Origin of the sequence: Cronbergia sp. UHCC 0137 (assembly GCF_034932285.1) — a bacterium.
Classification (GTDB): domain Bacteria; phylum Cyanobacteriota; class Cyanobacteriia; order Cyanobacteriales; family Nostocaceae; genus Cronbergia.
In genome coordinates, this window is the sequence record NZ_JAYGHC010000024.1 from 1 (window position 1) to 57671 (window position 57671).

At 38.0% G+C, this 57671-nt stretch carries 62 protein-coding genes (1 of these 62 running past the window's edge); 24 read left to right on the forward strand and 38 right to left on the reverse strand.

Annotated elements, in window-relative coordinates; translation table 11 throughout:
• Nucleotides 1-334 precede the first annotated feature (334 nt).
• Entirely contained in the window at nucleotides 335-1096 is a 762-nt protein-coding gene (locus VB711_RS13975) for a YebC/PmpR family DNA-binding transcriptional regulator (RefSeq protein ID WP_323286698.1), read from the reverse strand.
• A gap of 26 nt (nucleotides 1097-1122) precedes the next feature.
• Here VB711_RS13975 and VB711_RS13980 point away from each other — a divergent pair, with 26 nt between their 5' ends.
• Together VB711_RS13980 and VB711_RS13985 are read left to right on the forward strand one after the other, a co-directional pair.
• The gene (locus VB711_RS13980; RefSeq protein WP_323286699.1) at nucleotides 1123-1416 is read left to right on the forward strand and encodes a glutaredoxin family protein; all 294 of its coding nucleotides are present in this window, start codon (nucleotides 1123-1125) and stop codon (nucleotides 1414-1416) included.
• A gap of 33 nt (nucleotides 1417-1449) precedes the next feature.
• Nucleotides 1450-2943, forward strand: coding sequence for a UDP-N-acetylmuramoyl-L-alanyl-D-glutamate--2,6-diaminopimelate ligase (locus VB711_RS13985; RefSeq protein WP_323286700.1), 1494 nt, complete (start codon nucleotides 1450-1452; stop codon nucleotides 2941-2943).
• 151 nt (nucleotides 2944-3094) lie between these two features.
• On the opposite strand, the gene aat is transcribed toward VB711_RS13985, so the two are convergent.
• Nucleotides 3095-3670: a leucyl/phenylalanyl-tRNA--protein transferase gene (aat, locus tag VB711_RS13990; protein ID WP_323286786.1), complete on the reverse strand. Its 576-nt coding sequence runs from the start codon at nucleotides 3668-3670 to the stop codon at nucleotides 3095-3097.
• Nucleotides 3671-3766: 96 nt separating this feature from the next.
• Between aat and VB711_RS13995 the strand changes: the two genes are divergently transcribed.
• Nucleotides 3767-4096 (forward strand): hypothetical protein, encoded by a 330-nt coding sequence (locus VB711_RS13995; RefSeq protein ID WP_323286701.1) that lies wholly within the window; start codon nucleotides 3767-3769, stop codon nucleotides 4094-4096.
• A gap of 57 nt (nucleotides 4097-4153) precedes the next feature.
• Here VB711_RS13995 and rpsN read toward each other — a convergent pair whose 3' ends face one another.
• The 4 genes from rpsN to VB711_RS14015 form a co-directional block, all read right to left on the reverse strand.
• Nucleotides 4154-4456: a 30S ribosomal protein S14 gene (gene rpsN / locus VB711_RS14000; protein WP_323286702.1), complete on the reverse strand. Its 303-nt coding sequence runs from the start codon at nucleotides 4454-4456 to the stop codon at nucleotides 4154-4156.
• 204 nt (nucleotides 4457-4660) lie between these two features.
• Nucleotides 4661-4927, reverse strand: a complete 267-nt coding sequence (locus VB711_RS14005; RefSeq protein WP_323286703.1) for a nucleotidyltransferase domain-containing protein — start codon at nucleotides 4925-4927, stop codon at nucleotides 4661-4663.
• 163 nt (nucleotides 4928-5090) lie between these two features.
• On the reverse strand, nucleotides 5091-5312 hold the full coding sequence (locus tag VB711_RS14010) for a PIN domain-containing protein (RefSeq protein ID WP_323286704.1): 222 nt from the start codon (nucleotides 5310-5312) through the stop codon (nucleotides 5091-5093).
• Nucleotides 5302-5517 (reverse strand): hypothetical protein, encoded by a 216-nt coding sequence (locus VB711_RS14015; RefSeq protein WP_323286705.1) that lies wholly within the window; start codon nucleotides 5515-5517, stop codon nucleotides 5302-5304. The genes VB711_RS14010 and VB711_RS14015 overlap by 11 nt, the downstream gene beginning before the upstream one ends.
• A gap of 518 nt (nucleotides 5518-6035) precedes the next feature.
• Here VB711_RS14015 and VB711_RS14020 point away from each other — a divergent pair.
• From VB711_RS14020 to VB711_RS14030, 3 genes are all read left to right on the forward strand, one after another.
• Nucleotides 6036-6542, forward strand: coding sequence for a DUF29 family protein (locus VB711_RS14020; RefSeq protein WP_323286706.1), 507 nt, complete (start codon nucleotides 6036-6038; stop codon nucleotides 6540-6542).
• Between the two features lie 400 nt (nucleotides 6543-6942).
• On the forward strand, nucleotides 6943-9111 hold the full coding sequence (gene topA, locus VB711_RS14025; protein ID WP_323286707.1) for a type I DNA topoisomerase: 2169 nt from the start codon (nucleotides 6943-6945) through the stop codon (nucleotides 9109-9111).
• A 247-nt stretch (nucleotides 9112-9358) separates the two neighbouring features.
• Nucleotides 9359-9994, forward strand: coding sequence for a hypothetical protein (locus VB711_RS14030; RefSeq protein WP_323286708.1), 636 nt, complete (start codon nucleotides 9359-9361; stop codon nucleotides 9992-9994).
• Nucleotides 9995-10288: 294 nt separating this feature from the next.
• Here VB711_RS14030 and VB711_RS14035 read toward each other — a convergent pair whose 3' ends face one another.
• Complete coding sequence (locus tag VB711_RS14035; RefSeq protein ID WP_323286709.1) at nucleotides 10289-11425, reverse strand: cob(I)yrinic acid a,c-diamide adenosyltransferase; 1137 nt, start codon at nucleotides 11423-11425, stop codon at nucleotides 10289-10291.
• Nucleotides 11426-11594: 169 nt separating this feature from the next.
• Between VB711_RS14035 and fraC the strand changes: the two genes are divergently transcribed.
• The 3 genes from fraC to VB711_RS14050 are packed head-to-tail and all read left to right on the forward strand — an operon-like array spanning nucleotide 11595 to nucleotide 13959.
• Nucleotides 11595-12128: a filament integrity protein FraC gene (gene fraC, locus VB711_RS14040; RefSeq protein ID WP_323286710.1), complete on the forward strand. Its 534-nt coding sequence runs from the start codon at nucleotides 11595-11597 to the stop codon at nucleotides 12126-12128.
• Between the two features lie 19 nt (nucleotides 12129-12147).
• The gene (fraD, locus tag VB711_RS14045) at nucleotides 12148-13149 is read left to right on the forward strand and encodes a septal junction protein FraD (protein ID WP_323286711.1); all 1002 of its coding nucleotides are present in this window, start codon (nucleotides 12148-12150) and stop codon (nucleotides 13147-13149) included.
• A gap of 30 nt (nucleotides 13150-13179) precedes the next feature.
• Nucleotides 13180-13959 carry an ABC transporter permease gene (locus VB711_RS14050; protein ID WP_323286712.1) on the forward strand — a complete coding sequence of 260 codons (780 nt, stop codon included), beginning with the start codon at nucleotides 13180-13182 and terminating at the stop codon, nucleotides 13957-13959.
• 184 nt (nucleotides 13960-14143) lie between these two features.
• Here VB711_RS14050 and VB711_RS14055 read toward each other — a convergent pair whose 3' ends face one another.
• Together VB711_RS14055 and VB711_RS14060 are read right to left on the reverse strand one after the other, a co-directional pair.
• Nucleotides 14144-15025, reverse strand: coding sequence for a sugar ABC transporter permease (locus VB711_RS14055; RefSeq protein ID WP_323286713.1), 882 nt, complete (start codon nucleotides 15023-15025; stop codon nucleotides 14144-14146).
• A 26-nt stretch (nucleotides 15026-15051) separates the two neighbouring features.
• The gene (locus VB711_RS14060; protein ID WP_323286714.1) at nucleotides 15052-16335 is read right to left on the reverse strand and encodes an ankyrin repeat domain-containing protein; all 1284 of its coding nucleotides are present in this window, start codon (nucleotides 16333-16335) and stop codon (nucleotides 15052-15054) included.
• 192 nt (nucleotides 16336-16527) lie between these two features.
• Here VB711_RS14060 and VB711_RS14065 point away from each other — a divergent pair, with 192 nt between their 5' ends.
• From VB711_RS14065 to VB711_RS14090, 6 genes are all read left to right on the forward strand, one after another.
• On the forward strand, nucleotides 16528-16998 hold the full coding sequence (locus tag VB711_RS14065) for a DUF4079 domain-containing protein (RefSeq protein ID WP_323286715.1): 471 nt from the start codon (nucleotides 16528-16530) through the stop codon (nucleotides 16996-16998).
• 281 nt (nucleotides 16999-17279) lie between these two features.
• Nucleotides 17280-18101: a signal peptide peptidase SppA gene (gene sppA / locus VB711_RS14070; protein WP_323286716.1), complete on the forward strand. Its 822-nt coding sequence runs from the start codon at nucleotides 17280-17282 to the stop codon at nucleotides 18099-18101.
• A 73-nt stretch (nucleotides 18102-18174) separates the two neighbouring features.
• Nucleotides 18175-18576 carry a chorismate mutase gene (aroH, locus tag VB711_RS14075; RefSeq protein ID WP_323286787.1) on the forward strand — a complete coding sequence of 134 codons (402 nt, stop codon included), beginning with the start codon at nucleotides 18175-18177 and terminating at the stop codon, nucleotides 18574-18576.
• Nucleotides 18577-18609: 33 nt separating this feature from the next.
• Nucleotides 18610-18897 (forward strand): hypothetical protein, encoded by a 288-nt coding sequence (locus VB711_RS14080; protein ID WP_323286717.1) that lies wholly within the window; start codon nucleotides 18610-18612, stop codon nucleotides 18895-18897.
• A gap of 113 nt (nucleotides 18898-19010) precedes the next feature.
• Nucleotides 19011-19460 carry a hypothetical protein gene (locus tag VB711_RS14085; protein ID WP_323286718.1) on the forward strand — a complete coding sequence of 150 codons (450 nt, stop codon included), beginning with the start codon at nucleotides 19011-19013 and terminating at the stop codon, nucleotides 19458-19460.
• A 2-nt stretch (nucleotides 19461-19462) separates the two neighbouring features.
• Nucleotides 19463-20119 (forward strand): hypothetical protein, encoded by a 657-nt coding sequence (locus VB711_RS14090; RefSeq protein ID WP_323286719.1) that lies wholly within the window; start codon nucleotides 19463-19465, stop codon nucleotides 20117-20119.
• Between the two features lie 14 nt (nucleotides 20120-20133).
• On the opposite strand, the gene VB711_RS14095 is transcribed toward VB711_RS14090, so the two are convergent.
• Nucleotides 20134-21096, reverse strand: a complete 963-nt coding sequence (locus VB711_RS14095; RefSeq protein ID WP_323286788.1) for a DUF1517 domain-containing protein — start codon at nucleotides 21094-21096, stop codon at nucleotides 20134-20136.
• Between the two features lie 1006 nt (nucleotides 21097-22102).
• On the opposite strand from VB711_RS14095, the gene VB711_RS14100 reads away from it, so the two are divergent.
• The gene (locus VB711_RS14100; protein WP_323286720.1) at nucleotides 22103-23338 is read left to right on the forward strand and encodes a glycosyltransferase family 4 protein; all 1236 of its coding nucleotides are present in this window, start codon (nucleotides 22103-22105) and stop codon (nucleotides 23336-23338) included.
• 110 nt (nucleotides 23339-23448) lie between these two features.
• Here the strand turns inward: VB711_RS14100 and thiS are convergent, their stop codons facing one another.
• The 7 genes from thiS to fni form a co-directional block, all read right to left on the reverse strand.
• Complete coding sequence (thiS, locus tag VB711_RS14105; RefSeq protein ID WP_323286789.1) at nucleotides 23449-23661, reverse strand: sulfur carrier protein ThiS; 213 nt, start codon at nucleotides 23659-23661, stop codon at nucleotides 23449-23451.
• Between the two features lie 19 nt (nucleotides 23662-23680).
• The gene (locus tag VB711_RS14110; RefSeq protein ID WP_323286721.1) at nucleotides 23681-24727 is read right to left on the reverse strand and encodes a thiamine phosphate synthase; all 1047 of its coding nucleotides are present in this window, start codon (nucleotides 24725-24727) and stop codon (nucleotides 23681-23683) included.
• A gap of 77 nt (nucleotides 24728-24804) precedes the next feature.
• Nucleotides 24805-25389 carry a Uma2 family endonuclease gene (locus VB711_RS14115; RefSeq protein WP_323286722.1) on the reverse strand — a complete coding sequence of 195 codons (585 nt, stop codon included), beginning with the start codon at nucleotides 25387-25389 and terminating at the stop codon, nucleotides 24805-24807.
• Between the two features lie 257 nt (nucleotides 25390-25646).
• Nucleotides 25647-26204, reverse strand: a complete 558-nt coding sequence (recR, locus tag VB711_RS14120) for a recombination mediator RecR (RefSeq protein WP_323286790.1) — start codon at nucleotides 26202-26204, stop codon at nucleotides 25647-25649.
• Between the two features lie 126 nt (nucleotides 26205-26330).
• A complete protein-coding gene (locus tag VB711_RS14125) occupies nucleotides 26331-28532 on the reverse strand; it encodes an HAD-IIB family hydrolase (protein WP_323286723.1) in 2202 nt (733 codons plus the stop codon).
• 525 nt (nucleotides 28533-29057) lie between these two features.
• Nucleotides 29058-30893 (reverse strand): signal peptide peptidase SppA, encoded by a 1836-nt coding sequence (gene sppA / locus VB711_RS14130; protein ID WP_323286724.1) that lies wholly within the window; start codon nucleotides 30891-30893, stop codon nucleotides 29058-29060.
• 49 nt (nucleotides 30894-30942) lie between these two features.
• Complete coding sequence (gene fni / locus VB711_RS14135) at nucleotides 30943-32001, reverse strand: type 2 isopentenyl-diphosphate Delta-isomerase (protein WP_323286725.1); 1059 nt, start codon at nucleotides 31999-32001, stop codon at nucleotides 30943-30945.
• A gap of 252 nt (nucleotides 32002-32253) precedes the next feature.
• On the opposite strand from fni, the gene VB711_RS14140 reads away from it, so the two are divergent.
• On the forward strand, nucleotides 32254-33366 hold the full coding sequence (locus tag VB711_RS14140) for a saccharopine dehydrogenase family protein (RefSeq protein ID WP_323286726.1): 1113 nt from the start codon (nucleotides 32254-32256) through the stop codon (nucleotides 33364-33366).
• 134 nt (nucleotides 33367-33500) lie between these two features.
• Here the strand turns inward: VB711_RS14140 and VB711_RS14145 are convergent, their stop codons facing one another.
• The 11 genes from VB711_RS14145 to VB711_RS14195 form a co-directional block, all read right to left on the reverse strand.
• Nucleotides 33501-34040, reverse strand: coding sequence for a PIN domain-containing protein (locus VB711_RS14145; RefSeq protein ID WP_323286727.1), 540 nt, complete (start codon nucleotides 34038-34040; stop codon nucleotides 33501-33503).
• Entirely contained in the window at nucleotides 34033-34380 is a 348-nt protein-coding gene (locus VB711_RS14150; RefSeq protein ID WP_323286728.1) for a hypothetical protein, read from the reverse strand. The genes VB711_RS14145 and VB711_RS14150 overlap by 8 nt, the downstream gene beginning before the upstream one ends.
• Nucleotides 34381-34554: 174 nt before the next feature.
• Complete coding sequence (locus tag VB711_RS14155; protein WP_323286729.1) at nucleotides 34555-35655, reverse strand: glycosyltransferase family 1 protein; 1101 nt, start codon at nucleotides 35653-35655, stop codon at nucleotides 34555-34557.
• An 81-nt stretch (nucleotides 35656-35736) separates the two neighbouring features.
• Complete coding sequence (locus VB711_RS14160; protein WP_323286730.1) at nucleotides 35737-36969, reverse strand: class I SAM-dependent methyltransferase; 1233 nt, start codon at nucleotides 36967-36969, stop codon at nucleotides 35737-35739.
• Nucleotides 36970-37009: 40 nt separating this feature from the next.
• Entirely contained in the window at nucleotides 37010-38296 is a 1287-nt protein-coding gene (locus VB711_RS14165) for a glycosyltransferase family 1 protein (RefSeq protein ID WP_323286731.1), read from the reverse strand.
• A gap of 33 nt (nucleotides 38297-38329) precedes the next feature.
• Nucleotides 38330-38797, reverse strand: coding sequence for a DUF29 domain-containing protein (locus tag VB711_RS14170; RefSeq protein WP_323286732.1), 468 nt, complete (start codon nucleotides 38795-38797; stop codon nucleotides 38330-38332).
• A 64-nt stretch (nucleotides 38798-38861) separates the two neighbouring features.
• A complete protein-coding gene (locus tag VB711_RS14175) occupies nucleotides 38862-39620 on the reverse strand; it encodes an ABC transporter ATP-binding protein (protein ID WP_323286733.1) in 759 nt (252 codons plus the stop codon).
• Between the two features lie 180 nt (nucleotides 39621-39800).
• Nucleotides 39801-40427 (reverse strand): hypothetical protein, encoded by a 627-nt coding sequence (locus VB711_RS14180; RefSeq protein WP_323286734.1) that lies wholly within the window; start codon nucleotides 40425-40427, stop codon nucleotides 39801-39803.
• A 208-nt stretch (nucleotides 40428-40635) separates the two neighbouring features.
• Nucleotides 40636-41238 (reverse strand): Uma2 family endonuclease, encoded by a 603-nt coding sequence (locus VB711_RS14185; protein ID WP_323286735.1) that lies wholly within the window; start codon nucleotides 41236-41238, stop codon nucleotides 40636-40638.
• Between the two features lie 5 nt (nucleotides 41239-41243).
• On the reverse strand, nucleotides 41244-42116 hold the full coding sequence (locus tag VB711_RS14190) for a Uma2 family endonuclease (protein ID WP_323286736.1): 873 nt from the start codon (nucleotides 42114-42116) through the stop codon (nucleotides 41244-41246).
• A 59-nt stretch (nucleotides 42117-42175) separates the two neighbouring features.
• The gene (locus tag VB711_RS14195; RefSeq protein ID WP_323286737.1) at nucleotides 42176-42982 is read right to left on the reverse strand and encodes an ABC transporter permease; all 807 of its coding nucleotides are present in this window, start codon (nucleotides 42980-42982) and stop codon (nucleotides 42176-42178) included.
• A gap of 180 nt (nucleotides 42983-43162) precedes the next feature.
• Between VB711_RS14195 and VB711_RS14200 the strand changes: the two genes are divergently transcribed.
• The 4 genes from VB711_RS14200 (at nucleotide 43163) to VB711_RS14215 (ending at nucleotide 46209) form a co-directional block, all read left to right on the forward strand.
• Nucleotides 43163-43354, forward strand: a complete 192-nt coding sequence (locus VB711_RS14200; protein WP_323286738.1) for a DUF2862 domain-containing protein — start codon at nucleotides 43163-43165, stop codon at nucleotides 43352-43354.
• Nucleotides 43355-43453: 99 nt separating this feature from the next.
• On the forward strand, nucleotides 43454-44554 hold the full coding sequence (locus VB711_RS14205; protein WP_323286739.1) for an ArsA family ATPase: 1101 nt from the start codon (nucleotides 43454-43456) through the stop codon (nucleotides 44552-44554).
• A gap of 63 nt (nucleotides 44555-44617) precedes the next feature.
• Complete coding sequence (chlG, locus tag VB711_RS14210; protein WP_323286740.1) at nucleotides 44618-45646, forward strand: chlorophyll synthase ChlG; 1029 nt, start codon at nucleotides 44618-44620, stop codon at nucleotides 45644-45646.
• Nucleotides 45647-45921: 275 nt separating this feature from the next.
• The gene (locus tag VB711_RS14215) at nucleotides 45922-46209 is read left to right on the forward strand and encodes a hypothetical protein (RefSeq protein WP_323286741.1); all 288 of its coding nucleotides are present in this window, start codon (nucleotides 45922-45924) and stop codon (nucleotides 46207-46209) included.
• Nucleotides 46210-46368: 159 nt separating this feature from the next.
• Here the strand turns inward: VB711_RS14215 and trmFO are convergent, their stop codons facing one another.
• The 3 genes from trmFO to VB711_RS14230 form a co-directional block, all read right to left on the reverse strand.
• On the reverse strand, nucleotides 46369-47691 hold the full coding sequence (gene trmFO, locus VB711_RS14220) for an FADH(2)-oxidizing methylenetetrahydrofolate--tRNA-(uracil(54)-C(5))-methyltransferase TrmFO (RefSeq protein WP_323286742.1): 1323 nt from the start codon (nucleotides 47689-47691) through the stop codon (nucleotides 46369-46371).
• A 245-nt stretch (nucleotides 47692-47936) separates the two neighbouring features.
• Complete coding sequence (locus tag VB711_RS14225) at nucleotides 47937-48152, reverse strand: type II toxin-antitoxin system HicA family toxin (RefSeq protein WP_323286743.1); 216 nt, start codon at nucleotides 48150-48152, stop codon at nucleotides 47937-47939.
• 1 nt (nucleotide 48153) lies between these two features.
• Nucleotides 48154-48399: a type II toxin-antitoxin system HicB family antitoxin gene (locus VB711_RS14230; protein WP_323286744.1), complete on the reverse strand. Its 246-nt coding sequence runs from the start codon at nucleotides 48397-48399 to the stop codon at nucleotides 48154-48156.
• Between the two features lie 175 nt (nucleotides 48400-48574).
• Here VB711_RS14230 and dprA point away from each other — a divergent pair, with 175 nt between their 5' ends.
• Together dprA and VB711_RS14240 are read left to right on the forward strand one after the other, a co-directional pair.
• Nucleotides 48575-49687 (forward strand): DNA-processing protein DprA, encoded by a 1113-nt coding sequence (gene dprA / locus VB711_RS14235; protein ID WP_323286745.1) that lies wholly within the window; start codon nucleotides 48575-48577, stop codon nucleotides 49685-49687.
• Between the two features lie 71 nt (nucleotides 49688-49758).
• Nucleotides 49759-50850 carry a response regulator gene (locus tag VB711_RS14240; RefSeq protein WP_323286746.1) on the forward strand — a complete coding sequence of 364 codons (1092 nt, stop codon included), beginning with the start codon at nucleotides 49759-49761 and terminating at the stop codon, nucleotides 50848-50850.
• A gap of 213 nt (nucleotides 50851-51063) precedes the next feature.
• On the opposite strand, the gene fabG is transcribed toward VB711_RS14240, so the two are convergent.
• Entirely contained in the window at nucleotides 51064-51759 is a 696-nt protein-coding gene (gene fabG, locus VB711_RS14245; protein WP_323286747.1) for a 3-oxoacyl-ACP reductase FabG, read from the reverse strand.
• Nucleotides 51760-51891: 132 nt separating this feature from the next.
• Nucleotides 51892-53076 (reverse strand): radical SAM family heme chaperone HemW, encoded by a 1185-nt coding sequence (gene hemW, locus VB711_RS14250; RefSeq protein ID WP_323286748.1) that lies wholly within the window; start codon nucleotides 53074-53076, stop codon nucleotides 51892-51894.
• 254 nt (nucleotides 53077-53330) lie between these two features.
• Here hemW and VB711_RS14255 point away from each other — a divergent pair, with 254 nt between their 5' ends.
• Nucleotides 53331-54407 carry a PIN/TRAM domain-containing protein gene (locus VB711_RS14255; protein ID WP_323286749.1) on the forward strand — a complete coding sequence of 359 codons (1077 nt, stop codon included), beginning with the start codon at nucleotides 53331-53333 and terminating at the stop codon, nucleotides 54405-54407.
• Between the two features lie 414 nt (nucleotides 54408-54821).
• Here VB711_RS14255 and VB711_RS14260 read toward each other — a convergent pair whose 3' ends face one another.
• The 5 genes from VB711_RS14260 to VB711_RS14280 form a co-directional block, all read right to left on the reverse strand.
• Nucleotides 54822-55418, reverse strand: coding sequence for a hypothetical protein (locus VB711_RS14260; RefSeq protein WP_323286791.1), 597 nt, complete (start codon nucleotides 55416-55418; stop codon nucleotides 54822-54824).
• Nucleotides 55419-55624: 206 nt separating this feature from the next.
• On the reverse strand, nucleotides 55625-56236 hold the full coding sequence (locus tag VB711_RS14265; RefSeq protein WP_323286750.1) for a 5-formyltetrahydrofolate cyclo-ligase: 612 nt from the start codon (nucleotides 56234-56236) through the stop codon (nucleotides 55625-55627).
• 2 nt (nucleotides 56237-56238) lie between these two features.
• Nucleotides 56239-56469, reverse strand: a complete 231-nt coding sequence (locus VB711_RS14270; RefSeq protein ID WP_323286751.1) for a hypothetical protein — start codon at nucleotides 56467-56469, stop codon at nucleotides 56239-56241.
• On the reverse strand, nucleotides 56459-56899 hold the full coding sequence (locus VB711_RS14275) for a PIN domain-containing protein (protein WP_323286752.1): 441 nt from the start codon (nucleotides 56897-56899) through the stop codon (nucleotides 56459-56461). The genes VB711_RS14270 and VB711_RS14275 overlap by 11 nt, the downstream gene beginning before the upstream one ends.
• A 170-nt stretch (nucleotides 56900-57069) precedes the next feature.
• Nucleotides 57070-57671, reverse strand: partial view of a GDP-L-fucose synthase gene (locus tag VB711_RS14280; protein WP_323286753.1) — the 3' portion only. The gene runs 343 nt beyond the window's last position; only the last 602 of its 945 coding nucleotides appear in the window; its start codon lies beyond the right edge, outside the window; its stop codon occupies nucleotides 57070-57072.

The window sequence follows — 57671 nt, forward strand, 5'->3', positions numbered from 1 at the left end:
TATTTATTAAAATATGGGGTTTTTTGGATGATAGAGAATATATTTTTCAGTATTAATGGAAATTTCATCTGTCTGAATCAGGATAACCAGGATTAGAGGATGTACAGGATGTTATTTCTATTCTTTATTAAAATATTGAGGGTTTTTGGATGCTAGAGAATATATTTTTCAATATTAATGTAAAATTCCCAAACCACAATCCTGTAAATCCTTAAATCCTGGACATCCTGATTCAGACAATAGGGATTCTTGGATGCTATAAAATATATCTTTCAATATTAATGTAAAATTTATCAGCTACCATCCTGTAAATCCTTAAATCCTGATTCAGACATTAATGATGATTGAAACTCAAATCCATGAGATTATCTGACATTTCAAAATTAGCGGTGACAGTTTGCACATCATCCAATCCTTCCAGAGTATCAATTAACTTGAGGAGCGATCGCGCTTGTTCATGATCTGTTACTTCTGTATAATTGCCAGGAATCCAGCGTAATTCCACATCTGAAACCTTAAACCCCTTTTGTTTAAGCACCCGACTCAAAGCTTCTAAATTCCCTATTTCAGTAAACACCTCAATAACTTCTGCATCAGTCCGATCATAAGACTCCGCATCACCTTCTAAAGAAGCTTCTAAAAGTAGTTCTTCATCAACCACACCCTCAACCACACAAACACCTTTTTGGGAAAACATCCAACTAACACAACCAGTTTCACCCAAATTCCCGCCATTTTTGCTAAAAGACACCCGTAAATCAGCCGCAGTCCGATTGCGATTATCTGTCAGGGCTTCAATCAAAACCGCCACACCACCGGGACCGTAACCTTCATAGCGAATCTCTTCTAAATCAGACCCAGACCCAAAAGTACCAGCACCTTTAGCGATCGCCCTTTCAATATTATCATTAGGAATGCCCGCCGCCTTCGCCTTATCAATCGCTGTCCGCAGTTGAAAATTCCCTGCTGGATCTGGTACACCGCTTCTAGCAGCCACTATAATTGCCCTAGACAACTGAGTGAAAATATTTCCCCTTTTGGCATCAACTACCGCCTTTTGACGTTTAATATTTGCCCACTTACTATGTCCTGCCATAATCTAAAAAACGGAAAACCCAGAAAATGCAATTAATCTTATATAGTAAACCTGGTTGCCATTTGTGTGAAGGTTTGCAAGAAAAACTAGAACAAATCAACAATCTCAGTTTCGAGTTAGAAGTACGCGATATTACCACCCGTGAAGATTGGTTTAGCAAATATCAATATGAAGTTCCGGTACTTTGTCTAAAAAATACCCAGGGTACAGAGGTAATTGAACAACCCCTACCCCGTCCTTCACCCCGCACCAGTGTCCCTTTTCTAGAACAAATGCTGATGAAATATATGTCCAATTCAGGAAAGAATAATGCAGAATAAGCGTTAAGGAAAGCTTGCGGCGAGGTTTAGTTAATGAAATTACGGGAATTATTAGCGACATTAAAAACTGAGGTACAATTATCCAACCCCACCTTTGCAGATGTGGAAGTTACGGGACTAAAGACAAATTCCCATGCTTGCGGTACGGGAGATTTGTTTGTTGGGATGCCAGGAACTAGAGTAGATGGTGGGGACTTTTGGCCGAGTGCCTTAACTGCTGGTGCTGTGGGGGCGATTGTTTCTCCCCAAGCTATGGAAAAAAATCCACCCAAACAAGGTAATCTGGTAATTAGTGCCGAAAATATTAATCAAGTTTGCGCCCAAATTGCCACGACTTTTTACGGCTATCCCGGACAAAAACTCAAATTAGTTGGTGTGACTGGGACAAATGGTAAAACTACCACTACACATTTAATTGAATATTTTCTCACTCAAGCTAATTTACCTACGGCTTTATTGGGAACTCTTTACACACGTTGGCCGGGTTTTGAACAAACTGCTATTCACACCACCCCCTTTGCAGTAGAATTACAACAACAGTTAGCTGAAGCGGTAAAGGCTGGTTGTGAGTTGGGTGTGATGGAAGTGAGTTCCCACGCTTTGGCACAAAGTCGGGTTTTAGGTTGTCCGTTTGAGGTGGGGGTGTTTACTAATCTCACCCAAGACCATCTGGACTATCACCGCGATATGGAAGATTATTTTGCGGCTAAGGCATTGTTATTTAGTCCTAATTATCTGCAAGGAAGGGCAATAATTAATGCTGATGATGAGTATGGCCAACGTTTGATCAATGGTTTGAGTCCAGAACGGGTTTGGAGTTACAGTGTTAATGATAATAGTGCCGATTTATGGATGAGTAATTTAATTTATCAAGCTAATGGTGTAAGTGGGATTTTACATAGTCCAAAAGGCGATATGGCTTTTAGTTCACCTTTAGTTGGTCAATTTAATTTAGAAAATCTTTTAGCTGGGGTGGGTACGGTTTTATATTTGGGGTTAGATTTGTCTTTGGTGATCAATTCTATTCCTGGGTTTCCTGGTGTTCCTGGTAGGATGGAACGGGTACAAATTAGTCCTGAACAAGATATTAGTGTGATTGTGGATTATGCCCATACTCCCGATAGTTTGGAGAATTTGCTGAAAGCTGCGCGGCCGTTTATTTCTGGTCAGATGATTTGTGTGTTTGGTTGTGGTGGCGATCGCGATCGCACTAAACGCCCTAAAATGGGTAAAATCGCCGCAGAGTTAGCAGATGTGGCTGTGGTGACATCGGACAATCCCCGCACTGAAGACCCACAACGGATTTTACAGGATGTCTTAGCAGGGATTCCTGACAGTGTTAAACCAATGGTAATTAGCGATCGCGCTACGGCCATCCGTACTGCTATTTTACAAGCAAAACCCGGTGATGGAATCTTACTTGCTGGCAAAGGTCACGAAGATTACCAAATTCTCGGTACTGAAAAAATCCACTTTGACGACCGAGAACAAGCACGGCAAGCTTTACAAGAAAGATTAGGTTGTTAGACATCTTTTAAAAAAGTAGAGATGTTCCTTGGAATGTCTCTACAAAGGTTCTAGATGAGTTACAAGGAGTAATAATTAAACGCAGATAAACGCAGATAAACGCAGATGATTTTGTACTTCATTAGGCTTTAAATTCGGTCGCTATCTATTGCTAAATTAGGGTACAGGAAACTTCTAGGGACTTTTGAAGTAAAATTTTATATTCTTGATAATCAACACTAAAAGCCCCAAATCTAGCTAGGTGAGGATTCATCATTTGCGCGTCAAACATGATAAATTGTCTTTGACGTAATCTTTCTACCAGCTTGACCATTGCTACCTTAGAACCTTCGGGAATGCTATAAAACATAGATTCACCAATAAAAGCACCACCAATCACAATTCCTAAAATTCCTCCTGCTAGTTCATCTCCTTGCCAAGTTTCAAAGCTATAGGCATAACCTGCTTGGTAAAGTTGCCAATAAATCTTTTCTAATTCTGGAGAAATCCAAGTTGTTTCGCGGTTAGCACAACCAGCAACTACACCCTGGAAGTTACGGTTAATGGCTACCGTAAACCGTTCTTGATTGAGAATGCGTTGTAAGGACTTGGGGTAGCGAAATCTTTGATCCAAAGGAATCAAAGTTCTTTCTTTACTTTCATACCATCCCAGGCGATCGCACTCATCAGCCATGAGAAAATAACCTTGAGCATAACCTCTAATAATCGCGGCAATATCATATTGCATAATTCGGTAAACACTCAGAATATTCTCAGAGGTACGCATTTTACGTTCTTTTGAGAGTAGCTTGGCAAATAAATCTATTAAGATATACAAACAAAAATGAATGAACCAATTCCACCTATCACCTTACCACCCTCTAACGATGCCCAGCTAGAAGGGGAATGGCTACAACAAGGTTTGCTGCGATGGCTAGATACAGAATTTATACCAGAAGCTGTGAATCACAACATTGCCCAACGTGCCGCCCAGATTTTTGTCAGACAACGAATGGAGGGAGAGAATGACTTGGGTTCTCTGGTTATTGCTATTGTGACAGAGATGCAAGCATTTGATTTTTCTAAGAGTTTTTATGGAGAGTTTGCGATCGCCAACGCCGTTAGCGATCTACTCTTAGAAAGCCTGGGAATTGATCGATGTTGCGGTCAATAATGAATTTGTCATTGGTCATTGGTTCAAAGTTAATGAATAATGACTAATGACCACTGATTACCAGCTTGATTTAACAACTCCAGGCAAAAGACCTTCGTGCGCCCATTCCCGGAGTACGTTCCGAGATAGACCAAAATCACGATACACACCTCTAGGGCGGCCAGTTAACCAACAACGATTCCGGTGGCGGGTAGGCGCACTGTTACGGGGCAGTTGTTGGATTTTGCGGTGAACTTCTAGCTTATCTAGGGGAGATTCGGCACTTTTGAACTCTTCCATCAAAGCTTCGCGTTTTTCGGCGTATTTTTCCACCAACTTGGCGCGTTTTTTCTCGCGCTCAATCATACTCTTTTTAGCCATACGGATTTAAATCTGATTAAAGACACCATTCTTCATTCTACAGTGTCCTTAACAATTTTAGGAATATTTTAGAAAAAAAAGAGCGATCGGTATAAATTCTCATGTGTGTATTTTTACCACTACACCGAATACACTACCATTTTAATTGTCAGAATCAGGATATCCAAGATTTAAGGATTTACAGGATGTTATTTTAAATAGGACTTACGCAAGGGTTACGGAATAACGTTCGCGTAGCGTGTCGAAGACATACCACAGAGACGCAGAGGACACAGAGGAATAAGGATTTGAGCTAAGAAAAAAGCCAATTTTTTCAATTTCTTTGGTTGCTTGAACTAAATCTTTGAGTATAATTAATACATCAAAATCTGAATCAGGAGTAGCATCACCACGCGCTTGAGAACCAAAAAGAATCACTGCAATTAGCTGATCTTCGTATGTTTCGATCAAGTTATTGCATAATTCTTGCATAATTTATTCTAGTTTTGGATGTTTCATAGTTTATATTTTCCAATTGGAGATATATCATTTTTTTGTCAGAATCAGGATTTATCAGACAAAGAATATCTTAGATTTCATTTAAATCAACCGACACTATTTTACTAACGAAAATCCAGCTTGTTGAAAATGATGATCAAAACTTAAAGCATGAGTAATCTTCTATTAATTGAGTTGCTTCTTGTTTATAATTACGACTTAAACCATTAGCTATTTCTAATAAAATTGCATCAGAAGTCACTAAAAATGAATCATCATAATAATTTGCTAAATCATTAGCTATTTGATGATATTGATCTCTTTCATTAATTAGTGCAATAATAAATGAAGTATCTAAAAAACAACGATTATTTATCATCTAATCCTTGCTGATATAAATATTTATCAAAATTTACGGAAAAGTCTGTAGGGCCTTGAATTTTTATCTGTTTTAATTGGGATAAAATTCCCTTTTTCGTGCTATTCTTTTTGTCTGTAAAATCTTTAATTAGTTGATAAACTTCATTAAGCTCTTGTTCGGGTATTTTGTCAATTTCTGCTTGAATAAGTTCTTTCATTGTCATAAATTTGACTCCTGCTGGCAATTTACTATATTATATCAAAATCAGGATGTCCAGGATGTTTTCTGTATTTATCTGTGTAACCTGCGGGAAGCAAGCTACATCTGCGTTTATTTATTTGGGCAAAAAATGCTGTCCCGCCAAGAATATTCTTGAAAAGCTCACGCAAAGGCGCAAAGACGCAAAGAAGAATTTGAAAATCACGACTTTTGCAAGAAAAGAAGTCTAATATGCCGTTTAAGCAAAAGCTAAAATTATAACCTTGAGGAGTATAGATTATCACAGAATGTATATTTTAGTCAAGTTCTCTTTTTGTTACGACACAAAGAATTTAGTGATAATTATGAAATTCTGATATAATTTTGGTAGTAAGAATAGACTATTAAGTAAGTTAGCATTAGAAATTATCATTATGGCAAGGCAAGAATGAAAAAGTTTTCAGCGATTCTACTCTTCTTCACACATTTTGGTTTTCCTCTGCCACCTACTTACTTATGTAAATAATACTGGAGTTTAATAAAATGACTCAAGAATTAATAGACCTCAGAAACAGCATTTTACAAGGAAAATATACAGAGGCTTTAGTAATTGTAGATGAATTAGAAGGAATGAATAAACAAGCAATATTGAGAAATATAGAATCGCATTTGAAGATTTTATTAATTCACTTGATTAAAAATAAAATAGAACAGCGATTAACAAATTCTTGGATGGCTTCTATTCGTAATTCGATTAGAGAAATTCAAAAAATTAATCTTAAAGAAAATAAAAAATCTTATTATGTGAATGAGGGTGAATGGGAAAATTTAATTGAGGAAGAAGTAATTGAAGATGCGATCGCTGATGCTAGTCTAGAAATAATGAATGGTAAATACACTCGTTCTCAATTATCAAAAATTCTAGATAGAAAAGAAATAATTACGAAAGCTATTACATTTTTATCCCTAACTTTTACTTATTCAGCAAAGGAATTACCAGCCATTATGGATGATTATCTGAGTCAGTTACCAAATGATGGTAATCGGTAATTGTTGTTGATTGTATTGAAGAAATGCAGTAAAAATATGAAATTTCAGGTTAATGTTAAAATTTTGAATTGTCAGAATCAAGATAACTGGTTACTGAGCGAAGTCGAAGTACAGGATTTGAGGATGTACAGGATATTATTTTCAAATATCATGTTTTAAATACTGATTTGATGATTCATTGTAATATTTAAGATGGAATTACTTGATGATCATAATTTACAAAATATCTAAAAAATATCAACATCAGAAAAATCCTCAAATCCCAAAAATCATCCTCAGCTATTATCCTGTAAATCCTTAAATCCTGGATATCCTGATTCAGACAATTCAAATTCCCAACTTATTGTAAAAATCTTCTGATTTATTTTATCCTATATAAAGCATCTAAAACACAAGCGCCATGCCCAAACGTCTCCTAGTGGTGGAATCTCCCGGAAAAGTCAAAAAACTGAGTCAAATTCTCGGTGCAGATTGGATTGTTCGCGCTAGTTGTGGACATATCCGCGAACTGAGTAACGAGGGTGATGATTCACTGGGATTCACAATGGATGGTAATAGTGTACGCTGCAATTATGTACCCCGTGACCAACGGGCAAAAGAAACAATTCAACAACTAAAAGCGGCTGTTAGACAGGTTGATGAAGTTGTTTTAGCCACAGACCCAGACCGAGAAGGAGAAACCATTGCTTGGCATCTTAAAGAAACGTTAGGTTTAAGGGAACCAAAGCGAGTAGTCTATACTGAGATTACAGCATCGGCGGTGCAAAGTGCGATCGCTCATCCTAGAAAACTCGATACCAATTTAATCGGTGCAGGATTATGTCGTGATTGTCTCGACAAACTGGTAGGCTACAAGGGCAGTCCCCTAGTTTGGGCATTAAATAACGGTGCAAAAAGTGTAGGTAGAGTCCAAAGTGCCACATTACATCTAATTTGTCAGCGAGAAAGAGAAATTCAAGTCTTTGTCCCCCAAGATTATTGGAGTGTTTGGGTAGATTATCAAGAAGGATTCCGGGCTTTTTACAAAGGTACGGCCAATTCTGCCACAGACACACCAGAAGCAGAAACGGAAACTCACGATGATGCAGCTAGTAATAACCCAGAAAAACCTGAATCTAAGCGGGTTCTCTCCGAAGCAGAAGCCACAAGGTTAGTTGAGGAAGCAAAGCGTCATCCTCATCAAGTTATTCAAGTTGAAGGAAAACTCGTATATCGTCAACCACCTCCACCATTTACCACCTCCACCCTCCAACAAGCTGCCGGTTCAAAGCTGAAATTTGCCCCCGACAAAACTATGCAGGTAGCCCAAAAGCTATATGAAGCAGGGTTAATCACATATATGCGTACAGATTCAGTAATGTTGAGTCCTGAATTTTGTGCCAGTGCGCGTCAATGGTTGGAAGAAAATGATCCCCAAAATGTCCCCCAGCAGGTAGCCAAGCAGCGTAGTAGTAAAACCGCGCAGGAAGCACACGAAGCGATTCGTCCCACAGATGTCTTTCGTCCTTCGGTGCAATTGCGGATAGAATTACCTGAAGATGAGTTTAACTTGTATGTGATGATTTGGAAAAGAGCAGTTGCTTCTCAATGTCGTCCTGCACAACTTCGTAAAACTCTGATAATTACTCAATCAGGTAATATTTTATGGCAAGCTAGAGGGCAAGTAATCGAATTTTACGGTTATGCAAAATATTGGTTGAATCTTAGCAAAGATGCAGTTTTACCTGCTTTGCAAAAGGGGCAAATGCTGACTTTAGAAAAAGCTGGACATGACCAAAAACAAACCCAACCACCACCAAGGTACAGTGAACCAAAACTGGTACAATTGATGGAAAGAAAAGGTATTGGTCGTCCTAGCACTTATGCCCCCACCGTTGCTACTTTAAAGAAACGCAATTATGTGGAATTGAAAAAAGACCATCTCCAACCTACAGTTTTAGGGTTAGAAGTTGATGAGTTTTTACAAAAGGCTTTACCAGATTTATTAGAAGCAGAATTTACTGCTAAAATGGAAGATGCCCTAGATGCGATCGCTGAAGGAAAAAACTCTTGGCAATATTACCTAACTAATTGGAATCAGAATTATTTTGTACCTGCCCTTTCCAAAGCTAAAACTGTGGTTATTAATCCCTCAGCTATAGCTAAAACTAATAATGCAGTTGAGCGTAAATATGAAACTTCTAAAACTCGTTGTCCCAATTGTAATAACTGTCTAGCTAAAATTCCTAGTAGTAAAGTTAAAAAGAAATATTTCCTCAAATGTGTGAGTGGCTGTGAAAATGTTGTGTTGTTTTGGAGTGATTTTAACAAAACTTGGGAAGCACCTAAAACTAAAACATCTCAAAATGAAAATACTCCCAAGCCTTCAGCAAAAATCACCTCATATCCCTGTCCAGTATGTAAGAAACCTTTGGAGGAGTACAGTTATATTAAGGATGGGCAGAATAAGACTATGCTACGGTGTTCTGGTCAGGAATCATGGAAGGATAAGAAACATAAAGATGTGGCTTATTTTAATACGGCAAAAGGATGGTGGAGTCCTAAATTTGGCAATTTAATTGACATTTGACGTAAATAAAACCAATATTTTCGAGATTTTGTTGGGTTGCGCGATGCCTTCTCTACGAGACGCTTCGGGTAGATTGCTTCCCCGAAGGGGTACGGCGAGCGCAGCTATCGCTTATTCCCTAGTATATACTAAATAACTCTTTCTAGTGATAGAGATTAAAAACGACAATTGAGAGTTTAATTTTAAACATAAACATCAATAATATATCCTAAAAACTTTGCTGAAATAGCAAAGGAGAAAATAAACTATGTCATACGCAAATCGTGTAGGTGATGAAATTATTCCTCCTGAATCAGCGATCGCTAGTCGAGTTTCTGAATATCGCGATCGCGTGCGTTGGGGTCCAATTCTTTCTGGTGTGTTGCTTGCATTAGCGACTCAATTAGTTTTAAGTTCCTTCTTTAGCGCCCTTGGTGCGGGTAGAATTGCCGATTCTTTAGCACCGAGATCAATAGCTTCTGGTATTATTAGTAATGTCGGAATTTGGTCAACTGTAGCCTTATTACTTTCTCTATTTTTGGGTGGTTGGGTAACAACCCGTGCTTGTGGACCAATGAACCAGAATACAGCCTTACTAAATGGTGCTATTCTTTGGGCAACAACCCTAGCAATTAGTTCTTTTTTATTAGCAAATGGTGTTTTAGGTACTTTTGGTGTTGCTGCCTATAATGCAGGTGAAGTAATTACTCAATTACAACAACAAGGTACTAATATACCTCAAAATTTACCTCAATTAACTGAAGAACAAACCCGTCAAGTTGCAGCAGCAACATCCAGAACTTTGTGGTGGTTTGTCCTTGGTTCTCTATTAAGTTTAGCTGCCGCTTTGATGGGTGCTGTAGCTGGTATGCGCCATCCTCGTACTAATAATTACAATCATTAAATATAGGGGGTGATTGGTAATGGGTAATTGGTAATGGGTAATTGGTAATTGGTAATTGGTAATGGGATAATCTTCAAATCCGTGTAATCTGTGTAATCCATTAAATCCGTGATCGTGATTGGTAATAAAAGATTTATTCCTCCCCTGCCTCCCCTGCCCCCCCTGCCCCCTGCCCCCTGCCTTAACTATTTTTTGGTGGTAAAGAGGGTAGTGAACATCATTAAAATTCCACCTACCAGAATAGCGATCGCCAATCCCCCTGCCACCAAATCTAATGTATTACTATTATCCATGTTAAAAATCTACTCCCCGTTTTAATTCCACACCGTGATTAGCATAATGTTTATGACAATAGACCTCAGAGTGAATACTGGCTAAATCAAAATAAGCAGGTTGATTTTGACAACGACCAGTAATAATAATTTCTGTGTCGCGGGGTTTACGCAGTAATGCTTGAACAATGGGGTCTACTGGCAATAATTCTAAATCAACAGTGGGATTGAGTTCATCAAGAATTATAGTTTTATACACACCAGAAGCGATCGCTATTTTAGCAATTTCCCAACCCCTCTCAGCTTCCATATAATCCAATTCTTGCCGAGAATTACGCCAAACAATGGCATCTCGACCGCAACGTTGATGATCCACCACTTCTGGATAGGACTGTTGCAAAGCCGCGATCGCTGCATCTTCAGTATAACCACTACCACCTTTGAGCCATTGCATAATCAACACACGGGTAGAACCAGGATGATTAATCCCCCTACCAATGGCTTTTAATGCCTTCCCCAAAGCACTCGTAGACTTACCTTTACCCGCACCAGTATAAATTTCAATCCCTTCAATTAATAATTCTGCTGCCGTTGGATGATGCTGAGGTTTCATTTCTGAGTGTAAATCGGCAATATCCAGCAATTTTTGCGGTGCAGCGCGTCCAGTGGCAATAATTTCTAACTCCTGGGGTTTAGATTTTAAAGTTTGTACCACCTCATCCACAGATAGTAAACCCAAGTCTAAAACCGGGTTAATTTCGTCTAAAACCACAACCGAATACAAACCAGAGGCGATCGCACCTTTGGCTACATCCCACCCCCGTGATGCCTCTTCTCGGTCAAAAGGGGTAATTTCGTCATGTCCAAAAAACTCTGCTCTACCGGTGCGAACTTGATCAATCAAATGGGGGAATCCACGCTGTAAAGCAGCGATCGCTCCATCCTCATCATAATCTCGTTCTGGACCCTTTAAAAACCGCAGCAATAAAACCCGGTTAGAATTGCTTGGTGCATTTATTCCCAAACCAATTGAACGCAAAACCACACCTAGAGCAGCTTGGGACTTTCCTTTCCCCACACCATCATAGACATGAATTTGACCAGTCAACCGTTCAGAACGCACTTGCGCTGTGCGAATACCGATGCCGTTCCTTGTCATTTCTCAAAAAATTTTAATCTAGCAGTCTCCTATTTTACCCAATCAAATGAAAACAGATGTTAAAAAAATAAATATATTGATATTGTCACACTAATATGGTATATGACAAAAACAATGAGATAATTACCAACATCAACCGTGTGATCCCTGCCCCCTTTGATAACCCTGTATGTCAGAAGAACTATCAATACCGAGACTTTTGCCCATTGGTGCAATTTTATTTGCCACCTTGTTTTTATTTGTAGCCATTCCCATAGAGGCTTATGTTCTCCATAGAAACCTGAAATTTGACAAAAAGACCAGCATTTTTTATGCAATCTCCATGAATGTGTTTTCTAGTGTCATTGGTTGGATTATATTTTTTCTCTCCGAGCCAATATTGCCAGTAAACTTGAAATCAGAACTAATTAGCTATATATTTTTTAATAGCTTTAAAAGGTCTGAAACTCAGACATTAATTATTTTGATTGCCTTTATCATTTTCTTTGCTACCTTTTTGATCAAATTTTTCTTACTGAAAATATTGCTAATTTTCTTAGATGATAGAGTTAAAAAAGAAGAAGAACCAATATCTCAGAGAAAGAGAGTAAATAATTTCAGTCAACTTAAACTAAAAAGTAATAGCTTAGTTACTACCACACTAATAGCTAATTCACTCAGCTATACTGCAATCACTGTACTTTTGTTTGTTCGCAATAAATAAAACTTAGAGGTAAACATAAATGAACAGCTTATTTAAAGATGTATTTTTTATCTTTAAATTTTTTCAAGACATATTTTTAGGGATTCAAAAGCTGTTAACTCCCCCCAAAGCTTACTCTTGGCAGACATTTATTTATTTGAGTGTTTTTTCTTGGGGAGTTTCTTATTTAGCCACAGGTTACATAAAAGACTTAATTGCATTTTGTGGTTGGTTATTTTTAGTTGCTGGTACAGCCTGGTATACTACAGATGACCCTTTAAGAGTTCCTGGTACTTTTATGCCAGTGGGAGCAGTTGTGACTGGCTTTTTAGTTAGTATGTTTGCCTTTGGACATCAAGTAAATGGAGTAACACCCAGAACTATTGTTATTTGGCCTACCTTAGCGGCTATTATTACAGCATTACCAGAATTTTTTGAAGGTAAGGGTTCAGTAGCCAAAGCTACTATGCCCAAATTAGAAGTCCGGCAAAAAACTATCATTTTGATTGCTTGGTCGATGTTAATTAGTTGTTGGATTCAGTTTTACTTTGTCTTAGATAAATGGTCAAAAGAATATCCAACATTGCTAACGGATGACTTTAAACGTAGTGCCTTTGTAATTAGGGTAGACGAAAAACCTAAAAACTCTAAAAATGGTGAAAATATCTTAAACAAATTACAACCCTTAGTAGAACAACAAATAGTAAATAGGCCTTGGTCACAAGTAGAAAGATGGTTAATAGATTCTAATCGACAATTGGGAAATTTAGGAAATAACATAATTACAAAAAATTTGGATAAATTTGAAGAACAGAAACTATGGAAAGTAGAACCAAGAATAGTCAATGTCAAATCTGGATATAGATTAGATATTCTCAGTATTTGGATGGGACCAAGTTCCAATTCCCAGGGATATTACTTGAAAAAATCCTGTTTGATCGAGCCAGTTGCCAGTAGAACCAATCCAGAAAATACAATAGCCGAAATTAAGTGCGATCGCACTAGCAAATTTATCCCTGGTTCACCACCACCAAAACAGTAAATAAATCAATAATTTAATCACTAAATAACTATGAATCTAGGCAGAACTTATGTCATGGCAAAGAACGTGTTTAAGGAAGTGATCCGCGATCGCATCCTTTACATCATCGGTTTCTATGCACTATTACTCCCAATTGCTAATCTAGCAATTTTTGAATTTACACCCACAACCCAAGACAAAATATTTTTAGACTTTGGTTTTGCAGCCATGAGTGCTATTGGCCTAATTGTTGCTATATTTATAGGAACAGGATTAGTCAACAAAGAAATTGAAAAGCGCACCATATTAGTTTTAATTGCCAAACCCATCAGTCGCAGTGAATTTATCACCAGCAAATATTTAGGACTATCAGCAGTCTTAGCAGTATTAGTCATAGCAATGACAGTAATTTATTTAGGGTTTTTGCAATTTAGTAAAATGGAGTATCCGACATTCAGCATTTTAATTGCTGCATTCTTTTTATTTTTGCAATTGTCCTTAATTACTGCCGTATCTATAACTTTAGGAGTATTTACAAGTTCCTTAATCGCTACAGCTTTATCATTTGCCGTGTATTTAATGGGGAATATTACTCAAGATTTAGTCCAACTTGGACGCATGAGCAAAAGCCCTGGAATAGAACGCATCACACAAGGTTTATTTCTCATATTGCCAGATTTATCTCGCTTGGATCTCAAAAATGATGCTGTTTATGGACTCCAAGCACTACCTGATCCATTAACATTAATTACTAATGCCAGCTATGGTTTATTTTACAGTGTAATGATGTTAACGGTTGCTATTCTCCTATTCTTACGACGAGAATTTTGATAATGGGTAATGGGTGATGGGTGATTGGTAATGGGTAATGGGATAATCTTCAAATCCGTGTAATCTGTGTAATCCATTAAATCCGTGATCCTGATTGGTGATAAATTAATTATTCCTCCCTTGCTTCCCCTGCTTCCCCTGCCTCCCCTGCCTCCCCTGCTTCCCCTGCCCTCTGCCCCCTGCCTCATTCCTCCCCCCAAGTTCTTAATTGGAAATATACTAATATTAAAGTTACTGCTAACAATAATGTAGCTACTGCTGCCGCGTAACCGAAATCAAATTGAGCAAAAGCTTCTTGATAGGTGTAATAAACTAGTAAATTAGTAGAATTTAAAGGACCACCACCTGTAATTATATAAACTGGTTCAAAACTTCGTAATGTAAAAATTGCAGTAGTGATAGTGACAAAAATTAAAGTTGGTTGTAATCCCGGTAGAGTAATATGCCAAAATTGTTGCCAACTATTAGCTCCATCAAGTTCCGCAGCTTCATAACGACTGGTAGGAATAGCTTGTAAACCTGCCAAAAAAACAACCATATTAAAACCGATTTGTTTCCAAATACTAAATAAAATTATGACTGGCATTGCCCAAAAAGTATCTCCCAACCAAGCTATTGGAGGAATATTAAAAACATTCAATAATTCATTAACAGGCCCAGTAGTTTGAAATAACCAACGAAACCCTAAACCAGCAGCAACAAGAGAAACAATTGAAGGTAAAAAATAGGCACTCCGCAAAACGCCCCGCAAAGGGATAGAACTATTTAATAATGCAGCTAATCCCAATGGAATCACTAAACTAGGAATAATGCTGCCAATAGTAAAATAACCAGTGTTAAAAATAACTTGCCAAAAATCGGGATTTTGTAGTAATCGCCAATAATTTTTCAACCCTACCCAATAAATTCCGGTAGAAGTAAAACTACCAGCAGTGAAACTAAGATAAAATAAATAAGCAATCGGCCAAATTACAAATAAACCTAATAAAATCATTGCTGGTGTCATAAAAACCCAGGCAGCGATCGCATCGTTATCTAGTAAACGAAAAAAGCGAGATTGTTTCATAATTAATTTAGTATTTAAAGCTAGGACTATTCCTGTGCGTTAGATTGGCGTAAACGTCGAACTATATGAGGATAATCATTAAATTCAGCAATCATTAAAGCTGTATAACCACCACGATTTTTTAAGTTGACATCTGCCCCCGCAGCCAGTAAAATCTGCACTGCTTGACTATAATCGTGTGAGACAGCCCACATTAAAGCCGTTGCACCGGCTGAATCTTGAACATTTAAATTTGCACCTTTATCTAACAGGAGTTTAATAATTTCTGGATAATTACCTGCTGTGGCTTTAATTAAAGCGGTTTGTCCATCATCAGCCAAGGCATTTACATCAGCACCGTAATTAAGTAATACTTTTACTGTCTGAGTCTGTCCTTGGAATGCTGCCAAAGTTAAGGGTACTTCACCAAGATTTCTATTATGAATATCTGCCCCAAAATGTAACAGTTTTTCAACTATTTGGCTATGTCCCTGCAAAGCTGCTACCAATAGAGGTGTATCACCTAAATTATTTCTAATTTGAGCATCAGCACCTCGTTGTAATAACACTTCTACTACATCAATGTAACCTTCTAAAGTCGCTAAGTGCAAGGCAGTTTCACCATCTTTGTCTTGATGATTTATTTCTGCACCTGCATCTAATAAAGCCACCACAATCTCAATATTATTAGTAGCAGCAGCAGTTAAAAGTGGTGTAACACCATCGGAATTTTTTAAGTTGATATCAGCACCAAGGGATAATAAGGCTTGCACTACATCCAAATGTCCTGATTCGGAAGCGATCATTAATGGTGTTTCACCTTCTGCATCGGGAATGTTGACATTATTACTATTTTGTAGTAGTGCTTTAACGACTGCCGTATAGCCTTGCTTGACGACTAATTTTAAAGCTGTATCATCATCTTGATCAGCAAGACTGGCATCAGCCCCGGCTGCTAATAAAGCATGAACTATATCAAGATGACCTTTGAGTGCTGCTGCCATTAAAGCCGTGCTACCGTCTTCATTCACGGCGTTAACGTCAGCACCTCTGGAGATTAAAAGCTGGACAATATCTAGTTTATTGGCACTTGCCGCCAACATTAAAGCCGTTAAAGCGTAGGTTTTTCTAGCTAAGTTGATATTAGCCCCGGCATTTAAGAGCGATCGCGCAATTTCCGTATAACCTAAATTAGCGGCATACATCAAAGCTGTAGTTCCATCTTGATCACATACATCAACCTTAGCACCAGCCTCAATTAACGCCGATAGATGCTGAATATTACCATTTTTGGCTGCTTTTAGGAGCAGAGTATTGTTATTGTTGGTCATAATAAAAGGTAACGGGGAACAGGGAACAGGGAACAGGGAACACGGAACAGGGAACAGGGAACAGGGAACAGGGAACAGGGAACAGGGAACAGGGAAATAAAGTGGTTGCTGAGTGTTAAATATTGAATGTTAAGTAGATAAAATCAAGGTATGCTAAGTTTTATAAAGATTTAATAATGGTTGACAAACAAAATGAGCTTAGAACTTTCTCCAACATTCAAGTATTGGTTAAATTTTTTCCACCCAGTAACCATGTGGATACTATTAGCACTTTCACTTTACGCTGCTTACTTGGGGTTACAAGTACAACGGACGAGAAATGCTCAGGGTGACGAAAAAAAAGAACTAATTAAAGGTAAGTACAACATTAAACATCACCAAATTGGTTCTATTATTTTAGCCTTGATGGTAGCAGGTGCGATTGGTGGGATGGCTGTCACCTACATTAATAATGGTAAATTGTTTGTTGGACCCCACCTACTAGCGGGTTTGGGCATGACTGGACTGATAGCTTTTTCTGCTTCTCTTACTCCCTTTATGCAAAAAGGGGCAAATTGGGCGCGTGTGACGCACATTTTATTAAATTTCGCGCTTTTGGGGCTTTTTGTCTGGCAAGCCGTATCTGGAGTAGAAATTGTGCAAAGAATCCTCAGTAAAGCATAAAAATGGGTTGGGGGTTGGTGATGGGTGATTGGTGTTGGCGTTAGCCTGCCGTAGGCATTATGGGAATAAATTAATTAATTATTCCTGCCCTGCCTCCCCTGCCTCCTGCCCCCGGTCACTGAGCGTCTTGTACTGACTTGTGCCGAGCGAAGTCGTAAAGCCTAACGGCATAGCTGACGCTTACCGCGGAGCGTGGCGTTAGCCATAGTAAGCCTAAGTGCTGCCCCCTGTAACTGACAACCGTTATATTAAGTCTATTAATTAAAGTCATTGGATAGCTCATGATTTGGCCTTTTAAGCCCAGGTTTCGGAAACAAATTGCTCGGATTGAAATTACTGGCGCGATCGCTAGTGGAACTCGTAAACGGGTATTAGAAGCCCTAAAAACCGTCGAAGAGAGAAAATTTCCCGCCCTACTACTCCGCATTGATAGTCCTGGAGGGACAGTAGGAGATTCCCAAGAAATTTATAGTGCCTTAAAGCGATTACGGAATAAAATCAAAATAGTTGCCAGTTTTGGTAATATTTCCGCTTCTGGTGGTGTTTATATTGGTATGGGAGCAGAACACATCATCGCTAACCCAGGGACGATTACAGGCAGTATTGGTGTGATTTTGCGAGGAAATAACCTAGAACGGCTATTAGAGAAAATTGGAGTTTCCTTCAAAGTCATTAAGTCTGGCCCTTACAAAGATATTTTGTCCTTTGACCGAGAACTAACAGAACCAGAACAAACCATCCTCCAAGAATTGATTGATGTCAGCTATCAGCAATTTGTGCAAACAGTCGCGGAAGGGCGTTCTTTAGCAGTAGAAACCGTGAAAACTTTCGCCGACGGCCGGATTTTTACGGGACAGCAAGCCTTAGAATTGGGTGTTGTAGACCGTCTGGGAACAGAAGAAGATGCGCGACGCTGGACTGCGGAATTAGTCGGTCTTGATCCAGAAAAAACCCCTTGCTATACCCTAGAAGAACCGAAACCATTGTTAAGTCGTGTTTTACCAGGTAGTCGTCAACTAGGATCAGGTATTGGGGCTGGTATTGATTGGCTGGAATTTGAAATGTCTACCAGTGGTTTACCCTTGTGGTTATATCGACCATAAATAAATGTATGGGTGGGGTTTCCTCACCCTTGGTAAATTAAGAATTAAGGAGGATTTTGGAGTGGAATGGCAAATGAAAGCGATTCGTGGTGCAACAACCGTTGCGGAAAATAGTGTGGAAGCAATTCAAGAAGCGGTGACAGAATTACTGGATGAACTGGAACAGAGAAATCAACTCCAGCCAACAGAAATTATGAGTGTGACTTTTTCGGTGACAAGGGATATTGATGTGATTTTCCCCGCAGCGATCGCTCGCAGTCGTCCATTGTGGGATAGTGTAGCTATGTTAGATGTGCAACAAATGCACGTCGAAGGCAGTTTACAGCACTGCATCCGCTTTTTAATTCACGCCTATTTACCAACTTCTACCCCCATTCACCACATTTATTTGCGTCAAGCGGCTAAATTGCGTCCAGATTGGAGTTTACCCCAAACGTTACAAACCCAACAGCAAGCAGTAGAGACAAAAGTTTAAAATCAGCAAGTCAATATATATATGTAAAAATTAATGACTTATTACAGTGGTGATGCGATTGCTCAACCTGCGGCTATTGGTGGGAGAATATTCACTAATCGGGGAACTGGTGTATGTTTGAAGTTAGAAGACTTTCTGACTCTTCTCTCTAAAAATCAAGAAGCGCTCGTTATTGTCACCAGTGAAGGGTTTTTTACAAAAATTTACAAATATGTCACAGCCTACAAAGGTTTTGTCTTTTTCACAGAATCTTTAGATAAATTAGAACTGGGTAGCAACATTGAGGTTATTTACGCCCAAAGTTTCAGTGCGGATATTTAAGGTATAATATTAAGAATCGCGCTCTTACTGGCTATATTTATAGTAGGGAAAGGATTGCATCAAAACAGTAATTAGAGCTTCTGCTTCTTTATCTCGCAGAAGCTTCCTGGTATATGTCACTTTTTTTAGGACAAAGAAATCGTAACGGTTTAACTGATAGACAAATAGAGTATTGTATTGAGGCTTGGGAAGTTTTATGTGGTGATGAAGATAAAATTCTGATTACAGATCAGGCAAATATAAATGGTTCTCGAACACGTTTTGTAGAAAACAGAAATGTTGTCTATTTAGGAGCAGATGCCTATCCTGGTAATAACTCTAGCGCAAATTCTAGAATGTCTGTACTGGCCTGTCTAGCTCATGAATTATCACATATAAACCGCTTTAAAATGGCTTATAGCCGACCTCTAGAAATGCCTGATATACTTATAGATGAAGCTGAAACAAGTTTAGATGCTTCTTTTCATATTGCAATCAGTTCCAAAGATCGAGAAGACTTGATAGAAGATGCAAGAGATAGGCTTACTGAATGGTTGGCTTATAATCCTGAGTCAGGAGAATAAACATGATTAAAACTGTAGAACCAAGTGGTGTAATTCTAAAAGACATTTGTGATATACAAACAGAAAAGTGTGTTGCCAAAGATTCACCAGCAGCCATTACTGCTGTTTGGTATTCTCCAGGACGTAAACAGGTTAACGTTTGTCGAGCCTGTCTTGATGAAATGGTACGTCGAGGAGAATGGGAGGTTAAAGGTGCTAGATTAAAACATCGCGCCGATATAGTTATTTTCGACCCTAAAGGGAAAGTTAAGCTAATTGCAGAGGTTAAGAAAATCTCCTTAAAAGAGAAATCTGCGCAGCGTCGTGCTAGTGAAATCCGACGCAACTTGCTAGTACATTCAGGTATACCAAATACACCCTTTTTTCTTGTTGCTTTTCCTGATAATTTCTATTTGTGGAAGGAAGATATATCTGATATCTACGACAAACCAGCAGATTATCGTTTTGATGCCAAGAATACTATTGACAACTATGCAGACAAAAAAGAAGTTTCCCCATTAGAAATGTCTGAACGAGATTTTGAGTTCTTAGTGTCAGATTGGTTAAAAGATTTGGTTAATGCTAAAAGTCCTGAAGATAGTTTAGAATGGGCAACTAAATCAGGACTTTATGATGCTATTAGAGATGGCTCGGTTGCTATAGAGGTGGCATTACAATAACCAGCCTCTACACCTTAAACAATCTTTAAATCAGGATACTCAGCAAACAAATCATCAGATGTGAGAGTATCACCTTCCGCTTGAGGTGTCCAAAGAACTTCAAAAGCTAAAAGTTGCTCACTGGGAATACTACCAATTTGTCGCAAAGCTTGACGTAAATCTTCTATTGTGTTGACTGGTGGAAGTTGAAATTTGCCCAGAGTCGCTGCCAATAACGTCACAATGATATACTCTCCCGGACCACCGCTAATTAAACGGGTGGGATTGTCGAGTTCAGCAGGTAAAGCTTCTTGTCTAGTTGCTGACCTTAACTGATTATTGACATTAGTTAAAGTTTCTTGACTAAATTTACTCCGTTCTGCTAAAGACAAACGGTTAAACTGTGACTCAGCCGCATTTAGTTTCCCTTGTTCGCTGCTACTACCTGCATATACCCAGTATTCAGGATGACGCAACAAAGCCAGACTAACTTCTTGCAAAATTTCTGCTCTTCCTTCTGGGGTGTTGGTGTCAGAACTTGCGGCTAATTCGTTGAGTTCAGGTTGTAAATCCCTGGCTTGTGCTAATAAACCTACTTGTAGACGGTTAACACTAACGGCAGGATTGCTACCATATTCTACCTGATTTTCATTGCCAGCGACACGACGAAAAGTCTGCATTAAAAAATTAGCGATCGCAAAAAATATTAAAATACCAAACAAACCACCAAAGCCTCCCCCAATTCCCCAAAAAGGAATCAAGAACGGAAAGCCAAACCCACCACCAGGATATGGTGCATATCCCCCACCAGGAGGTGCATAGGTACGCGGTGTATAAGTGCGACTAGAAGGCATTCTAAAAGACCCACCACCAATGCGCCCACCACTGCGGGCTGCTAATGCCCCATCAGCGTGTCCCAAGGCTAATGCTAACACCAAACCCAAAACCAAGCCAGTTTTTAATAGGGGTTTGAAAATTTGTCTTAATTTTTTACGCATAATACATCCACTAAAAACTGCTAACTCAAGTGTATTGAGCATATATTCAGTTTACCGCGTCTGCATCTTTGTTAGGCAGCAAACAGAGGGGGGATTTCTCACACTGAAAACCGTACTCCAAAAGCTCTAAGTAATCACACTGCTTGACAATCAGTTGATTATTCCCAACCGATAACTTTGCGACCCTGAACAGTAAGCATTTTTACAAACAATTAATTATATTATATAGCAAATTAATACCAGATTCTCAGGATATATCTAGATTTAAAATTGCTGGAATAGGCTATTAATCAAGACTTTTCAACCAAAATATCATCAATGCTATTTTCACTCATCAATTTTTGGTAGTAGCTCGTTTTTTCCCGGATAGATCAAAAATTTTGAGCAGGTATGAATAGGGGGTTACAGGAATTATTTTTGCTTTAAGAGGTTGGGTTAAAAGTTAAAAGAATTGCTCAGAAATCATTCCCTTCCGTAAATCTACTAATTAAAGAGGATAGCTTGATGATTAGACCTAAATCATTATCTAGAATACCAAATAATCAAATTTTTCTGGCAAGTTGGCATGGATTCTTAAAACAGTTAAGCTATTCTACAGATATCAGTTAGATTTAGTCATTCTCCCGGTAGTTTCTAAGTAAGTGAAGGAGAATGATAGAGATAAAATCTAGCTAGATTTTCGCATATAAAAAAATTATCCATTATTGGTAAATTGTCAGTCATACCAATTTAGGATTTTAAGAGTCTTGAATCGTGGAAACCCATCATCACTATTTCAATTGATTGTCAAAATCAAAGGTCAATAACTTGAAAAATAAACTTACCATCATTATGCTATTTATCTACTAATTTCGGTATGGGATATTTTGCTATTGATGGAATTTTTATTTTTGTGCCAGAATTACTCAGCTAGTTAAGTAAAGTTTTTTTAATTTCTTTGTTCAGCATTTCATAACAAAACATTGGCGATTTATCAGTATTAACCGTTTATTTATCAAACTTAATTATGGAACATATTTCACAATTAGGCACACAAGTTAGGGATAAAACTGCTTATCCAGATATTCTGGTTATCTCTCGCATTTTTCGACCAAAAGATGTTGTAATTGGGGAATATATCTATAATCGTTGTTTGCAAGATCCAGAAAGGGTAATTGTATTGGCTGCTGGTTGTTCTGGAGATAAAATATTTGATCAAATGCAACGTTTTCCGGTTTATCGCTGGCCGTCTATAGGTTTGTTTCGTGGTACTTTGTTAGTAAATATCTTTAAACCTGTAGTCAACATTGTTTGGTCTTTTTTGTTGGCTATTAAACTATATTTCCGCTATCATTACCGCTATATTGAATGGTGTCATGGTTACGAATTTCCGGCATTATTGCTACTTAGCTATCTTTTACCAATTCAGTTTTTTATCTATTTGCATGGTAAAGATTTACAGTCTGCAATAAGGAATCCTGTAGGGCGATCGCTCTTTAAATTAACCCTGAAACGAGCCGCTGGTATTGTTTGTCAAACTTCCCATATTCGAGATTATCTCCGCACTAATTTTCGTCTTGACACCCCTACTCATGTAATTAATCCAGTGGTTAGACCAGAAAAATTTGGTACTCCCACAAGTTTAAGTCATCTTGATGATTTACGAAGTAAATTACGTCAGAAGTATAATATTTCTGAAACAGCGATTTTAATTCTTTCTGTTGGTAGTTTAGTCAAACACAAAAGTTTTAATCGGGTAATAGATAATATTCCTTTATTATTGACCCTTGGGTTAGATGTCCACTATATAATTTGTGGAGAAGGTGCTTGTGAATCGCAATTAAAATCTCTCGCGCAACGTTTGCGTGTAGATCAACGAGTACACTTTGCTGGATCTGTCCCAGAACGAGATTTGGCCGCTTACTATGCAGCTTGTGATATTTTTGCAATGTTGACTTTGCGCGATCGCTATCAAAAAAATCTAGACCATTTTAGCATGGTTTATTTAGAAGCAGGTTATTTCGGTAAACCAGTTATTGCTTCTCGTTTAGGTAGTATTTTAGATGTAGTTCATCATGAAGAAAATGGTCTATTGGTGAATCCCAATTCTGGTTATGAAGTTCTCCAAGCTTTTAGACGTTTGTGTGAAGATAAGCAATTACGAGAAAAATTCGGTCGTCAAGGACAGGAATTAACCAAGCGGAAAAGTTACCACCGTTGGCTATATAGTCCTGAATCTTGTTTATCTTGTTTATTAAATTAGGTAATAGGTAATAGGTGATAGGAATAGCAGGAAGAAAAAGAAGAAATTCCAAAATTAATCCTGTTAATCCTAAAATCCTGTGAATCCTGATTCAGACTATTCAGACTATATCAACCACCACCGACAATAGTTACGACTTCTAAGCGATCGCTATCTTTGATTTTAGTATCTGGCCAAAATTGTCGGTGTAAAATTTCACCATTATATTCCACGGCGACCAACCGGGGATTAAAACCTAATTGTTGAAGTAATTCAGGTAAAGAAATTTGATCTGTACAACTGCGAGTTTCCCCATTTACTTGGAGATTAATTTGACAATTGATCATTTGTAATTCCTAAATTTTATAATTTCCGATGAAGTTGAGAAAGAAAATATTGTGTTAACAAAGTTGGTTGTTCTGCTTGCATGAGCGATCGCACAATTGCTACTCTTCGCGCTCCCCCATCCATCACATCATTAATATTACTTGGATCTATGCCCCCAATAGCAAACCAGGGAATAGAACAATTTTTAGCCGCATAACTCACATATTCTAACCCTGTGGCTGATTTACCTGCCTTAGTCGGTGTTTCATACACTGGACCCACACCAATATAATCTGCACCTTCGGCAATTGCCCCTTGCATTTCTTCAGGATTTGTGGTAGATCGGCCTATTAATCGCTTAGTTCCTAACAATTCTCTAGCCGCAGAGATAGGCATATCTTTTTGACCTAAATGAACCCCATCGGCATCTACAGCCAAAGCCAAATCTATTCGGTCATTGATAATAAATAAAGCCCCATAATCATGGCATAATTGGCGTAATTTTCGAGCCTGTTCCAGACGAATTAGATCATCAGCAGTTTTTTCCCGATATTGTAACAGGGTTAATCCACCCTTGAGAGATGCTTCCACCACCTGAAACAAATTTTCAGCCGGAGCAGTCACAAAATACAAGTGCGATCGCCAGAGTAATTGATGGCGCTGATAACCCATTAAATTGCTTTCCAGGGTGTAAACCTGATAACGCATTTGTTTAAAAGCTTTGCCCATGTCTGGGTGATAAAGCTTACCATATTCCTCCAACACCCGCAAAGCTTCTTGGACACGACAAAAATTAGCTTGTAACAGGGATGTAATCGAATTGCGTTGTTCTTCTTGAGGATGGCTTAAATCAGTACCAGGATCGCCTGGTGTATCTCTTGCGGCCTTTAATTCAGCACTATGCCAATGACCTACCTCTTGACGGAGTTGCTTACAAGTTTCCGTTAACTGGGCATCATTTAAACCAAAGCGACACCATTCTTCAATGATTCGCAGTCCCTCACGAGTCCGGTCTAAATTGGCATCTAAAATGCGGTAAACCACCTGTTCCACTGGTTGATTTTGGGTGTGGGCTGCGACCATTACAACAATCTCGTTTTTACTACTCCCAGTTTAACCAGCCCACCTAATATTATCCACTAAAATTGAAATTCAAATATTTATGCCTGTAAAACTTGAGCAGCAGTCAATTTAATATCGGTAAAAATGGGGGAAGCGATCGCCATATCACCTTGATAAATCTGCTCATCATAAAAACCTTCTACCCATACCAACACCGTCACCTTTTGCTCAATGGGGTCAACAATCCAATACTCTGTAATATCCCGCGCTGCGTACTCTGAGCGTTTATAACGATAATCACGACTGGCCTGATTTGGACTTACCACTTCGATCGCTAACAAAGGTGCAGGCATTTCTGGCGTTACTGTTGAACGTTTTGCCCCTTCCATAGCGATCGCTAACTCCTCTGAGAATACCACCAAATCAGGCACACGCACCCGTGAACCAGTGACTATAATTTCTGTTTTCATCGACAAGCGATAAGCTGGAATCCCCTGTTGTAAAAACCAAGCAAACAAAAAAGAAGTAATACGTCGATTAATTTCACTTTCCGCCGTCATTAATATCAATTCTCCATCTTCAAACTCATACAACGCATCCGTACCATCATCAAAACTCAAAAACTCCTCCAGAGTCATAGTCTGAGATTCTGTTTGACCTGTTTTATCTAAAGTGATAGTCATAGTCGCCTTACTTTCTAGTTAAAAACATCAATACATCACAGATAGGACTTCTTTCAATACAGTTCGGTTAAACAAATTCATCAGCCGGAAAGCCTTGTAGAGACGTTCCATGGGTAGGGATTCTCGTCTCTACAGTCCTTAAACGAACCGTATTGGGACTTCTTTTGGGATGGGCATCCTGCCCGTCCTTGTATTATTAGCAGGCAAGATGCCTGCACCACAAAAAATTTTGGAATATTTTTTTATTTGGAAGTCTATTAATCTAATTCTCGACGACCTTCCAAAGCCCTAGCTAGAGTTATTTCATCAGCATATTCCAAATCACCACCCACAGGTAAACCAAAAGCGATGCGGGTAACTTTAGTAAACGGTTTAATTAATTGACCTATATATAATGTAGTAGTTTCCCCTTCCACACTGGGACTAATAGCCATAATCACCTCTTTAGGTTGTTGCTGACTAACCCTCCTGACCAAAGCTTGAATTGTCAATTGTTCCGGCCCTATGCCATCCATTGGCGAAATTACCCCACCCAAGACATGATATTTGCCCTTGTACTCGCGGGTTTTTTCCAGTGCAATTAAATCACGGGAATCAGCCACAACACAGATAGTTTGAGGATCACGGTTAGGATTACGGCAGATTTCACAAACTGGTTCAGCAGATAAATGAAAACAGACCGTACATAAACCGATTTGTTGTTTTGCGTCAATCATCGCCTTTGCTAAGGCTTCCACCTCTGCTTCCGGGCGCTTCAAAATGTGCAACGCTAGACGCTGGGCAGATTTAGGCCCGACTCCGGGGAGACGTTGCAGTTGCTCAATTAATCGGGCTAAAGGGCGTGCGTAAACCGTGGCTTTATCTCCAGTGTGTTGTGACATTTACTATGATGACATTTTTGGGAGATTTTGGAGCGATCGCTCTAGGAAATAAAATTGATCCTAAACCATCAACAATTCTGGTTGTATTTGAGATAGATTCCCAAAAAAATCATAGTGATCTAAAGCCTCCAAAATCCCCCAGGCATAATGCCCTTGGGCAAAATAAATCTGTGGATAGCCCCGCAACTTTTCAACTTCTGGGCTGTAATTCCCCACCACAACCGCCAACGTATTTCCTGCCAGCATAGATTCATCATTACCCGATGCCCCTGCCACTAAGAACCGATCAACAGGTAAACCCCATTTTAAAGCCACATAACGAATTGCATCCCCTTTAGAAGCACGAATAGGAACTAAGTCAAGATACATATTGTGACTGTAAACCCCCTTAACAGGAAGTTGATGACGACGCAGATGTCGAATGATTTCCCGGAAATTAGGCGCTTTAGCTGCATCGACAAAATAACTGATTTTAAACTTGCCTTGTGCCTCTGGTGACTGCAATTCCACACCAGGAATATCTTTCATAGCTTGACGAATTGCTTTAGCTTGCCATTGATAGCCAATATGTTTCTGCCAACTTGTATCGGTAACTATCTGGGGACCATAATAGATTTCACTACCGGCTGATGTAATTAACAAATCTGGCATCGGAAATCGCCATTCTTCCAACATACTCAACGTACTTTCCAGACTGCGCCCAGTAGCAATACCGACTCCTGTTGTATGGCCTTCTTTGCGAATCCGCTCAATTAACTGTCCCAAAGCCTCTTGATCACCCAATAAGGTATTATCAATTTCACAAACCAGAAAACGATCAGCCGTTGGTAAACGATTGGTATCTGGTGCATTCCACTCTGGATGATCTGTGGCTGGAGACGCAGGTAGAGGACTGAGTAAAGATTGAATCCGTCGTTGAGGAAATAAACGTATTCTTTCTAGATATTTCTCAACGTGACTATGCCAAGAGAAGTATTTACAGACATTAACCAAGCCATTATTAGACCAGCGTTGCCATTTTTCGGTATCGGTCAGGGTCGTGCGTAAAGCATCTTGTATTTCTTGAATATCGAGAGGATTAATCAGTAACCCATTTTCGCAAGCTGCCAAAATGTCCCTTGGTCCTCCGTCAGCAGTCGCAATAATCGGTACCCCGCAAGCACTAGCCTCGATCAAAGTCAGTCCAAATGGTTCTGTCAGGGCTGGATTGATGAAAACTCCTTGGGTTTTTGCCGTTAACCGATATAAATCTGGGACATCATCAGCGTTGTGGTGTTTAGGATAAGCAATATGACCATAAAGATCATAGCGATCTATTAATTGTAATATCTCAATAAATACCTGACGCGGACCCGATTCCATCGTCATGATATCATCCCGTTTTCCCAATATAATTACTAAGTTGGCTAAATTCCGCAATTCAGGATCTTCACCATAGGCTTTAATTAGACTACCGACATTTTTCCGAATCGCTGGACGGGAGATAGCCATAATTATTGGCTTTTGGGGATCTTTGAGAAATCGGTCTAATTGTTGTTGAATGGGTGGATTTTGCCAATTAGCTGGGGCTGGGTAGAATCGTTCTAATGTCACACCTGGAGGAATTACTACCATACGCTCAGGCTGATAGCGATCGTAAACACTGTATTGCTGTTCAACTTCTTGATTTGTACTAGCAATCACCAAAGCTGCACCACCAAGAGTAATTTCTTCAGCTTCAATTCGTTTACTAATATGAAAATGTTCTTCAATAACTTCCTGTTTAGTTCCCTGTTCTAATAATCGTTGCTGTTTCACTCTGCCAAGAGAGTGGCCTGTATGCACAAGAGGCGTTCCTAGCCAACCAGCAACCCGACAACCTACATATCCCGCATCGGCGTAGTGTGTATGAATTACATTTGGTATTCTTCCTATTTTGCGAATGTGTCGGAGTAATTCATCGGCAAAGGTATCTAAATGTTGCCACAAGACTTCTTTACGGAGGTAGCGGCGTGGACCACAAGCAAGGCGAATAATTTGGACTTTATCTCCCAGAACTTCTACTGGTTGGGCATAGTCAGAACTCACTTTTGGATCATTTATCAATCGAGTTACTAAGTCTACTCTTTCTACTTGTGGGTTTTTCGCTAAAGTACAGGCCAGTTCGACCACATATTTTGTTTGTCCTCCAGTATCAGCATCTCTCCCTAATTCTAGGTTGTTACCCCTAATTAAACCGTGAACGCTGACAAGTAAAATGTACAATCCAGGTTTATTTAACATAGTCTCTTCCTCCGTAATAAACCGTCTAGTAGGCTATGTATAACCTTTCCATGGTGAATCAATTAACTGTTAAGGGGAAAATATTCTGTTCATAAATATAAAGTAATTATACCCGGATTTATCACAAAGAAAGAGAAAATAGGGGTAAAAAACTGCCAAAATCTATATTGTACAAATATTCCAGCAGTTAAAACATGACCCCAAATAATACAGATAGTATACCAGAAGAGTTAAAAGTTAAACAAGCAAAGTCACGTCCCATCATAGTGAATTTGCACAATGAGACTGTAACATGAGATGCCCGCGACCCAATGTTTGTCCTAGCATTAGGGAAAATAATTGATTCAGGAAAAATTAAATCGTCTCGAACACTGCCCAGAAAATGTATGGAGGAAGAATATAATTGAATCTGGTCAAGTGATAGGTTTTTGGTAGTTTCAACGCTTATTCCTTGCACCTGATTCACTTTTTCAAGCTTCAAACTCTTGATATATCTAAGTTTTAGCTTTATTAAGCAAGCCCTATTTAATCAATATGCAAATTAAAGGGTAAACGGGCATAAACCCCTTGAGGATCATTCATTTTTTGCAAAACTTGGATTTCTTGTTGTAATTTTGCCAATTCAATCATCACTGGGTTAGGAGATTGGGTTTGAGTTTTTGCTATACCTAAATTAACTCGCACTTCTTCTAAAGCCTGACCAAAAAAACGTTCTTCAAAAGTGCTAATTTGTGGATATTCTTGTACTTCCCAATCATTGCCTAATTTTGCTTGTTTAGCAGCATATTCAATCGCTACATTTAACCCACCAATTTCATCAACTAAACCGATTTCTTTGGCTGCTGTACCTGACCAGACCCTCCCTTGGGCAATTTCTGCTACTTTTTGATTTGGTAGTTTACGACCCCGGGCAACTTTATCTAAAAACAAATAGTAAATACGGTTAACGGTGCGTTGATATGATGCTAATTCTTGAGGAGATTTGGGACGAGAAACCGTTTGACTGTCGGCAAAGTTGGCAGTTTTAACACTATCCCAGGTAATGCCGTTATTATTAGCTAGTTTTTGACCATTAAAAAGCAAGCCAAACACGCCTATAGAACCCGTGATCGTGTTTGGTTCGGCAAAAATGCGATTAGAGTCGGTAGCAATATAATAACCACCAGAAGCGGCGATATCGCCCATTGAAACGATGACTGGTTTAACTTGCCGAGTTAATTTTATTTCCCTCTGCATGATTTCCGAAGCACTGACACTACCACCAGGGCTATTAATCCGCAAGACTACGGTTTTAACATCTTGATCTTGCCGAAGTTTACTGAAAATTTTAGCATAGCGATCGCCCCCTATTTCTCCATCTTCTCCTTTTCCACTCACTATTTCCCCTTCTGCATAAACTACAGCAATTTTATTGTCTGATTTGCGTTCAACACCCATTGATTTACCAGGGACTTGAGCATAATTACTAATATTAATTTGCCGGAAGGTTTTATCTTTTTTATCACTATCAGTTAACTTCTTCAGTTCTGCAACTACTTCATCTGTATAAGCTACTTGATCTATCAAACCATTGGTTTTAGCTGCCGTTGCTTCTAAAAAAGCTTGATTATCTGCAATTTCTTGTAACTTTTCCGGTTTAATTTTCCGGCTTGAACCTACAGCTTTGAGCCATTCTCCCCACACATCATCTAATAATTTTTGAGTTTGTACTCTATTTTCTGGACTTAGTTTATTCAAAATAAAAGGTTCTACTGCACCTTTAAATTTTCCCACGCGCACAACCTGAATACCAATGCCATACTTATCTAATGCCCCAGCTAAAAATATTGGTTGTGAAGCCAAACCGTTCATTTCCATGAATCCGATAGGGTTCAAAACTATTTTGTTAGCCACTGAACTCAAATAATATTTTTTTTCATCCCAATCGGCACTGTAGGCGATAATTTGTTTACCAGATGCACGAAACTTTTCTAAGGCTTGACGGATTTCTTTTAAAGAAGCATAGCCAATATTACTGCTTAATTCAGATTTTGTTCCATCTAAATAAATCCCAATAATCCGCGAATCACGTCTGGCTTTTTCTACAGTTTCTATAAGTTTACGCAGACTAATTTCTTCTTGGTCTACACCTGTCAATGTTTTTTGTAAAAATTGATTTGAACTAGGTTCTTTATCGGTGATTTTTAAGGCTAGATCAAAAACCAGTATAGATTTATTTTTAACTGCTGGACTTACATCTTTCGATGTGGCAAGTATTAACACTAAAAATAATAAACCAAAAGTGCTGATACCAGAGAAAATAGTTAGTCCTAGTAAACTGCCAATTAAACTGGCAAATGTTTGTTTAAGAAAATTATTCATTAGTTATTAGTTGTTTGTCATGATTCAAAAAGTTTTCCAACCTTACACCCTATTTTTTTTGCAAATCCTGTAAACTCCCTGATTGCTTTAACTGATCTAAACTGGTGTTGCCTGTACAGAATAACACCGTAGTGATTTCGGCAATTAATACCTCTGTTAACTCTACCACTGCTGCTTGGGAAACTGCTGCTGCTTTCAGGAAAGGCATTGCTAAACCTGCGATATCTGCCCCCAGCGCGATCGCTTTTGCCACGTCTAAACCATGACGCAACCCCCCAGAGGCAATTAAAGGCACATCAAATTCAAGATTTTCTCTAATACTGGTAATACACTCTGCTGTCGGTAAACCCCAATCAGCAAAGGTTTTGCCTAAACGACGCTGTAACGGATTTTCTGCCCGTTCTCCTTCCACCAAAGCCCAAGATGTGCCACCGGCACCAGCTACATCAATCGCTTGTACTCCAGCAGCAATCAACTTTTTAGCCATCGACCCAGAAATACCATTGCCCACTTCTTTGGCTATCACGGGTACTGGTAATTTACTACATAAATTAGAAATTTTGTCAAGCAATCCCTTAAAATTTACATCACCTTGAGGTTGAATGCACTCTTGCAAAGGGTTGAGGTGTAAAATCAGGGCATCTGCCTCTAAAATATCAATCACCCGTAAACATTGATCTAAACCATATTTATAGTTAAGTTGCACTGCACCCAAGTTAGCAAATAGCAGAGTATTAGGGGCATACTTGCGAATGGCAAAGGTATCAGCAACTTGGGGTTTTTCCACAGCCACACGTTCAGAACCCACACCCATAGCTAGTTTATATTGTTCGGCAACTTCTGCCAAGCGACAATTAATTATTCCGGCCTGTTCAGTTCCCCCCGTCATTGAGGAGATGAGTAAAGGTGATTGGAGGTGTTTTGTGAGAAAAGTTGTACTGATATCTATGTCTTTACGGTCAATTTCCGGTAAGCAACAATGGGTAAAACGATAGCGTTCCAGTCCATTGGTAATTTGCTGACACTGAACATCTTCCTCCAGACAGATGCGAATGTGATCTGCTTTGCGGTTTTGAGTTTGTACTGAAGTGCTATTAGGAAGGTTCACTGGTAGCTATGACTCCAACAGGTTGACTCTTTTATTCTTACAGTTTCAGGCAATTCTGGGGGATAGGTGGAGTCTTTTTTCTCTAAAATTATCGACAGAGAGTTTTAAATCAATCAAATACTTGGGATAATATCACGCAAAGACGCGAAGAGCCAAAACTTTTGCAAGAGGTCTATTGATTCTGAGTTGTAACTGATGACAAAGGGGACATAAACCTGCTCAAATAAAGATAATGTTGTCAAAACAGTAGTCATGACACAGCGTGTATTGATTTTAGGTGGAAGGGGACGCATTGGTAGCGCGGTTGCTAATGATATTCTCACTCACACACAAGCAGAAATTACTATCACAGGGCGATCGCTCTCGACTCAAAAGGCTGTAAACTTAGCTTTAGGTGATAGGGTGCGGTTTTTGGTGTTGAATTTGGAGGATGTTGACAAATTGCGGAGTGCGATCGCACAATCTGATTTAATCATTCATTGTGCAGGTCCGTTTAACTACCGAGATACTCAAGTTCTAGAAATCTGCATTGACCAAGGTGTAAATTATTTAGATGTCAGTGATCACCGTTCCTACACTCAAAAGGCGCTGAATTTGCACTCAAAAGCCCTGGAAGCTGGCATAACCGCAGTTATTAACACGGGGATATTTCCCGGCATTTCTAATAGTCTAGTGCGTCAAGGTGTCGAACAATTTGATCACCCAGAAAAAATACATTTAAGTTATTTAGTTTCCGGTTCTGGGGGCGCTGGTGTTACCGTCATGCGAACAACTTTTTTAGGATTACAGCATTCTTTTAAAGCTTGGATAAATGGTGAATGGCGTTTAATTCAACCTTACTCAGATCGAGAAAACATTAACTTTCCCCCACCATACAATCACAGTAATGTTTACTGGTTTGATATGCCAGAAACTATCACATTACCCCATTCTTTCCCCACTGTCAAAACTGTAATTACTAAGTTTGGTTCAATTCCTGATTTTTATAACCATTTAACTTGGATAGCTGCCCATATTTTCCCACAATGGCTAATGCAGCAAGGTTACATGATTGAATTTCTCGCTCATGTTAGTCATTTGATGACCGATTTTACTAATATCTTTAGTGGTATTGGGGTTGCAGTTCGCGCTGAGGTGACAGGTCAAAAAAACGGTAAAAATGTGGTTTATTATTCAACTATTGGTTATGAAAATACTGCCACTGCTTCCGGTATCGGTGCTGGTAGCATTGCCAAATTATTACTAGAAGGTAAACTTAAAAAACCAGGGGTTTTACCTGTAGAATTGGCATTATCCACAGATTTATTCACCCAAATAATGGCAGAACGAGGGATTGAGATTAAGGAAAATTGGCATAGCTATTGATTATTAATTTTCACAGTTTCATAAGACTGTCGCAGCGGGTGAAAAGGGCGAAAATGTAAGGTGATTTCCGAAGGAGTTTACCCTCACTGAACCGTTGCAACTCTCCTTTATTTTTATTTTTCTTATTATAAAGATTACAGAATTTTAGGAATATTACCTTGATTTAGCCAACTAATCATTAAATAAGGATGAACTATGTGAAATTCATGGATAGGAGAATGATAAATACTATGTCTTTCAGGAATGATAAGTTCAATATCTTTATTTAAAAAATCTTTAAAATTAGCTGTCACTAATATATTAGCTCGACCAGCTAAAGCTGCTTCTAAAACGTGCTGATCTTCTATATCAGTAATGGGAATAATACCCGTTCCTCCTAATATTAATTGAGGCTGAATTTGAGCATAACTGCGGATAATATCCACATAGAAAGACACATCATCAGCTAAGGGAGTTAATCTTAATAAAACTTGCTCTAAACGATTTAACATTCCCCAAGAAATCACAAGTTCTACTGTTCCGATATAACAGCGACCATAACGAACTGCGTCAACTATACTTTGACAAGCTGATAGCTTGCGTGGTGTAGTCATGTTTTCATTTCCTTTGATATCAGCTAATAATGCCGCACACCAAATATTGAGATCAAGACATAAGCGTAAAGGATTAGACATCACGAGTTAACTCAACTGAAGCAGAGAGTATATCATCTTCAGTTTCTAAGAAATTTAACCAATTTTGATCTATATTTTGGGCAATTCTTTGTTGAGCAAGTTTGTATTGATGATGCAATAAAACTCTTGTAATTTCTTGACTAATTTCTTGCCACTGTGCCTCAGAAGCGACTCCATTTAACTGTAAGAGTGCTGACCAAGTATTATGAGGTAACATAGATCCTAGCTTGATTGCAGCACTAGCTATTTGGGATGTTGAGCGATTTTCCATTTTTGATAATGCACTAATCCGCTCTGCTGTTTCTAGGTCTAAGTCTGCTGAGATGGTTTTTTCAGTCATTGCTCTATTTTTTTTGATGAGTTCTATAGAGATTATAACTTTTAATTTGTTATTTTCCATTATTGGCTTTGGGAAAATTTAATATTTAGTATAATTTTTGTGGATAACAAGAAAATGTCAATTAATAAAGAATAAGATATAAGAACCATACTTCTTTAAAAAATCGGGTATCTGCTACGATCCAAGATATTTTTTTAAAACTTCAACTGTAGCAAGTCCAGTTTTTTCCCAACTAAATTGATTCGCTCTTTTTAGTCCTTTGGCTGAAAGTTGTTTTGTTGTTTCTGAATCATTAATAATCGTTTGCATTGCTGCTGTGATTTCCCCTGAATTATAGGGATTAATTAAAATAGCAGCATCTCCCGCAACTTCTGGAAGTGAAGAAATATTAGAGGTAATTACTGGTGTGCCACAAGCCATTGCTTCTAAAACTGGTAAACCAAACCCTTCCCAAAGACTGGGGAAAACTAGCGCGATCGCTTGATTAATAATTATTGGTAATTTGTCATAAGATACATAGTTGAGGAATTTAACGAGATGATTGATTCCTAATTCTTGAGTTTGTATTTCTAATAATGGAGAGTAACGTTGATCGTAGGGACCTGCTAACCACAGTTCATAATCATTTCTGTTAGGTAGTGCAGAAAAAGCCGTAATTAATCTTTGCAGGTTTTTATAAGGGTCTTGACGACCTATGTATAGGAAATAATTGCGCTTAGGGAGATCCAGGAATTGGAACTGTGTGCGATCGCACGCCAAAAGAATTGGTGTTATTTTATTACTAGGAATCTGGAAAAAATCTACCATATCCTTAGCAGTTGCTTGAGAGTTACAAATAATATGTTCTGCTTGTTTAAGGACTTGGGGAACATAGTAACGATGGTAGGGTGTGAGTGGAGAAAATCGCTTAGGAAACCGCAACGGAATAAAATCGTGAACCATGACCACAAAGCGACAATTAGCATACAGTGGTGCTTCTGAAATTGGCGAAAATAATAGTTGCGATTTGAGCTTTTTATAAATTTGCGGTAATTCAAATTGTGTCCAAATAATCCGGTTAAAATGACCTTTCGTCCCGTCAGCAGGGGTCAGATTATTTGGTACTTGATAACAGTTAAATTCCCTATAATTTTGGCTAGTTAATAATGTAGGTTGAAGAGATTTTAAATAAGGGAAAAGGTTTTTGGCATAATTGCTTATGCCTGTTGGTTGGGAAAATAAGATAGATAAATTGATGATTAATTGATTAGACAATGAATTATTTACTGTGTTCATTAAGTAGTACATATGAAAATACAGAGATTCATGCTAACCATAAATCATCAATTATGTGTCATCAAACAGATTCGAGATTATTTACGGCTTGATACATATAATAATAAAACAAAATGCGTACTCTGCACCCACTCTATCACCTAATTCCCTCAACATTTCAACCATTATTGCATCATTATCAGTTAAATGACGGACAGATGAATCTACATTATTTATACCCCAGTACGGCATTAAAAAAGCACCTTTTGTATCCTTAATTTTAAATCCTACATCGGTTAGCATTTCTGCTGCTTCTTGAAATGTAAATTCCTTGATATGATCAAATGAACACTTGAAATCTTGATATCCAAGCATTCTATTAACACGCAAGTGAAGACTATCACGATTAGGTGAAGTAACAACAAACATCCCACCACTTTTTAGTACCCTAAATGCTTCTTTCAAACAATCAATAGGATCTGGTAGGTGTTCTATTACTTCCCTGGCAATGACAACATCAAACCTATTTTCTTCAAATTCTAGCTTCATTGCATCCATTGCCATGAATTTAAAATTTGGTTTCTTACTATATTCGGTATTTGCTTGAGATATAGCTACTTCTGAAAGGTCTGTCCCAATATATTCTTTACATTCGTCTATATATGAGGCACTACCTCCACTTCCACAACCAATTTCGAGGATCGTACTATCATAAGTTGGGACAATAGCTCCCATTATATGTCTAGTGAGTTCTTTAGCTCTAACATCATCCCACAAACAGACCATATTATAAGCGTTTTGAGATTTATATCTGCTATCCATTAATTCTTTGATATTTGCTACTGAAAGAGTTGAATAATCTGGATTAGCAGCTACAGATACGAGATTTTGTTTAATTGATTCAAGTTTTATTATTCTCTTTAAAGGTAATAAAAACCGCTTAATTTTGTGAAAAATTGTATGTGACCTTTTGTAAATTTTTTCTTGAATTGTCATATTGCTTACAAATGATTGCCAATGAACTAATGTTGCATCTAGTCTGGATATTTGATCTGTTTTAGAAAAAATAACAAATACTTCATTCGCAAATACTGGGATAAATTTTTTTGTTACCTGTTGCAAAAAAAGGTAGTCTAATTCATTCATTATCCCCTTATTAATCACAACCCATTGATAGTTACTCAATTCTATGTTTGAGTTTGAAGGGTAAGCTGTCGTATTTGAAATCTTTTCTGCAAATTCACTATTAGCTATTATTTTATCTTCATTGTTAAGATGATCCTGCAAAAATTGTAATGTATTTGACCAGTAGTTATCGCTAATTGGAAATGGCATAATTATTACCTTGATTTATAGATGAATGGGATTTGGTGAACTAAAGGATTTTGGTGTAAGCTTCGTATAACTTTTTAGCATAATTTTCCATACTGAACAATTTTACTCTTTCTTTGCCTTTTTCTATAAGTTGCGTTTGTATTTGAGGGTTATTGATCAGCTTCTCCAGCATTTGTCTAATATCATCTGAATTATAAGGATCTACATAAAGAGCAGCATCTCCACAGACTTCTGGTAAAGAAGCGACATTAGATGTGATTACAGGACATCCTAAAGACATGGCTTCTAGTGGTGGTAAACCAAATCCTTCGTATAAAGACGGAAAAACAAAACAAAAGGCTCCATGGTACAGATATATTAAGTCTTTTTTTGAAACATATTCAAGAAGCTTAATTTTTCTATTAAAACCTTTACCAAAAATAGCTTCTAATTTACCAATTTCATCTTCCCATAACCATCCTTTTTTTCCGGCAATAACTAATTGCATATCTGTATCTAGACAACTATAGGCATCAATTAATCTCCCAACATTTTTTTTAGGCTCTATTGTTCCAACAAAAAGAATATATTTTTTATATTTAAGTTTATATTTCTTTAAGTTAATATTTGTAGCATCCTCTTTGACTAACAGTGAATTATCAATTATTGGTTGATGGGTTACATAAATTCTGTCTGGATCAACATCAAAACAATGTAGAATATCTTTTTTGGTATTTTCTGAAACTGCTAAAATCATTGCAGAACTTTTAATGGCATCTTTTGTTAAATTAAAGAAAGATTTTTTATCATCTAAAGTAGTATAAGGAAGTTTTAACGGAATTAAATCATGAATAGTTGTAACTTTTTTCGCGCCTATTACTTTAATAGGAAGTGCATAGGTAGCGTGCCATATATCAATTTTTTTTTTAATTTTAACTTTTGTTTCTAACTGAATTAATTTATATAAATTGTTAGTAATTTTATAACAATTGTAAATATTAAATATTTCACCCGAACTAGCTAAATAATCAAAAATAAAGTCGGCTTCTCGTTTAATTATAAAATCACTAATCGGTACTTTTTTGGCTGTATAAAATCCTTTAATAATTCCAATAATAATCCGTTTAATTTGTAAATTATTACCGTTGTGCTTTTGTATATCAAAAAATAAAGCTTCACTTAAAAGTAAATTATTATCATTAGTATAACGACTGCATAATATATCTACGTTTGCTCCTAGAGAAGTTAATGTTTTAACTAAAGTTATACCATAAGTTTTGATACCGGTTCCTTGTATCATTTCTAGATTATAACCATCTACTAATACATTGATTCCTTGAAAATTCATCAACTGTTTGCCTCTATGATTTATCTGATTTTTTTAATATGTGGTTATTTTAGGTTGTGGTAGCCAGTTTTCATCCAATATTTGCTCAAAACTATAGGGACATTGGTTAGGTAAAATTAAGGTGCTTTTTTTTGTAGCAAGTTTGACAGCACTTTGATATATTTTATCAAGTTTTTCTCTTGCATAATTATAAATAGTTTTAGAGTCTAATTCTTCATTGAGTTGATCTCTAAAGGATAGAATTTCTACAGTCCAATGATTAGCATTTTTTTGATGCTCTGTTGTCCAATATTGATATAATAATAAATGAATCAATAATTGTTTCATCAAACTTTCTACTGTTCTTTTTTCACTTCTTCCCAAAGATTCTAATTCCTCTATTAGATGATCATAATCTATCTCTTGTAATTGACGATCGCTCAATAATTTAATATTCTGCTCTAACCACAATAAATAATCTTCTTCATACAGTTGTTTTAAATTCATTGTGTTATTTTCCATCTTTTAACCTGTTTATCTAGCAAAAATTTTTATTTTTTTATTCCCCGTATTTTTCTAAAAGAGCTTAACTAGAAATTATTTCTGAATAATTGTTAACACTTTCCAGATAAGATTCGACAATTTTATTGGATTCTCCAGCTAATTCTATATTACCTTTATTTAACCAAATCACTCTATCACAAGAATGTTCAACAAACTTTAAATCATGGGACACTACTAAAACTGTGGCATTTTCATCCCAGAACTTCTCTATTCTTTGCTGACATTTATTTTTAAAGCTCTCATCTCCTACTGACAAGACCTCATCCAAAATCAAAATATCAGGTTGAACATCTGTAGCAATGGAAAAACCCAAACGAGCCACCATACCAGAAGATAAGCCCTTAACTGGAACTAGCGCATAATCCTCCAATTCAGCAAACTCTAAAATAGAACGCGCCCTTGCTTTCATCTCAGCCCTAGAAAACCCCAACAATACACCATAAAGGAGTATATTGTCCATTACTGATATTTCTCCGTCAAAACCTGCTCCTAGTTCAATTAAAGGTGCAATTTGACCGCCTACTCTTACAGTGCCACTGGTAGGCTGAAGAATACCAGAAATTATTTTTAAAAGGGTAGATTTACCAGAACCATTCGCACCTATTATACCTATTTTTTCGCCTTTGTCAACTACTAAATTAATCTGATCAAGAACTAATTTTTTAGCTGGCTGACGATATTTTCCCTCTATCACAGATAGAAGCGTTTTTTTTAGGTCATAAGAAAATTCCTCTTGAGTTCTTCTCCAGAGAGAAACGTGATCCAGCCGAATTACTTCCATTTAAAGCAAATCCCTAAATTGATATCGCCACAGATGAATACAAGTTTATCCCAATGCTAAGATAATGATGCCACTTAGTAAAGTCCCCCAAATCAAAGCTATACTTAAAGACAGCCCAATCATTTGATTCTGTGGGTAAGCGTTTAGCGTAGCTCCACGAAGTGGCACACCAAGCCCTAATTATTTTTGTTCTAGTTTACCCAAAATGACTAAGCTTTCCAAATCTTCTACTGCATTTGGCAGGTATTGATTGATTACTTTTTTGACTTGCTGTAATTGCGAATCGTTTGCTCCCCCTAACATTCGACTAATATCTGCCAAATCTTGGCTACGCCCTGCTATGAGCTTCATTAATACTAAGTAAGGTAAGTCTATTATTGGCAATCCATCTGCGGCATAATTAGGATTATTAAGAGCTTCTGTTACCCAATATCCGTCAAACTCTAATACATCCAAAGATGTTCCATCATCTAATTTCCATTGACTACCAGGAATGCTTAAATTACCAATTTTTTCCCCATTTGCTTTTTCTAAATCTTGATATATCAATTTAGCATCTTCTACTCTAACTAAAATATCTAAATCAAGAGTCATTCTTTCAGGCATATACAGCCTTGTAGCCACACCGCCAACAACAACAAAAGGAGCTTGCTTAATAATAATATTAAGGTTTGTCACAGGATGGTTCCAAGTCCGTTTATTTAAAAATTCTATACTGCTCCCTGAACCTGGTTTAACATATTTCATTACCAGACTAATAAATTGCTTACGTTTTTGAGAATTAGGATCAGCTATTATTGTTGTCATAAGACCTCTTGGTAAGTGGGAAACTCAGCGTCTTTAGACCTGAGAGAGAAATGACACGAACAGGTAGTTTTGACCTTGCTTTTGAGTTATTGGTTAGATTTATGGTTGTAGTCATGATTTTCTGCTAATTTATACTATCAGGATCTATGCCGAGCGATCGTACATACTCTGCCAGTTTTTCAGCCCTTTGACGTTCGTTTTCAGCTTTTTAAATTTCTTCTAAATTTGTTTCTTCTGGTATGGGTATCAATTTTTCTTCAACGCTAAAATACCTTAGTCTTTTTTCCCATACTCCTAAGTATAATTCTAATTCGTGACTCCAATACCAGCCATTTTCAGAAGGGGTAATATTTTCATACTCGCTTCCTACTAATCGCCAACCCACTAATTCTAATGTGTTAGGAGAAAACCAAAAATACTCACCAGTGTGGAATTTATCTTGATATAACTCTTTTTTTAATCCCCGATCCACTTCGGCTGTAGAATCAGAGAGTAATTCTATGATTAGGTTGGGATATCTACCGTCTTCTTCCCATAGTACCCAAGAAGTACGAGGACGTTTTTCGGTGTTTTTGACGAGGAAAAGGTCTGGACCCCTAAAGTCTCGGTTTTTTAACTGTTGACGACTATAGTAAATACTCAGATTTGCACCAATGAAGAAATCTTCTTTATCACGCCATAACCATTCTAAGCAAGTTACTAATATTAATAACTGTGTGTAATGCAAAGAGCTTTCTATTTCTGGTTCATCGCTCGGTAATTCTGTACAATCTGGCATTAATGCTTCTATTTCTTGTGCTGTGAAAGCCATAAATTTTATTTGGATAAGTTGTTGTCTTTTATACTATCAGGATCTACGCCGAGCGATCGCACATACTCTGCTAGTTTTTCAGCCCTTTGACGTTCGTTTTCAGCCCTTTGACGTTCGTTTTCAGCCCTTTGATGTTCATTTTCAGCCTTTTGACGTTCGGTTTCAGCCTTTTGACGTTCAGTTTCAGCCCTTTGACGTTCAGTTTCAGCCCTTTGACGTTCAGCTTTAGCCTTTTTACGTTCATTTTCAGCCTTTTTACGTTCATTTTCAGCTTTTTTAATTTCTTCTAAATTTGCCTCTTCTGGTGTGGGGATCAATTTTCCTTCAACACTAAAATACCTTAATCTTTTTTCCCATACTCCTAAGTATAATCCTAATTCCTGACTCCAATACCAGCCATTTTGAGAAGGGGTAATATTTTCATACTCACTTCCTACTAATCGCCAACCCACTAATTCTAATGTGTTAGGAGAAAACCAAAAATACTCAGTAGTGTGGAATTTATCTTGATATAACTCTTTTTTTAATCCCCGATCCACTTTGGCTGTAGAATCGGAAAGTAATTCTATGATCAGGCTGGGATATCTACCCTCTTCTTCCCATATTACCCAAGAAGTACGAGGACGTTTTTCGGTGTTTTTGACTAGGAAAAGGTCTGGACCCCTAAAGTCTCGGTTTTTTAACTGTTGACGACTATAGTAAATACTCAGATTTGCACCAATGAAGAAATCTTCTTTATCACGCCATAACCATTCTAAGCAAGTTACTAATATTAATAACTGTGTGTAATGCAAAGAGCTTTCCATCTCTGGTTCATCGCTGAGTAATTCTGTACAATCTGGCATTAATGCTTCTATTTGTTGTGCTGTTAAAGCCATAGATTTTATTTGGATAAATTGTTATCTTTCGTTAATTATAAACTAATTGTTTTGGGTGTTTACAGCAAGTCCATAAATTGATGTCGCCAGATATGAAAAGAAGTCCATCCCAGGGCTAAAATAATTATGCCACTAAGTAAAGCACCCCAAATTAAACCCAAATCTGGTAGAGAACCTGATAATGTAATTTGACGCAAACTTTCAATAATTGGTGATAAGGGATTTAAGTTGAGAAATGGCTGTACTGCCTTTGGTACAATAGCTGCTGGATAAAAGATAGGGCTACTAATCCAAATTACAAAGGTAATTAACTCATAGAAGTATGGTAAATCTCTAAAGAACACGTATAAAGCACTTACCAAAAATCCAATTCCTGTAGAAACTAAAATCAGGGCTAGAAATGGAAATAGCAAAGCTAGGACATTAACTAAACTTTTGGAGTTAATGAAAGTCATTATTGCTAATAATGGAAATGCTCCTACTGAAAATTGAAACACATTAGCCGCAATCATTGATACAGGAAAAACGCTGACTGGTAGACGAATTTTATTTAATAATGCACCATTACCGACGACACTAGACAAAGCTTGGGATGTGGAAGCTGAGTAGAAATTGATTACTAACAGCCCAGTAAGTGCTGCCAACATATAGTTAACTATGGAGTTATCGTAGTATGATGCAAAAGTTGCCCCAAAAATGGCTGTATAAAGCCCTGTCATAATCAACGGGTTTAACAGCGACCAATAAACACCCAGAATCGAGCCACGATAACGTACCTTGAGTGTCCGCACTACTAAGACATACAAGAGTTCCCAGTATCGCTGCACTTGTAACCAAGTTAAATTATTTTTAACGGAAAGCGCCATTCTTAAACACCACGACAGTCCAGAAGGAAGTTAGTAAGGAAATTTTATACTATTTGAGTACAATTGTCTGTATTGAAGGCAATGTTGTTTATGGCTAATTCAATTTTAAATCATTACTAATGATAACTGAGTGCCAGATTCCGGTACACTGAGACTTGGTTGATTGGATGGTAACTAAAAATGGAAATTGGACAAAAGGTTAAAGTTTATCGTTTGCGCGATCGCGTTTCTGCCCAGATCGCTCAAAAACTAGGACAAATAGGTATTATTGAAGGATACAAAGTTACCGATGGTGCTGGTATTGGGATGGTGGTGAAGTTTGATGACAAATTCTCTACCTGGTTTTTTGAAGACGAAATCAAACCCGTATAGGATTTTGATCAACCCTCAGATAGAAAACACAAGCTGAGAGCATTTGTTGAGTGCTAAGTTGGAGTTGACAAGATAGGTGGTGAAAATAGGAATCAATTAATGTCCCTGATACTCACATTTTTGGGCAAAAGCGGCGCTGCTCGTAGCAAAATAGCGATCGCTACAGCCAAGTTATTGGCCACCCAAGGGAAACGTGTACTTCTAGCAGGACACGCAGAACCAACTTTGCCAATGCTACTGGGTACGGCAATTGCTCCCGACCCCCAAGAAATCGCTCCCAATCTCCAAGCGGTACAGTTTCAATCATCTGTGCTGCTAGAACGTAATTGGGATGAAGCGAAAAAACTGGAAGCCCAATACCTCCGCACACCAATCTTTAAAGAAGTCTATGGTCAAGAGTTGGTGGTATTACCGGGAATGGATAGCGCCTTGGCTTTAAACGCCATTCGTGAATATGATGCCAGTGGCCAATATGATGCAATTATCTATGATGGCACAGGTGATTCTTTGACTTTACGGATGTTGGCAATTCCAGACTCCCTTGGCTGGTATGTTCGCCGATTTCGCCAGTTATTTGTCAACTCTGACTTAGGCAAAACAATTTCTGAATCACCTTTGATTCAACCCCTAATTACCAGTTTTTTCAATGTCAATTGGACAGAAAATAATTTTGCCCAACCCACTAACCAAGTCAATAATTTTCTGGAAAAAGGCAAGGCTGCTTTAGCTGATCCCCACCGTTTAGCTGCTTTTTTGGTGACAACCCCAGATCCGCTTGAAGTGGCTAATGCTCGTTATCTTTGGGGTAGTTCTCAACAAATTGGTCTAACTGTCGGTGGTGTAATTCTCTTGGGTGCTGAACAAGATCCTAATTTGTCAGAGGAATTTAATCCCCTAACTATCAGTGTTGTTCCTGATGTCACCAAGGGCGAATGGCAACCAATGATCGATGCTCTACCCAATTTTGTCCAGCAAGCATCCCAGGCCCCCAAGCCAATGGAAATTGACGTTCATAATCGTCAAGTACGCTTGTTTTTACCTGGTTTTGACAAAAAGCAAGTCAAACTCACCCAGTACGGGCCAGAGGTGACTGTGGAGGCTGGAGATCACCGCCGTAACATATTCTTACCCCCGGCTTTAAGTGGTAAACCCGTGGCTGGTGCAAAGTTTCAGAATAATTATTTGATAATTTCGTTTTAATTGATCAGGACTGGAGGTTGGGAATCTCTTTTCCCTTTCTCCTTACTCTTTCTTACTAAACTTATGTCTGAATCAACTCCTATTACTCCCAATTCTCAACCGTCTGAGGCAGTGGAATCAGTTGTAAATAATACTGATCAAGACCGCAGTGCTAAAACTAGGCAACTTTTGGGGATGAAAGGTGCAGCCCCAGGAGAAACTTCTATTTGGAAAATTCGCTTGCAATTGATGAAGCCTATTACCTGGATTCCCTTAATTTGGGGTGTGGTCTGCGGTGCGGCTTCTGCTGGTAATTACACTTGGACTCTAGAAAATGTGTTGAAGGCGGCACTTTGTATGTTGCTTTCGGGTCCGTTGTTGACGGGTTACACTCAAACCATCAATGATTATTATGACAGGGAAATAGACGCGATTAATGAACCTTATCGTCCTATTCCTTCGGGGGCAATTTCGGAAAAGCAAGTAATTAGCCAAGTCATTGTTTTATTATTGCTAGGATACGGGGTGGCGTATACCTTGGATTTATGGGCAGGTCATACATTTCCTAATGTTTTGATGTTGTCTATTTTTGGTACTTTCATCGCCTATATCTATTCTGCACCTCCATTAAAGCTGAAACAAAATGGTTGGCTGGGTAATTATGCGTTGGGTGCTAGTTATATCGCTTTACCTTGGTGGGCTGGTCATGCTTTGTTTGGGGAACTGAATTGGAAAATTGTGATTCTGACTCTGTTCTATAGTTTGGCGGGTTTGGGTATTGCTATTGTTAATGATTTCAAAAGTGTTGAGGGCGATCGCCAATTAGGTTTACAATCTCTACCAGTGATGTTTGGCATCAAAAATGCTGCCTGGATTTGTGTGGTGATGATTGATTTGTTCCAAAGTCTGGTTGCGGCTTATCTGATTTTTATTCATCAGAATTTATACGCTGCAATCCTGATTTTGTTAATTATCCCCCAAATTACTCTGCAAGATATGTATTTTCTCCGCGATCCTGTGGCTAATGATGTTAAGTATCAAGCGAGCGCCCAGCCTTTCTTGGTTTTAGGTATGCTTGTAACTGGTTTGGCTTTGGGTCACGCTGGCGTTTAGTCTCTGGTTAAGGATTTAGAGATGTTCTTTGGAATGTCTCTAGATCAATTTGAGATTATTTTTTAGTTGGTTTGATTGAAAACAGGACTTACGCACAAATCACTGGAAAACTAACCACAGAGGCACAGAGTTCACAGAGAAATGAGGTTTTGAGAGATATTTTGCGTAAGTCTTGTTATGTTAATTTAATTGAAATATTTCTTTGGTTAGAAGTAAGAAGGGATCAATTAGGGATTATATTAATTTCAATCTCCTAAAAAGTATCAGCATTTGCCGTGTTAGAATTTATATCTTTGTTTATTCATGCCATACAACCTTTTTTAGCTCCTATTTGTTTTATTGGGGCTTGGTATGTAATTATTCTTGTTTTGTGGACTCTCTGGACAACCGCACGAAATAGTATATCTACGGCTAAACAGATGCACCAAATCCCCTGTCATAATTGTCAGTTTTTTACTAACAATTATCGTCTTAAATGTACGGTTCATCCCTCTAGGGCTAGTACGGAAGCGGCTGTTGATTGCTGTGACTATCAACCAAAAACAAATCCCTACTTGTATTAACTCAAGTTGCCTCAAACTCTCTTTTTTTAAACGTTCGCGTAGCGTGCCGTAGGCATACCACAGAGGCACAGAGGACACAGAGAAAAGAGAAGAACAAATTTTTAACTGAACTGTATTGTGTCTTAATCCTGTAAATCCTTTAATCCTGGATATCCTGATTTAGACATTATTAATTTGTGTTTTCCAATTCGCTAAATCGGCTAAGGAGCGATCGCGATATTTTCCATATTTTTCGGGTTTACTCTTGATTTTTACTCCTAAGTCTGGTATAATCCCGAAGTTTGGCGGCATGGGTTGAAAATGCTTAGGTGTGGCAGAACTGATATACTCAAATAACGCCCCGATCATGGTTGTTGGTGGTAATATTAGAGGTTCTTTTCCTAAAGCTAACCGCGCCGCATTTGTTCCCGCTAACCAGCCACCGGCAGCAGCAGCCGTGTAACCTTCAGTACCAATTAATTGTCCCGCAGCTAATAAGGTGGGACGTTGTTTAAATTGTAGACTTGGGGATAAAAGTTGGGGTGCATTTAAAAAGGTGTTACGGTGCATGACTCCCAAACGCACAAATTCGGCATTTTCCAAACCGGGGATCATTTGAAATACTCGCTTTTGTTCACCCCAGCGCAAATTAGTTTGAAATCCCACCATATTCCACAGTTGACCAGCTTTATCTTCTTGTCGCAACTGAATGACTGCATAGGGTCTTTCTCCCGTTCTGCTGTCAGATAAACCAACGGGTTTTAAGGGTCCATAACGCATGGTGTCTTCCCCCCGTCGCGCCATTTCTTCAATTGGTAAACAAGCTTCAAAATATTTAGCCGTTTCAATTTCAAAATCTTTTAATTCTGTTTTTTCGGCTTGCAGAAGTGCTTCCCGAAATTGTAAATACTGTTCCTTATTCATCGGACAGTTGAGGTAAGCTGCTTCACCTTTGTCATAACGGGAAGCCATAAAAGCGATATTTTTATTAATGGAATCTCCCACAATAATCGGACTAGCAGCATCGAAAAAGCTGAGGTATTCCATACCTGTGAAGCGTTGCAAATCGGCGGCTAAATCGGGGCTGGTTAAGGGTCCACTGGCTAAAACTACGATCCCATCAGGAATAGCTGGAACTTCCCCGCGACGGAATTCAATTAAAGGATGATTGGCTAAGGTTTGGGTGAGGTCTTGGCCAAATTGTCCTCTGTCTACAGCTAAAGCGCCACCGGCGGGGACTGCGTGTTCGTCGGCTTTGGAGATAATTATAGAACCTAATTGACGCAATTCTTCGTGTAATAATCCGGCAGCGCGATCGCTGGCCATTGCACCAAAGGAATTACTACATACCAATTCGGCTAAATTTTCCGTATGATGGGCGGGGCTAAAGCGTTTAGGGCGCATTTCATGGAGAATTACTGGTATTCCAGCTTCAGCTATTTGCCATGCTGCTTCTGTCCCTGCTAATCCGCCGCCAATTACTTGTATTGGTTGATTTTCCATAGAATTTTTATTATTAACTATCTTATTTTAAAACACAATAATTAACTATTTTAGTTTCATCATACAGGGCGATCGCCTGTTTTTAGTTTATTGTATTATTTTACACCGTTAAAACAATAGTAAATGTGGAGTTTCTAATCAAATTCAACAATTGTTAATTAGTTGTTAATTAAGTATGAACACAATCTGATCACGTTGATTTTTGTGATATTTTAATCACAGACATTTAATTAAATTTACTATTTTCATCCTAACCATTCTTCCCTAGAAACACCCGCTTGTCGCAGCAATCTTGATAACAAACCCACACTAATATCACCCTCATGAAGATTAGGGATAATTACGGTTACATTATCACGTCGCATTTGTGGATGTCTCCCTCCAGCATAGGGTCCTTCAAACCCTAGTTCACGCAAACGCTTGACTAAATTATTCCAAGAAATAGGTGTTAATCTAGGCATTTTACACTAGCTGTATAATTTGATTTAAATTAATATCCTCAATCACAGGAATATCCAAACCTAAACGTAAACGCAAAGCCAACCAATCACTTAACGCTTCTCTTAACTCACGCTGACAACCTGCCAATGTTTTATAATTTGCCCATACTCCCTGTAGTTCAGGAATTTCCCCCCAATAAGTAGCATCATCTTCAATAATTTCATAAATTGCTAATTCCATTGCTTTATCAATGTAAGTTGCCAACATTTTTAGTATTTCCTTTTTGTTTGATTTGGACAAAAAATTATTATTTTGATAAGGTTAGGAATTTTTATATTCTAACATGATATATTGACACAAATTCAAGAAAATCGAAGTTAATAATTATGTCACGACAATATAGCGGCCAAGATTTAGAAAGAGAAGTTAAGAGGGAAAAAAATTGATAGCAGAACGCGCCTACTGGTTGGCTTGGTCACAAATTTCCGGGGTGGGGCCAATATTATTACAAAGATTGCAACAGCATTTTGGTAACTTGGAAACGGCGTGGAAAGCTAGTCCAGCAGAGTTGAGAAAGGTAGAAGGTTTTGGTTCACAAACTTTAGAGAAAGTGGTACAGCAGCGATCGCGCTTACATCCCCAACAACTACTCACCCAGCACCAACAAGAAAACCCCCTTTTTTGGACACCAGCAGATCCAGAATATCCCCAATTAATGCGAGAAATCCCCAGTCCATCACCGATTTTATACTATCGTGGAGAAGTTGATCTGGCGGAAAATCTCGGACATAAATCTCTAGTTGGAATTGTTGGTACACGTCAACCTTCCGATTATGGCATCCGGTGGACACGCCAAATTAGTACAGCTTTGGCAAAAAATGGTTTTACCGTAGTTTCGGGAATGGCGGAAGGAATTGATACAGAAAGTCATCTAGCGACAATGAAAGCCGGTGGACGAACTATTGCTGTTTTAGGGACAGGTGTAGATGTGATCTATCCTCACAAAAATCGGGATTTATATAAACAAATTTTGACTTCTGGGTTAGTAATTAGTGAATATCCTGCCAAAACTCCCCCCAATCGCACTAATTTTCCCCGTCGTAACCGTATTATTGCCGGTTTGAGTAGGGCTGTATTGGTAATGGAAGCACCTTTAAAATCTGGGGCGTTAATTACAGCTAATTACGCGAATGAATTTGGTCGAGATGTCTATGCACTACCAGGAAGAATAGATGATCAACCATCTCAAGGATGTTTAAAATTAATTAGTCAAGGTGCGGGTTTAATTAATCAGCAACTTAGCGAATTATTAACTATGTTGGGTGCAATTCCTCAAATAGATATAGAATCGAAATTAGTTACAACTACACCTTTACCTAACCTTTCACCAGAATTACAGCAGGTGATGAATGTGTTGGCTTCTGAGGCGTTAACCTTTGATTTCATTGTCCAAAAAACGGGAATGAATCCTGGTTTAGTTTCTAGTGCTTTATTACAATTAGAATTGATGAGTTTAGTTTCCCAATTACCAGGAATGCGATATCAGAAAATATGATGCAATTCTTAGCAACTTTAGTAGATAAAACCTAAAAACCCAGAGACACTTAATTTACTACCAGGAAAATCATGAAAACCATTTTAATTATTGAAGATGAAGATCAAATCAGAGATAATATCCGAGAAATATTAGATTTATCAGATTTTAATACTCTAGTCGCAGAAAATGGGTTAGAGGGTTTAGAGTTGGCTAAAGATAAACGCCCTGATTTGATTCTTTGTGATTTGATGATGCCGGAATTAGATGGTTATAGTGTATTAACTAAACTGCGTCAAAATAGTTCTACTGCAACAATTCCCTTGATTTTTTTAACTGCTAGATCAGAACGCTCAGATTTGCGTCGAGGGATGGAACTTGGCGCTGATGATTACATAACTAAGCCTTTTCATCCTGATGAATTACTAAAATCAATTGCTGCTAGACTTGATAAACAATCTATAGCTGAACAAGAAACTCAACAAAAATTAAATACTTTAAGTAATTGTATTAGTCTGTCCCTTCCTCATGAAATCAATACTCCTCTCAATCATATTATCGGATTCTCAAATTTATTGATTGAAGATGGTGGAATGCTTTCTAATGCAGAAAAGTTAGAAATGCTAGAATTCATTCATCAAGCTAGTCTACGTTTACATAGACTAACTATCAATTTTCTCCTATATGCAGAATTGGAATTATTAGCATCTAATCCCGCAAAAATTGCGGCTCTTCGTAATAGTCTTACAAAGAATGATGTGAAATTAGATATTGAAAATGTAGCCGTAAAAATTGCCAAAGATACCAACAGATATACAGATTTAAGTATAGAAATATCCGATGCAATAGTCAGATGTGAGCCAGACAGGATGAGGAAAATTGCTGAAGAAATAATAGATAACGCTTTTAAATTTTCTCTACCAAATACACCAATCAAAATAATCGGAAATAGTAGGAATAATTCCTTTTATTTGTATGTAATTGATTATGGTAGGGGCATGAACAATGAGCAAATTGCTAACATTGGGGCTTATATGCAATTTGAACGCAAAATGTATGAACAACAAGGTTCTGGCTTAGGACTGTTAATTGCTAAGAGGTTGGTAGAAATACACGGAGGAGAGTTTTCAATTGAGAGTATACCGGAAAAACAAACTATTATTAGAATTGTTCTTCCGCAGTAAGTAGGTGGGCGTTAAAAATTGTCGTTGTGGCAAGGGAACAGGGAAGTGGAATCCTATATTAGTGCGGTGTATCAGATCAAGAAAATCTGTTGTGTGTTAAATTATCGAGTCTGACACACCCTATACCTATAAGAGATAAAATCCATAATCCTGATGTAATAGATTCTGTCAAGGCATAAGTCCTATAATTATACAAAATATGCCTTTAAATCATCAAACACTGCCATAAACTGGAATAGCTGCACCCCGCACATCTTTAGCTGCTTCTGAGGCTAAAAAACAGATAACTTGGGCGATAGATTCTGGTTTTACCCATTTATCAGCATTTTCTACACCCATCGCTTGACGGTTGGCAGGTGTATCAATCACACTGGGGAGGATGGTATTTGCAGTAATATTAGTACCTTTGGTTTCATCAGCGATCGCTTTCGTTAAAGCTATCACCCCAGCCTTAGCCGCAGAGTAAGCAGCCATCTTTCCCGCCGGTTCAGCACCAGCACGAGAACTCACAGTTACAATCCGTCCATAACCGTGTTCTAGCATATTTTTTAGGCTATACTTGCAAGTTAAAAAAGTGGTATTCAAATTTAACTCAAATTCCCGCTTCCAATCATAAAAGCTGTATTCGTGGGTTTTCCCCATCGAGAAACCACCAACGAGATGAATTAACACATCTACGTGAATCATCCGACTGATCAATTTATCTACTGAGGCTTCATCCTCTAAATTAGCCGGAATAAAGTGGATTCTGGCAATATCAGCAGGTGATAAAATCCCTTTGAGTTTTTCTATATCTTTAGGGGTACGATAGGGAATTGTCACCTCTGCACCTTGAGCGAGAACTGCGGGTGTTACTCCTAAACCCAGTCCACCAGTACCACCTGTGAGTAAAACTTGTTTTCCTTTCATCAACGATGCACTCCTTTGTAGATTGCGCTGATTTTAGCAAATTTACTCTGGTTTTTGATGCCAAATTATCTTTTTATTTCGCGCCAAGAAGTACAAAATTATCTGCGTTCATCTGCGTCCATCTGCGTTTAATTATTCCTCTAACTGCTCAAACAAGTGCGATAAAACTACATTAGAGAACAAAAATCCATCGGGATCAGTTAATTGTAATCTATCTTCTACAATTTTCACCCAACCTTTAATAAAATAAGCTTGCAAACATTCTTTAATTTCTTCTACTTTCCCTTGTCCAAATTTTTCAGAAAGATTTGGCAAATTCACCCCTTCCGCTAACCGCAACCCTAACATTAAGGTTTCTAATAAAATATCATTTGGCTGTGTGACTTGACAATCAATTACTACACCAGCTTTTACCCATTGATAATATTCTTTGGTAGTCCGTGGACGGGTGAAGCGTTTACCCTGCACATAACTAGCTGCACCCATGCCAAAACCATAATAAGGGCGATTTTGCCAATAAACTCGATTATGTTGACATTGATGACCAATTTGCGCGTAATTGGAAATTTCATAATGTTGATAACCTGCACCAGTTAAAATTTGCTGTGCCGTTTGGTACATTTTAACTGTGGTTTCATCCGTTGGTAAGGGATTATCTCCCGGTTTGTAATAACGACCAAATGCTGTACCCGGTTCTATGGTAAGGTCATAGATGGAGATGTGGGTGGGAGTGAGGGCGATCGCTCTTGTTAATGAATCCTGCCATTGATCTAAAGATTGATGCGGTAAACCAGAAATTAAGTCTAAACTAAATTTGGGTATCTCGACTTGGTGAATTAACTCCACTGCTGCAAAAATATCTTCAACAGAGTGCGATCGCCCCGCAGTTTTTAACAATTGATCTTGAAAGGCTTGCACACCCAAACTTACTCTATTCACCCCCCTGCGATGATAGCCTGTGATATGTGCTAAATCAAATGTACCGGGATCCATTTCCATCGAAATTTCTACCCCCCCAGTTATCCCAAAACGTCTTTCTATGGCTTCCAGTATTCTTTCTAACTGATCAACCGACAGCAGCGAGGGTGTCCCACCACCAAAAAAAATCGTTTTCACGGGTTGAGCAAAATTTGGTGTATTGGCAATTTCGTCACACAGCACCTCAACATACTGAGAAATAGTACCAGATGTTTCACCACGTAGGCGATCGCCCACCACAGACACAGGAAAATCACAATAAAAACAGCGTCGTCTACAAAAGGGAATATGAATGTAAGCAGCAGTAGGGACAGCAGAAACATCAAATATTTGGTTCATTCTGAGCAATAATTAAATTAACTTAATTGAGAAATAAAAATAATCAAAATGAGAAACTTCTTTACAACTTTTTATCGTTTTACAACAAAACAACGACTAATATGAAGTAGAAAATAATTCGTTATAATATTTAGCAATATATAAACTACCTGAACTACTAGCGTAAGTCCACAATTTGTTAATCAATCCTACCGATGAAATAAACAATACCTTACTCTATCGGGTAACAACAGTTGTAGGAAAACAGCACAACCATGCTTGATTTCATTATTATTATCTCATTCATTCTGGCAGCAGCGGGAATAGGCTACTATAGCACCGATTTACTGCCCACAGGCACACTAGCTATGGTGACAAATCTGGAAGCCTTACGTCTAGTAGTTGCTGTGTTTGCAGCTATTATCGGTGGTGCGATCGGTTTAAGCTTTCAGACAACCTATCGTCGTCTTGAAGCACAAGTCCGAGAAATGCCCCTAGAAGTAATTTTAACTCGCGCTATTGGTTTAGTAATTGGGCTATTACTAGCTAATTTAATGCTTGCCCCGCTATTTTTACTACCCATTCCCGCAGATTTTGGATTTATCAAACCCCTGGTAGCAGTTGTTGGCAGTATTATTTTGTCTGTCACTGGCATGAATTTAGCAGATACCCACGGACGGGGTTTACTACGGTTAATTAATCCCAATACTGTAGAAACTTTAGTTGTAGAAGGAACTCTCAAACCTGCAAACACTAAGGTTTTAGACACCAGTTGTATTATAGATGGTCGGATTGAAACCTTACTAGAAACTGGGTTTTTAGAAGGAGTGATCATCGTTCCCCAATTTGTATTACAGGAACTACAACAAGTAGCCGATGCCAGCAAAGACCAAAAACGAGTCCGAGGGAGAAGGGGATTAGAAATACTCAACCGGATAAAATCAGCTTATCCAGATCGCATTTTAATTAATGCTGTTGATTACGAAGATATTGCCACCGTTGATGCTAAATTAGTCCGATTTGCCCAAGAAATTAACGGCACATTGTTAACTAATGATTATAATTTATCAAAAGTTGCCAGTGTGCAGAAAGTCCCAGTTTTAAATGTTCACGATTTAGTGAATGCGGTTCGTCCCACTTATTTACCTGGTGATAACCTGGATTTGAAAATTCTCAAAGAAGGTAAAGAACCCAGTCAGGGAATTGGCTATTTAGATGACGGAACAATGGTAGTTGTGGAAGAAGGTAGTAGTTATGTTGGTGGTGAATTGCGGGTAGTAGTCACCAGTGCTTTACAAACCACAGCCGGACGGATGATTTTTGCCAAACCTCAAGCTTCCGCAGTAGCTTAAAACTTTCAGAAGCATTAAAGATTTCTAAATTAAACTCAAACAAAGGATAGGGACTATACCTGTCCTTTTTATTATTTTCTGAGTTTGTTTGTGGTTTTAAACTGCTGGGAGAAGATTATGAGTACATTTATTTAGGGTTTGGTGAATAAAGCTAAAACTGAGATATATCAAGGGTTTGAAGGTGAAAAAGGTGAATCAAGTGCAAGGAATAAGCGTTGAAACTGTTCATTTACCTATCACTTGACCAGATTTAATACTGTTCTTCTCTTCTTCTAATTCTTCCTCTGGTCACTGAGCGTAGCCGATAGCGTAGCGTGGCGTTAGCCATAGTGCTGACTCCTGATTTCTGACTCCTAACCCTAATGAAAAGACTTTTTCATCAAACCCTATTTATTGCTGAATTTGGGTTTTAATTCACATTGCACATTGTTGGAAAATATAATTCACCGCAGCAAATAATTTATCTAAATCTTGAATCATATACAAATTTTTATTCCGAGTAAATACATCAGCAACTAACTTTCCGAATTGCCATATTTTTCCGTTAGAAACAATTCCAAAAACATCACTAACAAAATCATCATTAATTCTCTGAACTGCTATCATTTCTGCTAAACACTGACTCCAACCTTCTTCAAATTTATCTTGTTTAGCTTCAACTATCAAAAAATAAGGTTTATCAAAAACAATCGTCCCTAAAGGGTTTCTTTGTGTCACAGTATAATCAGGAATACCTGATAAATCTTCATCATAAGCTAATGTTTCATGACTCCAAAGAGTTAATTTACTTCGGTAAGGTTTCCATACTTCTTTCAATACTGGATAAATGAGATTTTCACAAATAGCATCTTCGGAATTATCAATAACTCCATCTGTAAATAGCAAATCTAATTCCTCCTTAAAAGATTCTTTAGTCGGAAAATCTACTTCCAACATAAAATTAGATTGCACATACTTGATTTGAAATTTTTTAATGACTGCACTAATACTTTTATAATTGCTAAATGCCATAAAATCCTGTAAATCATTAAATCCTATAAACCATGTATTCCTTACGGGAGAGTTAGCCATATCTGACAATAGTGAATTTTTAACTCAACCCACTACTTATAAATATATAGCGTTTCCTAGTCTAATGAGGTACAAAATTATCTGTGTTCATCTGCGTTTATCTGCGTTTGATTCTGACTTCTTGTACCTCACTTGTATGGGAATTGCTATAATATCCTTATTTTAGCTTCATCAGGGAAAAAGCATCTAAAATTTTTCATTCCATTTTCCGTCACCACCGCTTTTAAAGGCTGATCCCAACTAGCAACCGGGAGTTGAGGTAAATAGGCAAAATCAAACACAACCCCCATAGTTGCTTTTGCATTCCAAGCCGGAGAACTGAACAATCGATCATAATATCCCCCACCATAACCTAAGCGGTATCCTTGGGCATCACAACCCACACAGGGAACGAGAATTAAATCTACTTCTTCAATATCAATTCTGGGTGATTCTGGGTGTGGTTCACGAATACCATAAGCACCTAAATTAATCACCTCATTAGGTTGACAAAAATGCCAAACTAGGGAATTACTAACACAGCGTGGAAATCCCCAACGTTTTTGGGAGTTGGTATACAAAAAGCTAATATCAGGTTCTTGACGAAAGCTAAAATAGGCGAGGATGGTTTTTGCTTGATTAAATAAAACTGAGTTTTGGATGTTGGTAGTGAGGCGATCGCTCTTTTCTCTCCATTCTAATGATGTCATGGATTGACGTTTTTGCAGGAGAGTCCGTCGCAGTTCTTTTTTGTTTAGTTGTAGATTTATTTTTTCCAAAGCTATTTAGATAAAGATTTCTGATCAGCCGATTCTTGATATTCTTTAATTTTTGCATATAAACTATCAACTGTTTCTTCAGAAAATAGGCTTTCTTTAAGTTGTAAATAATCACCTTCACCTAATTTACAAGCAGCCCAAAATTTCATTACTTTTGCTGGTTCTAAGTGGGTAAGTAAAACCTGCATTACTTCTTGTAAATTTTGTTGTTCGTTAATAACTTTAATTGTCATCTTCCATCTCCAAAATTAAATCTGCTGGGTTAACTACTTTGAGTGATAAATCTTGGCAACGATTAATTAATCTTCTGTCACAACTGATAAAATAATCACTTTTGGATGTTTCTGCACAAGCTACATGAAGTGCATCAACAGGTTTAATTCCTTGTTTTTCTAATTGTTTTCCTCTAACTCTAATATTTTCATCTACTAATACTTTTAATGTGGCTATTTGTAAATATCGCTCCATTGATTGCTGATTAAGGGTAAAAGGGTTGCGGCTATTTTCGTATTCTAGAACTGAAGAGCTAACTAATTCTAGTAATTGTGCTTCTACCATTTGTAAAATTAAAATAACCGCCTGTGTTTCTAGAAAGATTTTTGGCTGTGTTTGGTCGTCAAATGGACGATTATAAATACTGGTATCTAAATAAACCCTGATCATATAAATGTTTTGACATCTTTCTCTAATTTACAGGAATAATAGCCTCAATTTGTTATTCTCATTTCTCTGTGTCCTCTGTGCCTCTGTGGTTCGTTTACTTAACTTATTGATTATTAAAATTATCCATTAAACCAAATTTTAGGGTAGGGACAATGCCCTACCAATCATCACTAAGCGGCGTTTTGACGATACCAGGAGATAGTATTCTTCAATCCTTCCTCAAAACCAACCTGAGCCGTAAATCCAAAGGCTTGCTTCGCCCTTTCCGTATCCAAACAACGCCGGGGTTGACCATTGGGTTTATCGGTTTCCCAAACAATCTCACCGTCAAACTCCATCAATTCGCAAATCAAATTAATTAAATCCCGGATAGATATCTCATAACCAGTTCCTAAATTCACCGCTTCCCCATCGTTATAAGACTGAGTACCCATAACAATACCCCGCGCTGCATCCGTAGAATAGAGAAACTCACGGGTAGGAGAACCATCACCCCACACAGGAAGTTGTTTATCTCCCCGGATTTGCGCTTCGTGGACTTTGCGAATTAAAGCCGGAATTACGTGGGAACTTTTCGGATCAAAGTTATCTTCGGGTCCGTATAAATTCACTGGTAACAGGTAAATACCATTAAAATTATACTGTTGGCGGTAAGATTGCAATTGAACCAAAAGAGCTTTCTTCGCTACTCCATAGGGAGCATTGGTTTCTTCTGGATACCCATTCCACAAATCATCCTCTTTAAATGGAACTGGGGTAAATTTGGGATAGG

Coding starts and splice junctions, on each gene's coding strand:
- fraC (WP_323286710.1), top strand. CDS start 11,595: ATGTCAGAAGAACTATCAATACCGAGACTTTTGCCCATTGGTGCAATT.
- VB711_RS14010 (WP_323286704.1), bottom strand. CDS start 5,312: ATGATAAATAATCGTTGTTTTTTAGATACTTCATTTATTATTGCACTA.
- sppA (WP_323286724.1), bottom strand. CDS start 30,893: ATGAATAATTTTCTTAAACAAACATTTGCCAGTTTAATTGGCAGTTTA.
- VB711_RS14170 (WP_323286732.1), bottom strand. CDS start 38,797: ATGGAAAATAACACAATGAATTTAAAACAACTGTATGAAGAAGATTAT.
- VB711_RS14110 (WP_323286721.1), bottom strand. CDS start 24,727: ATGGTCGCAGCCCACACCCAAAATCAACCAGTGGAACAGGTGGTTTAC.
- VB711_RS14200 (WP_323286738.1), top strand. CDS start 43,163: ATGGAAATTGGACAAAAGGTTAAAGTTTATCGTTTGCGCGATCGCGTT.
- VB711_RS14190 (WP_323286736.1), bottom strand. CDS start 42,116: ATGGCTTTAACAGCACAACAAATAGAAGCATTAATGCCAGATTGTACA.
- VB711_RS14275 (WP_323286752.1), bottom strand. CDS start 56,899: ATGATCAGGGTTTATTTAGATACCAGTATTTATAATCGTCCATTTGAC.
- VB711_RS14030 (WP_323286708.1), top strand. CDS start 9,359: ATGTCATACGCAAATCGTGTAGGTGATGAAATTATTCCTCCTGAATCA.
- VB711_RS14230 (WP_323286744.1), bottom strand. CDS start 48,399: ATGTTGGCAACTTACATTGATAAAGCAATGGAATTAGCAATTTATGAA.
- rpsN (WP_323286702.1), bottom strand. CDS start 4,456: ATGGCTAAAAAGAGTATGATTGAGCGCGAGAAAAAACGCGCCAAGTTG.
- VB711_RS14115 (WP_323286722.1), bottom strand. CDS start 25,389: ATGACTATCACTTTAGATAAAACAGGTCAAACAGAATCTCAGACTATG.
- sppA (WP_323286716.1), top strand. CDS start 17,280: ATGATTTGGCCTTTTAAGCCCAGGTTTCGGAAACAAATTGCTCGGATT.
- VB711_RS14255 (WP_323286749.1), top strand. CDS start 53,331: ATGCTTGATTTCATTATTATTATCTCATTCATTCTGGCAGCAGCGGGA.
- VB711_RS13980 (WP_323286699.1), top strand. CDS start 1,123: ATGCAATTAATCTTATATAGTAAACCTGGTTGCCATTTGTGTGAAGGT.
- VB711_RS14035 (WP_323286709.1), bottom strand. CDS start 11,425: ATGACAAGGAACGGCATCGGTATTCGCACAGCGCAAGTGCGTTCTGAA.
- VB711_RS13975 (WP_323286698.1), bottom strand. CDS start 1,096: ATGGCAGGACATAGTAAGTGGGCAAATATTAAACGTCAAAAGGCGGTA.
- VB711_RS14225 (WP_323286743.1), bottom strand. CDS start 48,152: ATGCCTAGATTAACACCTATTTCTTGGAATAATTTAGTCAAGCGTTTG.
- VB711_RS14260 (WP_323286791.1), bottom strand. CDS start 55,418: ATGGCATTTAGCAATTATAAAAGTATTAGTGCAGTCATTAAAAAATTT.
- VB711_RS13995 (WP_323286701.1), top strand. CDS start 3,767: ATGAATGAACCAATTCCACCTATCACCTTACCACCCTCTAACGATGCC.
- VB711_RS14020 (WP_323286706.1), top strand. CDS start 6,036: ATGACTCAAGAATTAATAGACCTCAGAAACAGCATTTTACAAGGAAAA.
- VB711_RS14055 (WP_323286713.1), bottom strand. CDS start 15,025: ATGAAACAATCTCGCTTTTTTCGTTTACTAGATAACGATGCGATCGCT.
- VB711_RS14165 (WP_323286731.1), bottom strand. CDS start 38,296: ATGAATTTTCAAGGAATCAATGTATTAGTAGATGGTTATAATCTAGAA.
- VB711_RS14125 (WP_323286723.1), bottom strand. CDS start 28,532: ATGTTAAATAAACCTGGATTGTACATTTTACTTGTCAGCGTTCACGGT.
- VB711_RS14060 (WP_323286714.1), bottom strand. CDS start 16,335: ATGACCAACAATAACAATACTCTGCTCCTAAAAGCAGCCAAAAATGGT.
- VB711_RS14095 (WP_323286788.1), bottom strand. CDS start 21,096: ATGCGTAAAAAATTAAGACAAATTTTCAAACCCCTATTAAAAACTGGC.
- VB711_RS14015 (WP_323286705.1), bottom strand. CDS start 5,517: ATGACAATGAAAGAACTTATTCAAGCAGAAATTGACAAAATACCCGAA.
- VB711_RS14140 (WP_323286726.1), top strand. CDS start 32,254: ATGACACAGCGTGTATTGATTTTAGGTGGAAGGGGACGCATTGGTAGC.
- trmFO (WP_323286742.1), bottom strand. CDS start 47,691: ATGGAAAATCAACCAATACAAGTAATTGGCGGCGGATTAGCAGGGACA.
- VB711_RS14100 (WP_323286720.1), top strand. CDS start 22,103: ATGGAACATATTTCACAATTAGGCACACAAGTTAGGGATAAAACTGCT.
- VB711_RS14195 (WP_323286737.1), bottom strand. CDS start 42,982: ATGGCGCTTTCCGTTAAAAATAATTTAACTTGGTTACAAGTGCAGCGA.
- VB711_RS14150 (WP_323286728.1), bottom strand. CDS start 34,380: ATGACTGAAAAAACCATCTCAGCAGACTTAGACCTAGAAACAGCAGAG.
- fabG (WP_323286747.1), bottom strand. CDS start 51,759: ATGAAAGGAAAACAAGTTTTACTCACAGGTGGTACTGGTGGACTGGGT.
- VB711_RS14175 (WP_323286733.1), bottom strand. CDS start 39,620: ATGGAAGTAATTCGGCTGGATCACGTTTCTCTCTGGAGAAGAACTCAA.
- VB711_RS14065 (WP_323286715.1), top strand. CDS start 16,528: ATGAGCTTAGAACTTTCTCCAACATTCAAGTATTGGTTAAATTTTTTC.
- VB711_RS14085 (WP_323286718.1), top strand. CDS start 19,011: ATGTCACTTTTTTTAGGACAAAGAAATCGTAACGGTTTAACTGATAGA.
- VB711_RS14240 (WP_323286746.1), top strand. CDS start 49,759: ATGAAAACCATTTTAATTATTGAAGATGAAGATCAAATCAGAGATAAT.
- VB711_RS14270 (WP_323286751.1), bottom strand. CDS start 56,469: ATGACAATTAAAGTTATTAACGAACAACAAAATTTACAAGAAGTAATG.
- VB711_RS14090 (WP_323286719.1), top strand. CDS start 19,463: ATGATTAAAACTGTAGAACCAAGTGGTGTAATTCTAAAAGACATTTGT.
- VB711_RS14180 (WP_323286734.1), bottom strand. CDS start 40,427: ATGACAACAATAATAGCTGATCCTAATTCTCAAAAACGTAAGCAATTT.
- VB711_RS14160 (WP_323286730.1), bottom strand. CDS start 36,969: ATGCCATTTCCAATTAGCGATAACTACTGGTCAAATACATTACAATTT.
- hemW (WP_323286748.1), bottom strand. CDS start 53,076: ATGAACCAAATATTTGATGTTTCTGCTGTCCCTACTGCTGCTTACATT.
- topA (WP_323286707.1), top strand. CDS start 6,943: ATGCCCAAACGTCTCCTAGTGGTGGAATCTCCCGGAAAAGTCAAAAAA.
- aat (WP_323286786.1), bottom strand. CDS start 3,670: ATGCAATATGATATTGCCGCGATTATTAGAGGTTATGCTCAAGGTTAT.
- chlG (WP_323286740.1), top strand. CDS start 44,618: ATGTCTGAATCAACTCCTATTACTCCCAATTCTCAACCGTCTGAGGCA.
- VB711_RS14155 (WP_323286729.1), bottom strand. CDS start 35,655: ATGAACACAGTAAATAATTCATTGTCTAATCAATTAATCATCAATTTA.
- aroH (WP_323286787.1), top strand. CDS start 18,175: ATGAAAGCGATTCGTGGTGCAACAACCGTTGCGGAAAATAGTGTGGAA.
- VB711_RS14205 (WP_323286739.1), top strand. CDS start 43,454: ATGTCCCTGATACTCACATTTTTGGGCAAAAGCGGCGCTGCTCGTAGC.
- VB711_RS14005 (WP_323286703.1), bottom strand. CDS start 4,927: ATGCAAGAATTATGCAATAACTTGATCGAAACATACGAAGATCAGCTA.
- VB711_RS14185 (WP_323286735.1), bottom strand. CDS start 41,238: ATGGCTTTCACAGCACAAGAAATAGAAGCATTAATGCCAGATTGTACA.
- VB711_RS14050 (WP_323286712.1), top strand. CDS start 13,180: ATGAATCTAGGCAGAACTTATGTCATGGCAAAGAACGTGTTTAAGGAA.
- VB711_RS13985 (WP_323286700.1), top strand. CDS start 1,450: ATGAAATTACGGGAATTATTAGCGACATTAAAAACTGAGGTACAATTA.
- VB711_RS14145 (WP_323286727.1), bottom strand. CDS start 34,040: ATGTCTAATCCTTTACGCTTATGTCTTGATCTCAATATTTGGTGTGCG.
- VB711_RS14080 (WP_323286717.1), top strand. CDS start 18,610: ATGACTTATTACAGTGGTGATGCGATTGCTCAACCTGCGGCTATTGGT.
- fraD (WP_323286711.1), top strand. CDS start 12,148: ATGAACAGCTTATTTAAAGATGTATTTTTTATCTTTAAATTTTTTCAA.